Here is a 50,380-nt window from a genome sequence, read left to right as displayed (position 1 = left end):
GAGTGTTCCGAAGTCGGCATGTATCTGGCTATGGCAAGAGTTGCCCACAGAGAAGGATATCCTGAAATCGGCTTATACTATGAAAAAGCCGCTTATGAAGAGGCTGAACACGCTTCCAAGTTCGCTGAATTATTAGGCGAGTGCGTGACAAACAGCACCAAGAAGAACCTGGAGCTGAGAGTTGCCGCTGAAAACGGAGCTACTGCCGGTAAATTTGACCTGGCGAAACGCGCAAAAGCCGCTAACCTGGATGCAATCCACGACACAGTACATGAGATGGCCAGAGATGAAGCCCGTCATGGAAAAGCGTTTGAAGGCCTGTTAAAGAGATATTTCAACTAATACTTACTCCTTCCCCCACACTTTACCCTTAAATAAACTCTAAAAAACCAACCGGCAGTGGTTCTATCCCCCTCACTGCCGGTTGGTTTTTATTTCTTTTTCTTTTTTGGTTTCGGTTCCGGCAGCTCCTTATAGGTTGCCGATATAAATCTTGTCATCAATTCCCGGTCGTCCACGCTTTCAATTACCAAACATGGTTTCGCTCCCTTATATGGTTCCTCTTCCTCACAGCCGGGTAAGACAGACGCGCCTTTCTCAGTTTTCTTTACGAAAAACTGGTTATCACATATGAGGCCGATCACTTTTCCATTACAGTAAACAGTGAATTCCCCAAACATTTTTTTATATGATATTTCACCGGCTCCGCTGATCTGATCACAGACATATTCTACAAATTCCAAATTCGATGCCATAAAATTCCTCCATATCCTACTCCTTTAGCCAGCTTCTGCACTGGTTGATGCGCTTTCCATCATCTCCCTGCTCTTTATCATAGGCGAATTGATTCAGCAGATCACAGGGAAACTCTTTACACTGGCCGCAGTGTTCCGTTCCTTTTGGTTCACAGCATGATTTTACCGGGCAGCTTTCACCCCAAAATGGTTTCTCAATCCCTACACATCCTTTACAGTTCATCTGTTCACGATAAGCGCATTCACTGCATAAAATTCCACATCTCGATTCAATCATAGATATCTTCCCCTTAATTCCTGTTATTTTATCCCGGAACAAATTTCCAATCGCTCTCCAGGTACTTCTATATAATAAAAGAAGCAACATGACAACTGTGCGTCATGTTGCTCTTATCCTTTTACATTTACTCCACAACTTCAATCTTCTCAATAACCGGCTGGTTTTCCTTTTTCACCGTACCATTATTATCCTCGGCCTTCACCGATTCGCAGATCTTATCCACCACATCCATCCCTTCCGTCACATAGCCGAAAGCGGCATATTCACCGTCCAGGAAAACGCTGTCTTCATGAACGATAAAGAACTGGGAACTGGCGCTGTCCATATCCCGGGAACGCGCCATGGAAATGGCTCCTCTGGTATGGGATAATGGGTTGTCCACTCCGTTTTTAGTGAATTCTCCTTTTATATTCCGGTCAGAACCGCCGATTCCGGTTCCAAGAGGATCTCCGCCCTGGATCATGAATCCGCTCATAATTCTGTGAAATGTTAACCCATCGTAGAATCCGTCTTTCGCAAGGCTTACAAAATTCTCAACCGTGACCGGCGCCGCTTCCGGCTCCAGCTCTACCGTGATCGTTCCGTAATCCTTTACATAGATTTTCACCTGGGGCTTTTCCCCATCCCAACCGGCTTTGCTGCTTTCCTCCGCTTCAGTCTGAGCCTGAGACTGGGTCTGGGTCTGTTCCGGAGTGTTCTCTGTCTTTTCCGCACCCTTACATCCGGATAATACTGTAGCTGCTGCCAGCACAGCCAAAAATAAATGTTTTTTCATGTTAATCCTCCATCCCGGAGCGTTTTTTATGCAAAACCTGCGTTACGCAAAATATTGCGCTACACAAAATATTGCCCTACGCAAAATATTGCCCTACGCAAAATATTGCCCTACGCAAAATATTGCGTTACACAGACACGCGCTGAGGATTTCAAATCCTCAGTTGCGATTTAAATTTGTGGCTCCGGCACAAATCTGGATGATGAAAATAAGCTATCAGGGTTATTTTTCTAACTGAAATGTATTTAAAAATTCATTTCCGCCATCTGAATGCCCCGCTTTATGGTATATCTGCCTCAAATTCAGGTTACATAGCCCGCTGCACGCCCTTTATTCGGGACAAACCTCCCACCAGCCGTGACACACAGGTGAAAGAAAGCAGCTTTCAACTCCCTCCTGATCTCTGCTGTTTTTATTCATCCGGATATTATTATATAGTGGTTTTATAAAAAGATCAATTTTTTTCAATGGAAAGCAGGATTCCCCTACAGATTCTCCTGTCCGACGGCCGCATATACTTCTTTTGCTGTATTGATCAGCTTTTGGATTCCATTTGATACATCCGTATCCGGCCTGATCACCGCAGAAAAATTCCAGATACCATTTTCTTCCCCCTCTAAGGCCAGGTAATGAAGGCGTTTGCAGAACACGGATTTATGAGGCATGGACGGCACGATGGAAATTCCCATTTTATTTTCCACTGCCGAAAAGATCAGCCCCAGATTCTCAATTTCACTGACCACCGGCGGATTGAATTTTAAATGTTTCAGATAATTTCTCATAAACTGGCCGGTGTTCATGCTGGCGGCCGGTATGATAAATGGGCAGTCTTTCCAGCGTTCCGCTCTGACAAACGGATAACGGCAGCCCTCTTTTTCCTCCGCTTCCCCGAGAAGGAAATGGCCGTCATTGACCAGCAGAACCATATCTTCCCTGGCAATATGGCAGCAGATATGTTCCAGAGGTTCAGCAGCCGTATTGACAAAAATCACATCCAGCTCATGTTTTTCCAACATCTGCAGCAGCGTTTCCTTTCGATTCAATGTCACTTTCGTCCGATATTCCGGGTATTTCCTGTAAAACAAAGGAAGAAGCCAGGAAGCTAAAAATTCTCCCCGGCTGCCTGATGCGCCTATTTTTATCACATTCGTGTTGTTATGAATGATCTGGTCCAGTTCCTCCTGCATTTTCAGATTCTGCTGCAAAATAATCCCCGCATGTTCCAAATAACACTCTCCGGCTGCGGTAGGCACCAGTTGTTTTCCCGCCTTATAGAACAGGGGCGTGCCCAATTCCTCTTCTGTTCTCTGTAAAAAGCGGCTCAGAGCCGGCTGAGTGATATAAAGCCGGCCGGCCGCTTTCGATATACTGCCCTGTCTGGCAATTTCCACGATATATGCGTAATCCTTACTGTTCATATGAGTCCTTCCCGGTATTTACTATAACCGTTCATCCAGTGCTTCCTGACCTTTTTTCCATTCATGAGGATCAGCCGTCTGAACTGCTTCATTTTCTCATAGCTCAATACCATTATAACTCATTTTTTCATTTACAGCCAGACGATTGGTATCACGATAAATGCCACCACAATGCTGCACGCACATTCCAGAAGGCCCCATTTGAATATCTCTTTCGGGCTGTAATGCCCGCCTTCCATAATAAATGCCAGAATTGGAGTTGCCATAGGCGTAAGACATCCGATTGCGCTTCCGAACAGCGCAGCCGCAACAAACGCATATGGTTCAATTCCCATGGACTGGGCAATGGCGATTCCGATAGGCGCCATCAGAGAAGCCGCTGCATTATTGGACATGAACTGGGTGATCAGCGCTGTTGCCAGGTAGATCACCACAATGATCATAAACGGCGAGGCGCTTTTGCCTGCCAGACCCATTATGCCTTCTGCTATTGCATTTCCAAGCCCGCTGGTTTCCACTCCCTTTGCCACCGCAGTCATACCGCCGATCAGGAATACGGTGCTCCAGTTGATGCTTGCAAACATCTGTTTCTGGTTCAGACAGCCTAAAAGTACGGATGCCACGCCTCCGATGGCCGCGCACATATACATGGGGCAGAGATCGGAATTCACCACCATACCCCCAATGGTGAGCACCAGGATGCCGCAGGAAACCATCATTTTTCCGTTTAATTCTTTCGGCAGATTTTCAGCCTTGGCGGCCTCCGCTTCATCCGGCGCCACATAAGTTGTGGGAAGGAATTTGTGCATGAGGAAAAACAACACGGCGATTCCAAACAGAGCCCTGGGCAGCCCGTACCAGGCCGGCTCTAAAAATTCCCATCCCCGGTATCCGCTCTCTATTAAAATAGATGCTGTCGCAGAACACATGCCAGAACCGGCCAGGGTCATAAATGATCCCATTCCGATACCTGCGAATAAAGGCAGAAGAATCCTGTTTACAGAAATTCCGGCCGCCAGGCAGATGGAGCAAAAAATGGGATATAAAATCATCAGGGATGCGGAGCCGCTGCACACGGATGACATGATCCATCCGGATACAATTGCCACAACCTGCAGGCTCCTTTCCCCTTTTCCCGTTATGCTGACAATCTTCCTGCCAAGCCATCCCGCAAAACCGGTATGGAACATTCCGCCTCCCACAATCATCATTCCTACCATGAGAATGATGGAACTGGACGTATAATAGTTAAATGCAGTCTTCACCGGTAAAAATCCGGCCAGCGCCATGGCGACCGTACCGATCACAACCACTACCGCATTAGGAAATCTGGGACTGAAAAACATAAATACAACTGCTGCCAGTATGATGGCGGCCACTATCATTGGTGACATAATAAATCCCCCTGTTATAATTTTTTAGTTTCCTGCGTCTATAAATGCCTTAAACTGTTCCGTTAACGTATCAATAAATCCGGTCCACTCCCCTGGATCCAAAAACGGGTTTTCTTCCGGGTTTTCCAACATCCTCTTTCTTTTCTCCAGCGTTTCATTCTGTCTCGGATGATTTCCCAAAACCACATCCACCTGCTCTCCTCTCACCTTCTTTAAGGAGTCCAGAAACTGCTGGCGGCATTCCAGCGGCAGGCCATCGTGGATCAACGCCTGTTTATAAAGGGTATTGTAGCCCGCGCCTCCGAAATACCCCACATGATAAACCTGTCCGTTTTCTTCCGTATCGAAAAAGAAACTCATCACTCCCAGGGAGTGTCCCGGCGTATGTATACAGCGGATTGAGGTATGGCCTAAGGTGAAAACCTGTCCGTCCTCCAATTCCACATCCGGCTCAAATATGGATGCATAAGGATAGGGGCAGGCGTCCATATAAACCAGTTCCGGTCTGTTTCTGAATACATCCGCCCCTGCCTTGCTGATCACCAGTTTCGTACCATACAGATCCTTGAAATCATTGGCGGCTCCGATGTGATCGAAATGTTCATGGGAATGGATGATATACTTAATATCCTTGGGATTAAATCCGCACTCCCACACAGCCTGAACCATCAGGTGAATGGAATGCTGGAATCCGCTGTCAAATACGATCAAACCGTCGCCTGTATCGATGAGATGAGAGCAGACCTTCTGATCCCCGATATAATAAACGTCCCCAATGATCCGGAACGGTTTTACATAGTACCTGGACGGATGGGCATAATAATCCAGATTTTTCGTTCTCTGCATCTGCTGCAGCTCTTCATAACTTTTTTTATATTTCTCTAAATCCATAGTTCCTCGCATTCTGCCCTTTTTTAGACGGCAATTTGTTTTGATCTTTTTTGGATATGCATATTCCTTATCGATAAGTTTATTATATTAGACAGGTACGTATAATTCAAATGCATGTTTTTCATTTATTCATTACATTATGTAATAGATAAATGCCGTTTGATCCAGATTTGATTCCGCTTTTACGCAAAATAAAAACATTCACACAGGGATCAAGGCGTCCTACCCCTGATATCCCTGCGGGAATGTTCTTTTTTTCAGTCCTGTTTCTTTATCCTGTTTCAATTCTAATGCTTCATGCCGGAGCATTTTTTGCACAAATCATTCTATTTATTTTCGAGATAATCCAGAATTTCCCCTGCGTTGGTATCCGGTTTCACTTTAGGATATACTTTTTCAATCACTCCATTTTCATCAATGATATAGGTGGAGCGCACAACTCCCATGCTCACCTTCCCGTAAAGCTTTTTTTCCTGCCATACATCATAGGCCTGTATGGCCTGAAGCTGCGGGTCAGATACCAGGATGAAAGGCAGATTGTATTTTTCCGCAAATTTCCTGTGAGACGCTTCGCTGTCCTTGCTGACCCCGATCACCACGATATCTTTGCTGCGGAACCCCTCATAAGCGCCTGCAAATGCACAGGCCTCTTTGGTGCATCCAGGAGTATTGTCCCTTGGATAAAAATACAATACCACCTTCTTTCCCAGATAATCGGAAAGCCTGATTTGCTTTCCGTCCTTGTCATTCAACGCAAAATCCGGCGCTTTTACTCCTGCTTCTAACATGATCTCTCTCCTATCTTTTTACGGCAGTCAATGCCTTATTTTCCTTCTGATATGAATACAAAATTTGTCTGGTCCGAATGTTCTTCCGAAAATGAATAGCCCAAACGGTTGAACGCCTTAATCTCTTCCAACTCTTCAATCTCCCGTTCCGCCATAAACCGGACCATTTCCCCCCGGGCCATTTTAGCCTCGGTTCCCTTGACCTTTATTTTATCCTTGCCCTTTTTATCCTTCTCCATACAGCCGAAGATACAGTTTATAAACATGTCCTCCGGCTCTAAAAAGGCTTCAACCGCCTTGCTGTACTCCTTAGAAGCCAGATTGATAATCACCCGGTCGTTTTCTGTCACCCTGCGGTAAATCCTGCTGCCCCAAAAACGATACAGATCCCTAAAATGCCCTTCTTCTGTGCAAATATCCACTTTAGACTGCATCTCCAGACGGTACGGCACAATTCCCTCTAACGGAGAAAGGGCTCCATAAAAGCCGGACAGGATATACAGATGTTCCTGTACATAATCCAGCTCTTTCTGGCTGAATACATCCGGCGCCATATGCTGATACTGAATCCCCTCATAGGATAAAACAGCAGGCGTCAACCGTTTTTTTAAGTCCATATGTACAAAACGTTCATAATTGAGGGCAGCTATTTTATCATTACATTTCCAAATGTTTTTTGCCTCTTCATAGCTCAGTCCCCTGACATACTCCATCAGAAGCCCGGCCTCCTTCAGATAACAGGGCAGGCCGCTTATTTCCAGGCTGTCATCCTTTACATTCATCTTTTTTGCGGGGGATATGATAATTTTCAAAAATGTCTCCTCCAGTCCGTATTTCTTATGTTCCTTATTATGGTTTACAGCACAGCAGTTCAGATGGCTGCTGTCCTTTTCATGCCCTTTGTTATTATACCGTATTTGCCATTGATAGAAAAGTATTTTCTGTCTGGGGTCGGATACTTGCCGGTTGCCGCATAGTGCCGGTTGCCGCATACTCGCCGGTTGCCGCATACTCGCCGGTTGCTGCATACTCGCCGGTTGCTGCATACTCGCCGGTTGCTGCATAGTGGGGCTGGTTCAACTGACAGCGGATCAACACAAACAGGCCGCAGGACCGGAACATGAAATACCGTTCCCGCCCTGCGGCCTTTCTTTCACCCTGTCTTGCCTTTAACATGTTTTAATCATCCAGATACAGATGCATCGGATATGCCATATACTGCACATCTTCCAGTTTTTCAACCGTAACGTATCCGGCCGGCGCGTTAAGGATCGTCGGAATCCTGTTTACGACAGTGGCGCAGGTATGTTCTACCGTAGCCGGTTTCGTCACATAAAATGTGGTATCAGGTTCTCCTATGATCTTCCAGTCACACATATCCCCATCATCCGGTCCGTAAACTTTTCCGATACACTGCGTCTCTATCACCGGCCCCTGGAACGTTTCTGTGGTCACCACAGCGCTCATTCCGATGCAGTTTCCTTTTGGAATATTCTTGCCCAGGGTTGAAGAATAGAGATCCGTATCATAGAAATAGGGGACACATTTCTGGGTTTGTGATTTGATGGTCCACCCCATTTTATTGCAGAGCGCTTCATTGGAATTCCATACATAAGACGGTTCCAATGTTTCTGGATGCGCGATCTGAGCCTCGAATTCTTCCGGCGTCAAACCAGCTCCGTGAGCCTTAGCCAAAGCCAGGCCGTAATCTTCCACATTATAGCTTACTGCCCCTTCGATTCTCTCGATTCTGTGCACTCCGCCTGCCACACAGCCGATCATATTGATCCAATAAATGTCCTGCATGCCCGAGCCTGCTATTGTGCATCCGTTTTTCTTTGCCAGCAGATCCAGCTTATTTGTAATGGAAGAAGCGGTTGTCCACGGATAGACCGCTTCTTCACAGGTGGTTACCACATTAATTCCCCTGGATACGCATTTTTCAAAATAAGGATATACATCACCCATAAAACTGAACAAGGTGACAACAGCGATCTCCGCATCGCATGTATCCAGGACCGCATCCGCATCATCCCTGATGGTTACGCCCAGTTTAAAACCAAGTCCGGCAAAATCGCCTGCATCCATTCCCACAATATCGGGATTGACGTCAATGGCTCCTACAATCTCAGCCCCCTTCTCATACAGGTATCTCAAAATATACTTTGCCATCTTTCCGCATCCATACTGTACCACACGGATTTTCTCATGATTCATCATCCCAGCTCCATCCTTTCCATGAAATCAGTTTCATTGTTGTTTTAATAATAAGGTTTATACAGAGTATCATGTCTATTGAGCATTATTACCAATTTCCCAGGTAATTATCAGAGTATTTTATTCTTCCATTAAATCCCCCTTGTCTTTTCCTCCCGCCCTCTGTACAATAATTTTATTATATCAGTGTAACAGGAAAGGAAACTATGACTGACATGGATGAAATTTTACAGGAAATTTTCACCTATTACGAAAAGGACTGTGATATGCCCAATACGGAAAAACTGCTCCCCATGCTGCGCGAAATCCAGGAAGCGAAAGGCTATATTCCGGAATCCGTAAAACAAATGATTTCTGAACGCCTCGCCTTAAAATCCACTTATATCGACGCTGTGATCAAACGCTACCCCAGCTTAAAAGAACAGCCCTATTTATATGAAATCAAAGTCTGCACTGATGGACGGTGCACGTCGAAAGACGCATTATCCGTCCTTCAAACATTTGAATCCCTGCTGGGAGTGCCAAAAGGCCAGGTTACAAAAGACAATCTGTTTTTCCTGAACACCTGCCAGTGTATGCACAACTGCGCAAAAGGTCCCAACGTATTGGTAAATGGCAGATTATACAGCCAGGTAACCCCTGCTATGGTCAATAAAATAATCAGGGATTTCCGTCCCTGATTATTCATCGCCTGTGAATACAGTCATTTCCAGATATTCACCGTCCGCCAGCTTCTCTCTGCTTTCATAAAGATAAATGGCCAGCCGGTCCGGTTTACCGTTCATTTTATCATGGAAATCCCTTATCTCATGAAACAGCCTCTCTCTGTCTTCCGATTCCTCTATTAAAACCACATGAATCCTGGTGTCCTTATACCCGCCGCTGCTTCTGACATAACTGCTGCTGATCTCAAATTTCTGCTCTGCGGCTTCGTGGAGTTTCAAGCTGCCTGTTTCATATAATCTCATTCCTGTACACAAAAATAATATAATGAAAAATACTGCTGCGGCCTTTCTCATACATTACTCCTCTTATTACCAGTATACCCATACATTTGGGAATATTCAACCAGAAGTTTCCCTCGTAAAATAGTTTTATGAGGTGAGTAGATGATAACATTTGAACCGCTGTGGCAGACATTGAAAAACAGGAAGATCACAACCTACGATTTAGTCAACAAGTATAAGATGAGCCGCGGCACTCTGGATAATTTAAAACATGACCGCAGCATCACCCTGAATACTTTGAATGATATCTGCAATTCCCTGGAATGCGATATCCCGGATGTGATAAAATACACAAAAGATGAAAAATGAACTGATTTTCCTAAGGAGTCAGTTCATTTTCCATTTCGCAATTATCCGATTTCTCAGCGCTTTTCAAGTCCTGCGCTTTTCTTTCATCTGATATCTGGATTATACCGGATGAAAACAAACCAAAGCCAATGGCTGATGAACAGCGTGTTATCTTTCCCATGAAATAAAAAAATGCGCCCGGCTGTAAAATACAACCGGACACAAAATACTTATAAACTTCTATATGGTGTTCATCAAATATAATCCGAAATATATGGCGTTTCATGCAGCAAAACATCATCCAGCAAATGGATTGTCTGCTCATCAGCCTTTATTCTGCCCATCCGGTGCAGCTTTGCCGCTGTTTTATATCCTAACAGCATCGTAGTCAAGGTTGCGATTGAGAGCCTTACCCGCTGATATGTCTGGCCTTCTGTCAGCAAGCATTCCCCCCTATGAAAGCGGACGGATACGTTTTTGTTGTTCCAAGCTAAGAAATTATCCTCCACTTCAAACGTAATGCAGGCATTATCTGCCGATGGATCACACTGATACTTCTGGAAAAACTGTTCAAGATCCACGATGCGCCCCATGATGTATGGGCGGATGGTTTCGCGGATGTCTCCGTCCTCCAACTCAAATGCAATCGGGTCATTGAAATAAGAACTTCCCCGGACTTCATCGATCATAGAATCGTGTGCCCGTATGTATTCCCACAATCCCTCATGGGCTTCTCTGGTTAAATAAATCATCTCTTTGATGTGCATGATGTCATCTTTGATCAGATATACCATGTAACCGCAGGATTTCCCGTTCACATCGTAGTAGACCGCCACAACCGTATCATCTTCATCCCAACGCCAATATTCCTCCCAAGCCAGCGTATTTCGGAATAGGCAGCCATGTGTTGCGGCTGAAAACTGCGCGTGCAGATTGCGAAAGTCCTCATTCTCCCAGTCAACCCGGCGGACATAGCCCGGTGCGGACGCTTTTGTGGGAATTTGACGGTCTTTCACGGAATAAGTGATTTTATTGGAAATAATCTCCCATCCCATTTTTCGATACAATGGAATCGAATATGGAAACAGCAAAGCGAGCGACTGTTTCTTCTGACGCATATGCTTCAGACTTTGCAGCATCAGGCGCTTCATAATACCGTTTCCGGTATATTCCGGGTAAGTGCACACGCTGGTAACAAATCCAATGGGATAAACAGCGCTGTAAACATTCATTTTCAATGGGTATACAGCAATTTGAGAAACAAGCGTATCGTGGTCAAAGCATCCCAATACATCAGCACGCTCCAAAATCGGAAATTTCGACTGCTTAATTTCGTCGCCTCGCCATCCATAAATTGAAAGCTCTTGTTCCGTAATTTGAAAGGCATAACGTAAAAGTGAGTTATACTGCTCTAAATCATCTGTCCGCAGATAACGTATCTCATATTCTGTGTTAGGTAACATATTCTTCTCCATTTTTTCTGTGATTCGGTCTTCTTGCCGCAGGTTGAGACAGGAACATTTCCTTTCACCCTAAAAGATAAACGTCATCCGGCGTAATCCGCCGCTCAGGCGTAAAGATGATCCAATCCGTGATCTCCTTCAGGGTATACCATCCCTCATCCCCTTCATGCAGCCCCGCTATATAATACGGTTCCTGGGTCAGTTTTGCCCATATCCGGTCCCCCTCTGCTCTCAGAAGTTCAAACCATATATGCTCATATTGATTCGTTTCCGTGCGGTGCTGAAGGTCAACGGTCAGCCCCAGCTTAACGAGAATATGACAATTTCCCTTTTCCAAAGCGGCAACCATATACCCCAGCCGTTCAGCCGCCAGCTCTTTCATGCGGCGCGTCTCAGAATTCGATATCATATAGATGGCATTTCCCTGGAGGAGTTCATCGTAAATCATAAGAGGCTCATATTCTCCCCTGTTAAATGCCTCTTCTGAAGAATAAACAAAAATGGCACAGGTATCTTCATTATGGCCGTCGGCCCGATCCACCGTTCCTCCCAGCATATTGATGTCATAAAGGGCAACCGCCTCTTCCCATTCCACTAATGTTATCATAAGCGCCTGATCCTGGGTCAGTCTGGCGAGGTAAAGCGGCTCCTTAGGCTCTAACGGTTCTTCCAATTCCAGCAAACGGTTTGCCAGCGTTTCCAGCACATTGTAATGGTACTGGTAAGTATCCTTATTGGAATTGAGCACTTCCAATTCCGGAAGGCCGCAGCGGTTCAGTCCATGGGTGTGCAGCCACACACAGTCATCCTCCCCTGACACGGCCTGAGCAGTATAAATATAGCGGGGAGCCGGCAGAACACCGGATTCAGCCGCCAGGGCAACCCAATGGCCTGAAAGAATCTTTTCCGAACTGTCATCCAGGACCGCCAATGCATCCGGCAGCATGGCATGAATGATCTTTAGCTGAAGATGATAAGAGGGCAGCGCCTCATCTCCAAATTCCATTTCCACTGCCAGACCATTTTGAGCCTCCTGCAGCGCCTCGATATCCACATCCGGAAACAGATGCTGGCAGCGGTAGAATTCAGGCAGTTGGAAGGTAATTGGATAAACCTGAATCTTATAGATCTCATCTATGTAATCCACTTCCAATTCCAGCGTCTCATCCTGAAAATCCGTGGATATCACATTAAAATCAACCGCCTTTTCCAACCGGTTCATCATATCGTCCAGTTGTTTTAAATCCTCTTCCCGGGCCGGAATCGCCAGCATTTGAGATGTTTTCTTAATCATTTGTTTTCCTCCTGGTTAATGGTTTAGACTGAATACTTCTAACTGCATTATACAGGAAAATTGCAATATATAAAACCAGAATCTTTGCAAATCAATCCCACCGCCCATCTCTTTTATCACTTGATTTGTATGTTTAAACCCTTTATGTCCTGTCGGTGGCATGTCCCGGCGCACTGCCGGACATTTTGTCCAGAGGTTGACGCGCTACCGTCAACATGGCTCCTGTGGGTATATCCTCCGTCGCCGCATCAACAAAAGTACAGGCGGGGCCGTCTGTCAAAGGCGCGAAAATCGCAGGTATTGCCACACCTGCTTTGTTTGCCGGTAGGCGCTCCCACGGAAAACGCGCTATTTGGCGGAGCGTTCTCCAAAAGAGCGCATGACATTTCCCTGCCGCTGTGGTAAACTGTTGGTATCTCAACAAAAAGGCGGTGAAGCTATGTCAAAAAAGGGCTATTCCAAGGAAGAACGGGAGCAGGTGAGGCGGGATTTGCTGGCGGTGGGGCTGGAAATGCTGTCCCAGCGGGGACTGAAAGGCACCACCCTCCAGGACATCCTCCAAGCGGTTGGCATCTCCAAGCCGTTCTTTTACGGAAACTATTATACCTCCCTGGCCGAGCTGGTGATCCACATCATCAACTACGAGATCACGCTTTTGCTCCGGGAAGTACAGCAAATCGCGGAAAACCAAGATATGAGCTTGGAAGAAATGATTCATCATTTTTTGGATATGGTCACACATAGCCGCCAGCACCATTACTTTGTGATGACCCAAGAGGAGGAAATGTGGGTATATAAGCATTTAAACCCGGAGGAGTTTGAAACTTACCAGCAGGGGCAGGCGCAGTTTTATGAACAGGTGCTGGCTCTCTGGCAGATTCCTCAGGAAAAATGCACCCCTAAGGAGTTGGGCAATCTGATCCTCTCAGTCATCCTGATTTACAACTCGGCGGCCCGGTCTCTCCCGTTCTTCTTCCCAGAGGAATTGGAGCGGACGGCCCAGGCCCAGGCAACCGCCCTTTCCCGGTATCTGGCCTCTCTGGCCGACACAGACAAATAAACAAGCATGCGGCGCATCGTCCAAACGGTGCGCCGTTTTTCTATGCGCGGGGACTTGCTTTTTTTCAAGTGTTCAGGTATAATCCATTTAAATACTATCGCAAATGCATTCGTAATTAAGATACTTGCGGTCACACTGGTCACAAACGGCAGAGCAGTTAGCGGGTGTTGGTGTGAAGTATGTTTGTGTCTTTGATCCAAAGGCATAAAATCATTCTAAAATATTAGCATAGGAGGATTTTTATCATGGGACTGTTTGGAAATCTGTTTAAGGGGCCTCAAGTAGATATGGCAAAAAGTGATGCCAACCGTAAAAAAATGCGTGTTCTGTTCAATCAAGTGGTAGAAAACGGCGACGACTACAAAATTCTTTTTGGCTACACGGAAGACGTTAGCCGTTTCAATTACGGTATCGTCCACGGCAGCAAAACCAAGATCGGCAATCTGATCGTAGGCTGGAACGAGGCCAGTCAGACCATTGTTGTAATTCCTACTGTTCCCGATCTGTCGGGCTGCGGTGACGCCACTTTCTATCGACGGAGCGACATTTTGAAGGCATATCAGAACAAGTTCCCCACGGACGAATTTATTATTTATCCGGACAGGAAGGGCTATATCGGGATTGGTGTCTGTGAATGGCTGGAGGACGAGAAACTGTATGTCTATGTTTCCCAAGATGAGGAGGTAAAGGCATTCACCGATTTCTTCTTGAAGCAGTTCCAGAAGAAATAAGGGAGGTGCTTTCATGCCATGGGAACAAATTGGAGCTGTGCTGGCCGTGCTGGTGATTGTATTCGTTGCTGGAAACCTGTGGTTTCATTTTGTGGAAGCAATATTAAGCCAACTAAAAAAATGGCGTTTCAAGAATAAAAAGCCGACAGCGTGGCACACCCTGCCGTCGGAACAAGAACGGGAAGGAAATGAGGATGGTTGATCTCGATGAAATCAGAAAACGTGCACAGGCAGCAACGGAGAAAGCGACCAAATCGCTTCAAAAGTCAATAGAGGAAAGCAATCAGTATATTGAGCAGACGCGGGAAAAATTAAACGTTTCCGCAGAGCCTGACGACGCTGCACAGGGTGGAACCGCTCAATCCGCCGCTGACGCACAACAGCAGGTCGAGCTATTAGGGAAAATGTTTAGCCCGGAAATGATCGAACAACTATCCGCCACCGAGGAAATGATCCAGCAAACGGTAGATCAGAAAGTTGCCGAGGCTGCCGCTCTAGGAGTTGATGGCCTTATGAGGCAGATGTTTGGTGAAGATATGGGGATTATTTCTGCTGCATTGGAAACGCTGGCTATGGAAGACGAAGAGGATGTGTCTGAGGAACGGGAACTTGATCTCGCATTGGAACAGGAACTCTATGTACTTTTGGATCAAAAGATGGCGCAGATCGAGGCTCTCCCGGAAGCTGAACCTGTCACATACCCTAAAAACGCCCCCCAATGGAAACACTTTGGAATTCTACTTTCAGGTATGATTTCCAGCTTAAATAACCACGATTTGGACGGCATGGACGTGGAGCTACATACCCCGGTTATGGAACAGCAGATTGTTTCCCTGGTGCGCCGTTCCTGGGGGATCAATGGCCGCAGTGAATTATTGGACACCATTCGATATTTGAGCCAAGAGGGCTATGAACTTCGGTATCAAATCTATTGCGACGCAGACACCGTGGAGCAAGTGCTGGATGAATCCATGGACGAGGAAGAGCGGGAGTCCGCTTGCCGTGGATGGCGGTTTGCACAGCATTATAAAGCGCGTTATATCCCCGGCTTTATGACCGGCTGGGATGTCGGGCGGGCGGCTATGCTGGCCCGCTGGGGTTATTATCTCGGCTGGATCACCGAAGGCGAAGCGGAAGGGGTTTTATGGGAACTTTCTCAACGTGCGGTGGAAAGTCTGCATAGCTGGCGTGAATTCGCAAGCTCTTACCTGTTTGGCGGCCTGATGTGGAAGTTGCTTTGCGGTGACAGCGCGTCTGAAAGCTATCTGGGTTATCTGACAGATGCCGCCATTGACTTGCTTACCGGAAAACCTGAAGATAACGAGGGACAATGGAAAGAGTGCCCCTGGCCTGGGGCGCGGAAAATTGGATTTCAAGGATGACATTTAAGTGTTTCTGGCTACAGTAGCGCTGTTGGCAAAGTGTCACACTGGCCCAAAACGCGGGGTTCTTTGAAATAAAACGACCAGAGCGGCAAATCGCTAACTTCCCGTTTATCGGGCTGATTTTCATACACGCCAGATAGAGAGGAGAACGCCATGAGCGATTTATATACAAGATTTATGGAATGGGTCATGCCATTCCTGCAAGCTGACTGGCAGCTCTTTCTTATTGTGGTGGGGGCGCTGTTTCTGCTGGGGGCGATCTTCCGCTGGAAATGGGTCTGCGATCCTCAGGGTGAAAATACGTGGGGCTTTCGCGCCTCCGTCTATCGGCATTTTGGCGAGAAGGGATATCGCATCCTGCAAGGGCTCGGCGGAATTGTTATTATCCTGTGCAGCGTGATGCTATGGATACTCATGTAAAATCAATGTTGGAAAAGGAGATTAATTATGGGATTATTTGGATTTGACCCGGTAAAAGAGGCAGGCGGCTGGGAAGCTGCTATGACCGAGGCAGAGATTGCCGAGATGGAGAAAAAGGGCTACGATATGTCCTCTGTCCGTGGCAAGCAGGCGGAAATCGCCGCACAGGAGGAGGCTGACGAGGCAGCCTTTGCAAAACAGCGCCAAGCAACCGCCGTCCCCACGGATTTGAACAAGCTAACGCCTTACCGCTCTACGCCCCGCAGTACGGAGAGCGGCTTTTTCCGGGACGCGGCCGGAAAAGCGCCCCTGTTTGGCAAAGACAAATGGCGTAATAAATTCGCCAATGCCCCCTTGATCTACGGCGCGGTGGTACAGGCCAACAGTGATCTATGGCTCCCCGGTACAGAGGAATACCTTCCCGCTGTTTTTGTGTTCGCTCTGGACAGCGCCCATATTTATGATGTTGAGTGGCTGACGGCCACGGCGGAGGCCATCAGCGAAATGAAGGTGAGTGACGCCATTCCCGCCGACTGCCGGGAGTTCATCGACATCCTGCGGGACGATCAGAGCGAGTTCTGCTTCCCGCTGGGAACTTCTCTGGCTGGTGGAGCGGACGCATGGTGCGTCACCTTTAAATTTGACAAGCAGACGATTCTGCCCGGAAACCGGCTGCCGGAGGATGGAATCGTGCCGTTCCTGCTGGAGGCCCAGCCGAAAAAGCAGATGCCCATTCAACTCTCCCCGATCCCCGGCAAGTATTATTCGGCGTAATATTTCACAGAGTGCTTCAGGCCACTGTGGCCCGAAGCAGACAAAACAGCACGACGCCTTTGTGGCTGGCGTGCTGTTTTTTGATTGGCTGCTTATGGCAGCCAAAATGGAAGCCCTGGGCTCTTAAATCAATTATTTTTCTCACTTTTAGTACTCTGATAGAAATATAGTCTATTGTCCCATGCTTTTCTTAAACAGTCGAGGTATGCACTTCTAAACCGTTCTTTAAAAACTATTAATTGCTTCAACTTTGTTACTCTCAGGACACAAAAATAGCAGACATACACATAACATGCAGTCTGCTGTTCTCCATTGTCCATTATTTTATTATTAAAGTTGATTATCTCATTATGAAGATTTTTTCATTTTCTTATAAGAGGTATATGATTAAACTGTATTTCTTCTAAAACTATCTATACATAATAGAATTACTCTCTTTTATTCTCTCTATCATAGCAAGTGTTGCTGCCTGCTTCATTTGCAAATGGCTGGATAGGAGATAACAGCGATAATTAGCCTAAAGAAAACCCCAGGACTGGTACTCCTGGGGTTTTTACCTTGTGTATACATATGGAACTACTCTCTTTTGCCTGGTTTTATTATTTCAAACGCTATCTGCAAAATCAAGAGCAGTTTTTCGTCGAACAAATGATTGATTATTTATTGTTCAATGCCGCCTGGGTGGGCGCTATCTTTGCAGAGCAATCCCACCGCCTATATTCTTTATCTCTTTTCATTCAACAATATACCATGGTCCATCCCTCATATGTAAGGTACAATATATTTGTTGTCGCACCCATTCTGGCAACAGAAAGGGGGTGTATCTGTGGAACTCTTAATTTTCTTTTTAGTTTCTATCATGGCAGGTGTAGTGGCCTACTACATATGCAAGTGGTTAGATAGAAACAATGGTGACAACTAGCCCAAAAGAAAACCCCAGAGCTGACACTCTGGGGTTTTCACTTTTGTGTATCTGTGTATACTTAATTTCCTTTTGCCTGCCTATATTATATCAAACACTGCCTACTAAATCAAGTATAGTTTTTTTGTCAAACAAATCGAACAAACGATTGCTTATTTATTGTTAAGAGCCGCCTGAGCCGCTGCCAATCTAGCAATCGGAACACGGAATGGTGAACAGGACACATAGTTCAAACCAACCTTATGGCAGAATTCGATGGAAGATGGATCTCCGCCGTGCTCGCCGCAGATACCCAGCTTGATGTCAGGTCTGGTCTTTCTTCCTTTTTCTGCTGCCATCTGAACAAGCTGTCCAACACCAGTCTGGTCAAGTCTTGCAAATGGATCGGATTCATAGATCTTAGCTTTGTAGTAAGAATCTAAGAACTTGCCAGCGTCATCACGGGAGAAGCCAAATGTCATCTGTGTTAAGTCGTTTGTACCGAATGAGAAGAATTCTGCTTCTTCTGCAATCGCGTCAGCGGTTAAAGCTGCACGAGGAATCTCGATCATAGTACCGATATGATACTGGATGTCAGATCCTTTTTCCTTCTTAACCAGTTCTGCTGTCTCTACAACGATGTCTTTTACATATTTTAATTCCTTCTTCTCTCCAACCAATGGGATCATGATCTCAGGAATGATGTCGTAGCCGCATTCTTCCTTCACTTCGATAGCAGCTTCCATAACGGCTCTTGTCTGCATCTTAGCGATCTCAGGATAGGTAACTGCCAGACGGCATCCTCTGTGGCCCATCATCGGGTTGAACTCATGAAGATCATCACATTTGGATTTAACCTGCTCTGGTGTCATTCCCATATCTTCTGCTAATGCTTTGATATCTTCCGGATCGGTAGGAACGAACTCATGCAGAGGCGGATCTAAATAACGAACAGTCATAGGTCTTCCTTCCAGGGCTTTGTACATAGCCTTGAAATCGCCTTTCTGGAATGGGATCAGTTCGTTAAGAGCTTCTTCTCTTGCTTCTACTGTATCGGAAAGGATCATCTTTCTGATCTTAGGAATTCTTTCCGGCTCGAAGAACATATGCTCTGTACGGCAAAGGCCGATGCCTTCTGCGCCTAATTTCACTGCATTCAAAGTATCTGCAGGAGTATCTGCGTTGGTTCTTACGCTGAGCGTTCTGAACTGGTCAGCCCACTCCATCAGTCTTCCGAAGTTTCCGCTTACAGTCGCTTCCTGTGTAGCGATGTCGCCAAGATAAATCTTACCTGTGGAACCGTCTAAGGAGATGTAATCGCCTTCTTTGATGCTGTGTCCGCCAAGTTCGAAATGTTTCTCTTCTTCGTTGATCTTGATTTCGCCGCATCCGGATACACAAGCAGTTCCCATACCACGGGCAACTACTGCTGCGTGAGAAGTCATACCACCGCGAACGGTTAAGATACCTTCTGCTGCGTGCATACCTTCGATGTCTTCAGGAGAGGTCTCCAGACGAACCAGGATAACTCTTTCACCAGCTTCATGATGAGCTTTTGCTTCCTCTGCTGTGAAGTAAACTTTACCTGCTGCTGCACCAGGAGATGCAGGAAGAGCGGAACCGATCACTTCGCCTGCCTTTAATGCGGCCGCATCAAATGTAGGATGTAATAACTGGTCTAAGGATTTCGCTTCGATTCTGCATACTGCTTCTTCAGGAGTGATCTTTCCTTCATCCACTAAATCACAAGCGATCTGTAAAGCCGCAGGAGCGGTTCTCTTGCCGTTACGTGTCTGTAAGAAGTATAATTTGCCTTCCTGGATTGTGAATTCCATATCCTGCATATCGCGGTAATGGTCTTCCAGCTTATGAGCGATCTCCATGAATTCTTTGTAGCATTCAGGCAGATCTTCCGCTAATTTTGTAATAGGCTGTGGTGTACGGATACCGGCAACTACGTCTTCGCCCTGAGCGTTGATTAAGTACTCGCCGTAAATACCGTTCTCACCTGTAGATGGGTTACGTGTGAACGCAACGCCTGTACCGGAAGTATTGCCCATGTTTCCGAATACCATGGCCTGTACGTTAACAGCAGTACCCCAGTCGCCAGGGATATCATTCATACGTCTGTAAACGATAGCACGAGGGTTGTCCCATGAACGGAAAACAGCTTTAACAGCTTCCATAAGCTGAACCTTTGGATCCTGTGGGAATTCCTCACCCATCTTCTCTTTGTAAATCGCTTTGTATTTAGCGATTACTTCTTTTAAATCTTCAGCGGTTAAGTCGGTATCGAACTTAGCGCCTTTTTCTTCTTTAACATCATCCAGGATTCCTTCAAAGAAGGTCTTGCTCATCTCCATAACAACGTCTGAGAACATCTGGATAAATCTTCTGTAAGAATCATATGCGAATCTTGGATTGCCTGTTTTGTTTGCGAATCCTTCTACAGCCACATCGTTCAGACCTAAGTTCAAGATGGTGTCCATCATACCAGGCATGGATGCTCTCGCACCGGAACGAACGGATACTAATAACGGATCCTGCGTATCACCGAATTTTTTGCCCTGGATCTTTTCCAACTCTGCAAGTGCGTCAAAAATCTGACCTTTGATTTCGTCTGTGATCTGCTTTCCGCTGGTATAGTAGTCGGTACAAGCTTCTGTCGTTACAGTAAAGCCCTGTGGAATCGGAAGACCAAGATTGGTCATCTCAGCTAAGTTCGCACCTTTACCGCCTAACAGGTTCTTCATGTCGGCTCTGCCTTCTTTAAATAAATAAACCCATTTTGCCATAAGTTATTTCCTCCTCAAGTTTGTGTAGACTGGCATCTACCTTGGTTTTTCATTTCCGCTTGTCAGCGCTCTTTACAAAGAAAAAGCCCGCAAACGGTCTGTGTCCATTATATCACAAACCAAAATCTAGTAAAGGTTTTTTCTTCATTTCCTGGCAAAAATTTAGTAATTTTTCAGTAAAATAAGATGTAAACACTTACATATTCTGTTATTTTCGCATATCTGTTTTTGATTCGCATATACGAATATTAAGTGCAATACAAACGGCCAAAGTGATAAATTCTGTCACTGGCATTGTAAGCCAGATTCCGTTCACGCCCAACACTGCCGGAAGCAGAAATACCAGGATGCCGCTGAGTGCAATCCCACGGAGAAGACAGACCACAAGCGCATAAAGCGGTTTCATTACGGACTGGAAATAAGTGCTGAATAAGAGATTGGCTCCCATGGCTGTAAAAGACAGGAAATAAACCCTGACCGCAGGAACTGCCAGGGTCAGTATCTCCTCATCCGGCTTTACAAATATTTCCGTAATCATTTGAGGAAGAAGAAGTCCTGCCGCCATGAACAGGGCTCCCGCCGCAAATTCAGCGGACAGCGCATATTTCCTGGTTTCCCTGATCCTCTTTCCATTGCCCGCTCCAAAATTCACGGCCATCAGCGGCTGGGCCGCCTGGGCGATACCATTGCTCACCGATGATACGATCAGGGCGCTGTTGGATATAATCCCGTAAACCACCACGCCCAGATTCCCCACATAGGCCAAAAGCTGGCGGTTAAACAAGAAGATGATGATTCCGCCCGACATCTCGATCAGAAAGCTGGAAAGGCCGTTGGAAATCACTTTTCCCGCCCTTCCAACGGACAGCTTCCCGGCAAACTTCAGCGTATTGGACGGTGAAAAGAAATGGGACAGCAGAATCAGGATCGTAACCAGAGATCCGATTACGGTGGCCGCAGCCGCCCCTGCCATTCCCATCTTCATGGGAAATATGAAAATATAATCCAAAACCACATTGCTCACCCCGCCGCTGATAACCGCAGCCATGGCCACTTTAGGCGCTTTATCATTCCTGACAAACGCCTGTAAGAAAGCGGAGAATAAAAAGGCCGGCGCCCCTGCAACCAGGATTCTCCCATACTGCTCCACCAGAGCGGACATGGATTCGTTATTTCCCAAAAAAGTGGTGACGGGTTCAAAGAAAAGAAATCCGCCGGCCACATAAAACAGGGAAAACAGCACCGCACATGCGAATCCAACCGTAAAATACCCCTTAGCTTCCAGTTCCTCTCCCTTTCCCTTTGAAATGGAGAACAGCACGCCTCCGCCAACTCCCAGCAGCACTCCCGTGCCGAAAAACAGGCTGAATAAAGGCAGCAAAAGGTTGAGCGCCGCGATCCCCACAGCCCCCACTCCCCGGCCGATCATCACAGTATCCGCCAGAATATAGATCGATGTTACAAATGTGGCGCTGACCGACGGTATCAAATATTTTAAAAACAACGATCTCACGTTGTCTTCCAACAAATTAAGGGTTTTCATTCTGCCTCCTCATCTAATAATCCCAATCCGCTGTTACAGAAAATGAGAGCCGTATTTCGGCTCCCATTCAATCATTCATTTCTGTTTTAGAAAGAAAATTTATCTTCCAGGTAAGACTTCAATTCTGAAATCGGGATTCTCACCTGCTCCATGGTATCGCGGTCACGAACCGTAACTGCATGGTCTGTCTCTGATTCGAAATCGTAAGTAACGCAGAACGGAGTGCCGATTTCATCCTGTCTTCTGTAACGCTTTCCGATATTTCCCCTGTCGTCGAATTCGCAGTTGTAGTATTTGGAAAGCTCTGCATAGATCTTTTCAGCGCCTTCGTTCAGCTTCTTGGAAAGAGGCAGGACGCCGACTTTCACCGGAGCGATGGCCGGATGGAAATGGAGTACGGTACGCACATCCCCTTCACCGATCTCTTCTTCATCATAAGCGGCGCAGAGGAATGCCAGCGTCACACGGTCCGCGCCCAATGACGGTTCGATGACATATGGAATATATCTCTCCTTCTTCTCATCATCAAAATATGTCATATCCTCACCGGAGGTGTTCTGGTGCTGGGTCAGGTCATAATCGGTCCTGTCAGCAATTCCCCACAATTCGCCCCAGCCAAAGGGGAACAGGAATTCCAGGTCGGTTGTAGCCTTGCTGTAGAAGCACAGTTCTTCCGGAGCATGATCTCTGGCTCTCATCTCGTCATCCTTGATACCAAGGGATTTTAACCAGTTGATGCAGTATTCTTTCCAGTAGGAGAACCACTCCAGATCAGTGCCCGGTTCACAGAAGAATTCCAGCTCCATCTGCTCAAATTCCCTGGTACGGAACGTGAAGTTACCCGGGGTGATCTCGTTTCGGAAAGATTTACCGATCTGTCCGATTCCGAATGGAATTTTCTTTCTGGAAGTTCTCTGTACATTTTTAAAGTTGACAAAAATACCCTGAGCGGTTTCCGGTCTTAAATATACCGTATTTTTCGCATCTTCCGTAACGCCCTGGAAGGTCTTAAACATCAGGTTAAACTGGCGGATATCCGTGAAATCATGTTTACCGCAGCTGGGACAGCAGATATTCTTTTCATCGATATAAGCCTTCATCTCTTCCTGGGACCAGGCGTCTACGGAACCTTCGATCTGGATTCCGTTCTCTTCCATATAATCTTCAATCAGCTTATCGGCCCGGAAACGCTCCTTACATGCTTTACAGTCCATCAGAGGGTCGGAGAATCCGCCTAAATGTCCGGACGCCACCCATGTCTGGGAGTTCATCAGGATCGCGCAGTCCACACCCACATTATATGGGCTTTCCTGTACAAATTTCTGCCACCATGCCTTTTTCACATTGTTCTTCAGTTCAACGCCCAGATTACCGTAATCCCATGTATTGGCCAGACCACCGTAAATCTCAGAACCCGGATATACAAATCCTCTGCTCTTAGCCAGCGCTACAATTTTTTCCATCGTCTTTTCCATAATCAGCTTAACCTCTTTCTTCTATTTGAAAATGATATATGATCTTCCTTCCGGCGTTTTAGCCGTAAAGTCATCCTGTAAGGACACGCCCTTGGATACATATTGAATCTTTCCCTCGGTCTGGATGGTAACGGCTCCGTCAACCGCCACACAACTGCTTTCCCCCGCTTTAACCAGTTTTTCCGGTTTCACGTTGGTACCGTCCTTAGGCGTTATAAATACCGCTTCCATAAGCGCCCCCTGGTTAAGGAACGTAGAAGCCTTCCCAAACTCCAGCCCTTCAGCCAGATTATCCTGATCCTGCTGGTCTTTCGCGAAATCAATCAGGTCGGCGCTGCTGGCGTAATCGAAAATAATCTTGGCAGCCCCGCCATCCAGAACACAGGAGCTGACCGCCACAGGAAGCTTTGCCTGCCCCTCCGCATTGGCGGACAGGGCCCCGGCCCCTTTTCCTTCATTATAAGAGGATACGATATCATCCACAAAAGCCTGGAATTTTTCCTGGGTATACGTGGCCGAATCATAAGTTTCAACCAGAGCACTGGAGAAACTGCCTTCCCTGGACACGAAAATGCTGTCCTGATCCGGTGAAAATGTGCTGGTCGAGCCCTGTTTACCGCCGCAGGCGGCCAAGATAACTGCCAACACGGACGCAGCCAGTGCAATTTTTACTTTTTTCATATACTACCCCTATCTGAATCATTTTTTTGCATATAGTGAGGATTATACCTTCTTTTCCAAATATTTTCAATACTTAGCCCGGATTAATTAAGGTTTTTAATATATCCAGGGAATGAAACGTCCGGTCAATGAATTTCGCCTTATTATCCTCCACGCAGGCGGCAAATTCCTTCAACACCTCATCGGTCAGGGTAAAGGTATATAAAGTCTCCATCGGAGACGCGATTACAAATTCCCAGGCATAATTGGTGGAATCCCCTGCCCTGCGGGGCGGATGCTCCGTATACTCCCCGTTGATCACCATCGCCTTCAATTCAAACACCCGCTGGACCAACGGGTTGGGAATGGCCTCTTTTAACAGGGCCCTGAGGGACTGGTAAACCAGCTTTAAGAGCAGGGTTTCATCCATATTTTCCCTGGCGTAATAATCGGCCAGCTCCAGAAAGTAGGATCCGTAACAGGCCCCTTCCATATCAAAAGCCAGGTCGGCGAAATAATTGGTGATTTCCGCCGACTGCAGGTTATACGCGTCCCTTCCTTCAAAAAGGGAAAACTGCCCGAATGAAAATGGGCGGCTGGCAGCCATCAGCATGCTGGAAGGGCGTTTGGCTCCTCTGGCAAACGCGGTGATCTTTCCCCGTTCCCGGGACAAAATCACCAGACGTTTATCAAACTCACCCACCGGAGTCGATTTAATGACCATGCCGGTCACCTTGACAACATCTCTCACTTTTTCTCCCATCTGCGCGCTTCATTTTGCACGCCCGCACTTTAATTATCCCTAGGATCATAACCGTAGTTTTTCATATATAATTCGCTGTCCCGCCACTCCTTGCGCACCTTTACCCATAATTTTAAATTGACCTGCATTTCCAGAAGGTCCTCGATCTCCCTTCTCGCCGAAGTTCCGATCTTTTTCAGCATACTGCCGCCCTTTCCGATGATGATCCCTTTATGGGAATCCCTCTCACAGACAATATTGGCTTCAATGTCCATGATGCCGTCGGCCCGCTCCTTCATCACTTCAATGGTGACAGCGATCCCGTGGGGAATCTCGTCATTGAGAAGGCGGAGGGCCTTTTCCCGGATCAGTTCGGCCGCAATCTGGCGCATGGGCTGATCCGTAACCGTATCCTCATCATAAAACTGCGGCCCGTAAGGCAGATATTTGAAAATCAATTCCGTCATCAGGTCCGTGTTCTTGTCCTTCAGCGCCGATACCGGCACGATCTCCGCAAACTTGCAGATATCCTTATAGGTATCGATAAATGTGAGGATATCCTCCTGCTTCTTCACCGTGTCGATCTTGTTGATGACCAGAATCACCGGCGTATTCACCTTATTCAGCTGCTCCGCAATGTGCCGCTCTCCCGCTCCGATAAATGTGGTTGGCTCCACCAGCCACAGAATCAGGTCCACTTCCTTCAGCGTGTGTTCCGCCACATTTACCATATACTCGCCCAGCTTGTTTTTCGCTTTGTGGATGCCCGGCGTGTCCAGAAATATGATCTGTCCCCGTTCATCCGTATAAACCGTCTGTATCCTGTTCCTGGTGGTCTGCGGCTTATCCGATGTGATGGCGATTTTCTGGCCGATTAAATGGTTCATCAGCGTGGATTTTCCCACATTCGGCCTTCCTATTAATGTTACAAAACCTGATTTTAAATTGTTTTCCATTCCATACCCCGATCTGTATTTTTATAAAGCTTACGAATGATAGAGATTTTTCACCTCTTTGAATAACGGCCGCTCAGCTTCTATTTTATCTTTGTTTCCGATGACACACAGGCTTTTTGTATCCAGCACAGCCTTAACAAGCCCGGCCAGCTTTCTGATATCTTCCTGAGTGGCATCAAGAATCTGCATTCTCTCTTCCTTCATCATCTCCGGCGTCACGCCTGAAAGATAGGCGGACAGCCCTCTGGAACCTTTGCTGGAAGGCGGATATGGGATATCCAGATCGCTGATGGTGCCGATCACATATTTGGTCATATCCCGTTCGTCAATATCAAAATGTTCCAGGTATTCCGGTATTCCCTCATAGATAACGTCTGTCTCTTTCAAATTCGGATCCCGGTAGGAGACCAGATATCCTTCGCCCGAACGTCCAAAACCGCTCATGCAGCCATAAGCGCCGCCCTTTACCCGCAGATTGATCCACAGATAGTCATAGCTTAAAATCACTTTCAGAATTCTAAGGGCCCCCGTATAGGCGAATTTATCCCGGAAACTGCCGCACCGGGCCACATAATTGACCTGGGAAGCGGTTGTAAAACCTTCGTTTTTATTTCCCGCCTCAAACTTATATGGGTAAATGGCTCCATTCCCCATGGGCAGGCTGTTTTTTAAACTCCGCAGCGCCTTTGGCAGATAGGAATATCCGTTTTCATCCGCCGTATAACTGATCAGCATGTTGTCCGAAGTAAACAGCTTTTGGGCCACCTCTTCCAGCTTTTTAATCAGCCCTTTCTTATTGCTCTCATATTCCTTAACGGTGCGCTCCAGGAATTCATAATATCCCACGCCACCGGTTATATCATTAAAGGAAGAAACCGGTGAGAAATAAGAAGTCGCTCTCGCCACCGCCGCTGAATGGAAGCTTCCCTCCAGCTTCATCTTGGACCTGGACTTGCATTCTCCCAGAATCTCTCCCAGCCGTTTTTCATCGCCCAGCTTGGAATTCAGCAGGATTTCCCGAATCATATCAAATCCAAATTCCAGCTTATCATACATCACTTTAGCGCTGGCCTGAAAAACTCCAAAGAAATTCTCCGGTTCCCTCAGATTCGGATAAGAGGTGACGGAAAAACTGATTCCGCCGCTGTTTAAATAGATTTCACTGGAAAGATCTGTATAATTATAGTGTTCCGTATCCACATAGCCCAAAACTGATTTTAACAGTCCAACGTAAGGCAGGTCTTCCACCGGCACCCGGTTGGTATTGAACAAAATCCTCAGGTATCCGATTTCCGATGTGAACATCTCGTGGTGGATCACCTTGACTCCATCCACCTCTTTTTCCTCCCAGATCAGTTTCTCCGGCTCCCTGCCGATATCTTCCCTGGAAAGCAGAGGGATGACAGACAGTTCTTCCTGGGTGGACGGGGTTTCCTGATAAAGTTTTAATTCTTTTGTCTGCTTCACCAGACGTTCCATTTCCTCCTTACTCAAAGAGGCTTTATAAGCGGCCATTTTCTCAGACAGTTTGATCTCCTCTTCTGCCGTCAGGTTTTTCTTAGGGCAGACGGCAATTACGGCCTCAAAGGGATTATCCAGCAGATATTCACGGATCAGATTTTCAAAATATCCTTCATCCACCGCTTTTTTCAAATATTCAAAGGTGTCCTCATACTCCAGATGCATCATGGGATCACCGTCGTAGAGCCAGCTGTCCAGACACTGGAGGCCATACATCAATCCGCTGGGGGCAGAACCATAATCGGCTTCCCGGTAACGGAATTCGTAATAATTAAGACCTGCTTTCAAGATTTTCCTGTCAATTCCCTGATCCGCCAGCTTGCGCAGGGTTCCCTTTAAAACAGCCAGGAATTCCCCTTTTTGCTCTTTTTCCGCATTTTTCGCTACCACAGAAAAATAAGGCTGTAAAATACCGCTGTCATACCCGCCCAATATATCCTGTCCGATTCCTGCGTCTAAGAGGGCCTGTTTCAGCGGAGCTCCCGGTGCGTCGATCAGCGTATACTCCAGAATCTGGAATGCGATATAGAGCTTGGGATCCAAATCGGTTCCCACCACATCGCTGACGGACAGATACGTCGCCCCTTCTTCTGATTCTTCATCCGTGATAGAATAATAAATCGTTTCCTCCACCGGTTTTTCAAACGGCTTCTGCATCCTGATTTCCGAGTCAATTTCTGCCTTATCATAATGGCTCAAATACTCCCGGTCCAGCCATTCCAGCTTTTCCGCCATATCCATGTCCCCGTAGAGGTAGATATAGCTGTTGGACGGATGATAATATTTTCTGTGAAAATTAAGGAACTCTTCATAGGTCAAATTGGGGATTTCCGAAGGGTCGCCCCCTGATTCAAATCCATAACAGGTGTCGGGGAACAAAACCTTTCTGGTAAACCGGTCCAGCACGCTTTCCGGTGAAGAAAATGCTCCCTTCATCTCGTTATATACGACTCCATTATAAATCAGCGGCTGATCCGCCTCCTCCAATTCATAATGCCACCCCTCCTGCATAAAGATCTTTTCTTCCTTATAGATATTGGGATGCAGAACGGCGTCCATATAGACGTCCATCAGGTTCTGGAAGTCCTTATCATTACAGCTTGCAACCGGATAAACCGTCTTGTCAGGATAGGTCATAGCGTTCAAAAAGGTGTTTAAAGAACCCTTTACCAGCTCCACAAAGGGATCTTTTACGGAAAATTTGGCCGATCCGCAGAGCACGCTGTGCTCCAAGATATGGGGAACTCCTGTGCTGTCGGACGGCGGGGTGCGGAACCCGATGTTAAATACCTTATTTTCATCCTCATTTGAGATCAGAAATAACCGGGCGCCGCTTTTTATATGCTCCAATATCATACCCGTGGAATTGATCTCTTCTAACCTTCTCTTTTCCAATAAACGATAGGTTGTTAATTCTTCTAATTTACTCATTGACATGCCTCTCTTTACTGCTTTCTATTCAATTCATCTAATTACATGTTGCCCACTAATTTATCTTTTAATATCGCCAGACACTCTCTGACGCAAAGATGGACGAATAAAACCGGATCAGACCCGGATGCGATGCCGCTCACATGGGTGATTCCCCATTTTTTCGCAATCTGCTGGGCTCTGAACACATGGAAATTGCTGGTTAAAATGCCGATCTCAAGCGGCTTTTCCTCTGCCATCTCCACATTGCCCGGCCCCACCGGCAGGCGGTGTTTCATGGCTTCTTTCCTTTTTTCTTCCTGCAGCCTGTCGATCAATACCTTGCTGTAGGCAATATTCTCCAGGGTGCTGGTGGAACGGTCTTCCATGACCATATGTTCAGGATCCACTCCATTATACTGGAGATAAGCATACATCACTTCCGCCTCACTGGCCGGCTCGTCACTTCCCTGGCCTCCGGATAAAATCAGAACAGTGTCCGGGTTCTGCTCCGCATACTCAATCGCCTTATCCAGCCGTTTCTTTAAAGAATTGCTGATCCCGTCCGGTTTTACTTTTGCGCCTAAAACGATCACATAATCCAGATTCTCCCTGGTGCTTCCGGCAACGCCGGTGAACACAAGAACTTCTACCACAGCAAAAATCACTAACCCGGCCAGACAGAACGTGGTGATCGACACAGGAAGCCAAAGAGGCACCCGCTTGGGATTCAGCCTGTAGTAGTGTTCCCCATAAGCCAGAAATCCCAGGCTGGCCGCAAAAAACAGCCAGATAAACGCGAACGACGTCGCAATTCCGGAATAAATAATGATGATTAAATAATAGATCACGCAGATCACTGCGCCAATTCCTAAAATCCATACGAGCACAGGCATTCACCTCCATAAGTTGGTTCTCTTTCAGGTATTATACAGGATTTAACATGAAGTGTGAAGGGATTTACATGAAAGCGTGAAGGGATTTTTAAAAATCCCTTCACGCTTCATGTAAATCCCTTCACGCATCCTGCCCTCTATTCCATCTCGCTCCGCCTCAGAATATCGAACGGATTCACTTCCGTCCCCAAATCCACATACAAAATCTGCTTAGGATGGGGCGCGCTCTCCTGCTGGTTCCCCTCTTCATCATAGATTGCCTTCACAGTCACAGGAACATTGCTGCCGTCCGGCTTCATGATTTCAATCTCTTCACCCACAGAGAACTTATTCTTCTGCTCGATCCTGACAAGCCCTTCCCTGTCGGAAGGTTCCGCAGTCCCAAGATAGGTATAATTTTTCACATACGTGTTGTTGTCATAAATCTGGGTTGTGGAATCAGGTTTTCCAAAATAAAAGCCTGTGGTAAATTCCCGGTAGGTGCATTTGCCGATCTCCGACTTATACCATTCCAGATTGTCCTGATAGAGTTTGGGGTCTTTCAGGTAGTCGTCAATGGCTTTCCGGTAAGTTCTGGCTACCGTTGCCACATATAGCGCGGTCTTCATCCGCCCTTCGATTTTAAAACTGTCGATTCCCGCATCGATCATCTCCGGAATGTGCTCAATCATGCACAAGTCCTTGGAATTAAAGATATAGGTTCCCCGCTCATTCTCATACACAGGCATATACTCGCCCGGCCTGGTTTCTTCCACAATGCTGTATTTCCAGCGGCATGGATGGGTGCAGGCGCCCTGGTTGGCGTCCCTTCCCGTAAAGAAATTGCTGAGCAGGCATCTCCCTGAATAGGAAATGCACATGGCCCCATGAATAAAGCTTTCAATCTCCATATCCTCAGGTATCCGGCTTCTGATCTCCTTAATTTCCGCAAGAGATAACTCCCTGGCCGTAACCACCCTCTTTGCCCCCTGCTGATACCAGAACAGGTAAGTCCCGTAATTGGTATTGTTAGCCTGGGTGCTGATATGAATCTCCATATCGGGCAGCACCTTTTTCGCGATCATAAAAACACCCGGATCCGAAATGATCAGCGCGTCGGGACGTATCTCCTTCAGCTCTTCAAAATAAGCCTCCACCCCGGACAAATCCTCATTATGGGCCAGAATGTTGGCAGTTATATAAACCTTTACCCCTTTTTCATGGGCAAAGGCAATTCCTTCTTTAATCTCTTCATTGGTAAAATTCTTGGCCTTGGCGCGGAGTCCAAACGCTTCACCGCCCAGATAGACGGCGTCCGCCCCGTAAATCACAGCGGTTTTCAATACGTCCAGGCTTCCGGCCGGTATCAGTAATTCAGTCTTTCTCATGTGTTCCTCTCATTCAACCTGTTTTTTAAAACGCTGATGGTGACACCATCCCCAATGGGGATCAACGATGTTTCCAGTTCTTCCATATGCGTTAATGTGTACAGATACTCCCTCATCCGGCTGTGGATCGTCCTGTTTCTCCTCTCCACCGCGTATCTGGATTCCACAATGTCCCCGTCCTGGAGCACATTGTCGGAAAACAGGATTCCGCCCTCAGAAAGCAGCCTTAAAACAGAAGGCAGCCAGTGGATATACTGACCCTTAGCCGCATCCATAAAGATGAAATCAAAAGGCCCTTCCAGCCGCTTTAAAATCTCCTCGGCATCTCCTTCCAACAAGGTAATCCGCTCTTCCTCCCCGGCCTTCTTAAAATTCTCTTTTGCAGCGGGGATTCTGGGTTCATATTTTTCTATGGTGGTGATATGGCAGTCTTTGGGCATCACGCGGCTCATCAGCAGCGCGGAATAACCCACCGCCGTTCCCACTTCTAAAATGGCCCGGGGCTGTTTTGCCGCCACCATGGTCTTTAACAGGCTTTCCGTTTCCTTTTTAATGATGGGAATATAAGATGCCACTGCTTCTTTTGCAATGGCATCACAAAGTTCTCCGTTCCCGCTGTCTAAGGACCTTAAATAGTCCCTGATCCGCTCATTTACTATCATCTGTCTCTTCCTCTTCCGGTGCCTCATTAATCTGCGCCAGCATCTCTTTGGATGTCATGGAGGTATTGAGAGTGTAGTCTCCCGGATTGATCTCATAATCATAAAATTTGCTTTGAATGATAAAAGTATATTTGTTGTTAATCAGGCCTTTTTCCAACAGCAGATCCGCTGCTTCGGAAACCGACGTATCCTCGGGAATGGTTATCTTCTTATCAATACCAGGGGCGGCTGCCACAGGCACCGGGTCAAATATCTCATGCCCAAAGGCAAAGCCCTTGCTGGCGCCTTCATACAGCAGCAAAATCACCAATGCATAAACGATCAGCTTTCCCGAAACGCTGATGATCGTTCCCGTTATTCTGTTAATTTCTTTCGTCGCCCTGCTCATATATCTTCCTCAATTCCTGCGTCCTGTTTCCTGCTGCCAAAAAGCAATCTACATCCACATCCTAGATTTCCATAATAATCGGTAAAATCATCGGATTCCGTTTCATGCGCTTCCAAAGGAAATCACTTAAACTGTCCCGGATAATGTTCTTAATCTTGCCCCAGTCATTCACGTGGCGTTCCAGGCAGTCGCGGACCGCATCGTCCACAATGGCTCTTGCTTCATCCAAAAGATCCTCGGATTCCCTAACATAAACAAATCCTCTCGATACGATATCCGGACCTGCCAGAAGCTGGTTGCTGAACTTCTCCAATGTCAAAACTACCACAATAATACCATTCTGAGCCAGGTTTTGTCTATCCCGTAATACAATATTTCCAACATCGCCTACGCCCAGGCCGTCAACCAGGATCGCTCCTGCCTGAACATGATCCGCTATTTTCCATGCGTCGTGATTTAATTCCACCACATCGCCGGAAGACATGATGATCACATCTTCTTTCGGTATTCCCATGGACATGGCAAGCTGTTTCTGCGCCATCAGATGGCGGTATTCACCATGAACCGGAATGGAATATTTCGGATGGATCAGGGAATATAAGAGTTTAATCTCTTCCTGACAGGCATGTCCTGATACATGGGTATCCTGGAAAATAACTTCAGCGCCTTTTATGGACAGCTCATTGATAACCTTTGACACGGCCTTTTCATTGCCCGGTATGGGAGTGGAACTTAAAATTACAACGTCCCCCGGTTTAATGGATACTTTTCTGTGAATGCTGGCCGCCATACGGGATAATGCAGCCATGGATTCTCCCTGGCTTCCCGTGGTGATCAGCACGGTCTGCTCATCCGGATAATTCTTTAAATGTTCAATATCAATGAGGGTTCCATCGGGAATGTTGATATATCCCAGCTCACTTGCGGTGCCGATAACATTGACCATACTCCGGCCTTCCACAACGACCTTACGTCCGTATTTGTTGGCGGAGTTGATGATCTGCTGCACACGGTCCACATTGGAAGCAAAGGTGGCCACAATAATACGGTTGTTCTTGTGCTCCGCGAAAATGGCGTCGAAGGTCTTTCCCACCGTCTTTTCCGACTGGGTGAATCCCGGGCGGATCGCGTTGGTGCTGTCGCACATCAGGGCCAGCACGCCTTTCTTTCCAAGTTCAGCAAAACGCTGCAAATCCGCAGAATCTCCGAATACAGGAGTATAATCGATCTTAAAGTCGCCTGTATGGATGATGATTCCGGCAGGAGTGAAAATGGCAAGGGCCGCCGCATCCGCGATGCTGTGGTTCATCTTGACAAATTCAATTCTGAAACATCCTAAATTGATGGACTGTCCGTGTTTAACCACCTTTCTCTTGGTGGATTTCATTAAATTATGCTCTTTCAGCTTGTTCTCGATCAGGCCGATGGTCAGCTTTGTGCCGTAGACCGGCGCGTTGATTTTCTGTAAAATGTAAGGCAGGGCCCCGATATGGTCCTCGTGGCCGTGGGTGATTACAAATCCCTTAACCTTGTCCGCATTCTGTGTCAGATAGGTCACATCCGGTATGCACAGGTCGATTCCCAGCATGTCGTCGCTGGGGAAGGCAAGACCGCAGTCTACCACGATGATACTGTCCTCATACTCAAATGCCGTAATATTCATACCGATTTGTTCCAGTCCGCCCAATGGTATGATTTTTACTTTTGCGTCGCTGTTTTTTAATTTGTTTTGTTGTTTCAATCTGATTCCTCCGTTTTCTTTTTCCCATCCGCCTCTTTCTGCAATTTATCCATACATGTTCTGCAGGTGCCATATAATTTGACTTCATGATTTGTCACCACAAATCCCATATTGTCATATAACGCCTGTTCTAATGTATCCAATAAATCGTCCTGAAACGAATATATTTTTCCACATATATTGCAAATCGCATGATGATGCTGATGCCCGGAACTCTGATCCGCTCCACGCAGTTCATACCGGATAAATCCGTCATCAAAGCTGACTTTGTCAATCAATTGTAAATCAAACAGTACCTGTACGGTCCTGTAAACAGTTGCCAGTCCAATCTCCGGCTCTTTTTCCCTTACCAGATCATAGATCTCTTCCGTAGTCAAATGTTCTTCCGGGTGGGAAGCCATCGTCTCCAGAACGGTAAGTCTTTGGTTTGTCACTTTAAGGCCTTTTTCTCTCAGCATATCCTTAAAAACTGCCTGGTCCATGAAATCTCCTCAATTACTTCTTAATTTCAACATCCATGTCTTCCATCAATTCCGTAAAAATCTTAAACAAATAATCTATCTCATCATCGTCTTCCACAAATTCATAGACTGCTTCTTCCTCATCAGCCTTAGATATATCCTTCAGAACGTAGCATTCACCTTCATCGTCATCTTCTTCCGAATCCGTAACCAAAAGATAATTCATCCCGTTAATCCTGGTCTCTTCCAGCACGTAAAACTCCACTTCTTCTCCGGTATCCGTCACCATCACAATTTTCTTTTCTTCCATTCGATTAAATCCCCGTTCCTGTTATTATTCACCGCGGTAATCCAAATATCCCTGAAGGATCAGCCCAGCGGCAATTTTATCAATTACTTTTTTGCGGTCTTCCCTGCGGACCCCGCTTTCTATCAATATCTCATTGGCCGCCACAGTCGTCAGCCTCTCATCCCACAGTATAACCTCTAATCCGGTACGTTTTTCAAGCATCCGCTTAAATTCTTCCGTTTTTTGGGCACGCTCACCGATGGAATCATCCATATTCTTAGGATAACCTAAAACTATGGTTTCAATCTTGTATTCTGCAATCAATGCCTCAATCCGTCTCAGGGTCGGACGCAATTTGTTCTCTTCATCGCGGGTAATCGTTTCCAGGGCCTGCGCTGTCAGTCCCAGCGGATCACAGACTGCGACGCCAACGGTCCTGGAACCGTAATCCAATCCCATAACTCTCATATATTCCCGTTCTTTCTGCATCTATTCTTTTTTTAAGCACAAAAAAACTAGCTGGCTCTGCCCCAACTGTTCATCCGTCCTTACCCGCGCCCCCGGCGGGCCGGTTCTCTTATGTGCTTAATAATTTGACTGTCAAAGCCTGTTTCTTAACAGTATCTGACAGTCATCTTTTGCAAATCTTCACGCCTCAACGTTCCAAAAATATCGCTATTTAAGCTTCGAATCAATGTAGACAGCCAGCAGTTCCTCCAGAATCTCATCACGTTCCACTTTCATGATCAGGCTTCTGGCGCTCTTGTGGCTGGTAATATAGGTTGGATCTCCAGACATAATATATCCGACAATCTGGTTGACCGGATTATATCCCTTCTCTGTCAGGGCAATATAAACCTGCTCTAATACCTGGCTTACATCCAGCTTATTCTCTTGTACTGCTTTAAAATACTGTGTGTTATGAATATCGCCCATCTGTAATCACGTCCTTTTACTGTTCTACTCTATTCTAAACCATATTATAACTTTCGGCAAGGAAAATATTTATTAAAACTTTCTGTCTTTTTTATACTAAATAGACAATTTCGTCAGTCAACATATGATCCAGACGGCCGGAAATCAGCTGATTCTTCTGTCCGGGGCCTTCGTATGGAACCACGGCCTTCACATATTCCTTTGTATGGCCGATCATGTAATCCCTGCCGTTTATGGTGATTTTTTCCTCCAAAAGCACTTCCTTAACGGACCCCAGACAGCTCAGACGGTACTCTTTTGACATGGATTCGTCCAGCTTTAAAAGCACGTCGCTACGGGAAGCCTTAACCGGTTCCGGCACCTGGTTTTCCATGGCAGCCGCCCTGGTCCCCTGGCGTTTTGAATATTTAAACACGTGCATTTCATAAAAATGTATCCGTTCCAGGCAGGCTCTGGTCTGCTCAAACTCTTCCTCCGTCTCCCCCGGAAATCCCACGATCACATCGGTGGTTATGGCCGGATTATCGAAAAAACGGCGCAGGTTTTCACAGCACGCCTCGTATTCCCCGGTATCATAGCGCCGGTTCATCCGCTTTAGCGTCTCATCACATCCGCTCTGGAGGGAAAGATGGAAATGAGGACATATTTTTGACAATTTTGACAGCTCTCCGGCAAATGCTTCCGTCACAATTCTGGGTTCCAAAGAACCGAGACGGATTCTCTTAATCTTCTCAATCTGGTGGATTCTTTTAATCAGCCCCAGCAGATCTTCTTTCTTTTCTTCCGGGAAATCGATCCCGTAAGAGCTTAAATGGATTCCGGTGAGCACCACTTCAGAGTAACCCGCGTCCGCCAGACGCCCGGCCTCTTCCACCACATCTTCCAAACTCCGGCTTCTCACACGCCCTCTCGTATAGGGGATGATGCAGTAGCTGCAGAACTGGTTGCATCCGTCCTGTACCTTGATAAATGCCCTGGTATGGTCCGCGATCCGGCTGATGCTTAAATTTTCATATTCGTGGGTTTTCCCGATATCTATTACAGGATCTTCTCCCATGCGGCTGTTGAAATAATCTTCCAGAATGGAAACCAGTTCCGCTTTTCTGTTATTTCCCACAATCAGGTCCACGGCCGGATCCTTTTTCAGCTCTTCACCGGCGGCCTGGACGTAACAGCCTACGGCTACAACCGCGGAATCCGGGTTCATTTTTTTTGCTTTATGAAGCATCTGGCGGGACTTTCTGTCCGCAATGTTGGTCACGGAACAGGTATTGATAATATAGACGTCCGCGCCCTCCTTAAAAGGCACTATTTCATAGCCTGCCTCCTCTAAAAGCTGCTGCATTGCCTCTGTTTCATAAGAATTTACCTTGCACCCAAGATTGTGAAAGGCGGCTTTTCTCATTTTGTATTCTCCCATCTAATTTTACAGTTTCTTAACTCATTTTTCATGCAATCTAACTATTGACTTTTATACCATTGATCTGTAGTATTTAACTAAGACGAGGGCGGGTGGAAAAGCCCAGTCATACAATAAAAAGTGTAACCATTACAAGGAGGTTTTTACATGAAAACAGTTCGTATTTCTTTAAACTCAATTGATAAAGTGAAATCATTTGTTAATGATTTGACTAAATTTGATGTAGATTTTGATTTAGTATCCGGCAGATACGTTATTGACGCAAAGTCCATTATGGGTATCTTCAGCCTGGATCTTTCTAAACCGATAGATTTAAACATTCATGCGGAAAGCAACATTGACGAAATCATGAGTATTTTAAGTCCATACATCATCGCGTAATTATTATTTCATATAGAAAGATGCTTCTTGCGAAGCATCTTTTTTTATTCTACAGGAACGTGCTCCTCCACAGGCGGAGAATCCCGCAATCGGGATTCCTTCTTGATCTATCATTTAATCGCACCAAACGGTTTCAGCCGTTTCAATGGCAGTCTTCACCATCTCTTCAATCTTCTCTTCCAGTTTTGTCTCTGATTTCCTTATCATATTCAAATTCGGCTTAGTAACAGGATGCTTTGCCACAAATATGGTGCAGCAGTCTTCAAAAGGCAGAATGGATGTTTCATAGGTGCCGATCTTTTCCGACACATCGATGATTTCCTGTTTGTCAAAGCCGATGACCGGACGGTATACGGGCATGGTGCAGACTTCATTGGTTGCAGCCAGAGACTGCATGGTCTGGGAAGCCACCTGTCCGATGCTCTCTCCCGTAATAAGGCCGATACATCCGGTGTTTTCCGCTATGGTCTGGGCGATTCTCATCATATAACGGCGCATGATAATGGTCAGTTCCTCATGGGGGCACTGTTCATAGATGTAGAGCTGGATATCCGTAAAATTGACCACATGGAGCTGGATCGGGCCTGAATAACGGGCCACCAGCTTCGCTAAATCCACCACCTTCTGCTTAGCCCTTTCACTGGTATAAGGCGGCGCATGGAAATAGACAGCGTCGATTTTAACGCCCCTCTTTGCGATCATATACCCCGCCACCGGGCTGTCGATGCCGCCCGACAATAAGAGCATGGCCTTTCCGTTGGTTCCCACCGGCATTCCGCCCGCTCCCGGGATCATCAGAGAGTAGATATTCACCTTATTCCTGATTTCCACATGAAGCATGACATCCGGTTTGTGGACATCCACTTTTATCTCCGGAAACGCGTTCAGGATCACTTCTCCCATATCCCGGTTGATCTGCTCCGATGTTACGGGATAGTTCTTATCCGCCCGGCGGGCATCCACTTTAAAGGTGATCTGTTTATCCGGATATACTTCATCCATATAAGAGACCACTTCTTTTTTCAGGTTCTCATAGTCTTTGGATTCAATCTGCACCATGGGGCAGATCCAGGCGATGCCGAACACCTTTTTTAAGGCTTCGATCAGCTCTTCATAATCATATTCCCCTTTGCAGTCCACATAGATGCGCCCCGATTCCTTGGTCACAGCAAATTCCCCGTCCACGGTCTTTAACCCATGGCGTATCTGTTTGATCAGCGCATCTTCAAATAAATACCGGTTTTTTCCCTTTGTACCGATTTCCGCATATTTTATCAAAAATGATTTGTACTGCATTCTTACCTCCATATTCCGCCTCCGGCGGCCTCTTTTCCGACTGCTTACATTCTTGTATAACGCCGGAGCACCGGCAGCAGTTCTTTCAATGTTTCAATGCAATAGTCCACTTCTTCTTTGGTATTGAACACGCAAAAACTGAAGCGGAGGGTGGAATCTAAAAGCTCTTTTTTCACGCCGATTCCCCGCAGCGTGCCGCTGACCGAAGGATGGTTGGAAGAACAGGCGGAACCGGATGATACATAAATCCCCTTATCCTCCAGCGCGTGAAGCAGGACTTCGCTTTTAATGCCTTCAAAGCTGACGCTGACAATCTGCGGCGCGCCGCCATGGCCTTTTTCTGAATTCACATGGGCGCCTTCAATCTCCCCAATCCGGTCGATCATATAATCCTTCAGCTGGTAAAGAGCGTTGATTTTTTCATCAAAATTCGTATAAGCTTCTTTGGCCGCCGCTCCTAAGCCTGCAACTCCGGGAACATTTTCCGTGCCGGAACGCATGCCCTTTTGCTGGCCGCCGCCGTAAATCAGAGGTTTTACCTTGATTTTTTCATCGATATATAAGAACCCCACCCCTTTCGGCCCATGGATCTTATGGCCGCTGACGCTCAGAAGGTCGATCCCCTGGCGTTTGGGGTAGATGCGGAACTTTCCATATCCCTGAATGGCGTCCACATGGAATATGGCGCCGGGATTTTTGGCCTTGATGACCTTTGAAATCTCCTCCACCGGCTCCACCGCGCCGACTTCATTATTCACATACATGACGGATACCAGGATTGTCTCCGGGCGGACCGCCTCTTTTAATTCTTCCAGGCTGATATGCCCCTTTTCATCCACCTCTAAATACGTCACTTCAAACCCCAGGCTTTCCACATAGCTGAGGGTATTATAAATGGAAGGATGCTCAATATTGGTGGTTATGATGTGGTTTCCCGCCCGTTTATTGGCCAGCGCAGTGCCGATCAGGGCCATGTTGTTGGATTCCGAACCGCCTGAGGTGAACAGAATATCTTTTTCCTTCACTTTTAAAGTTTTAGCGATCTCTTCTCTCGCCCAGCGGATATACCGCTCCGCCTCCACGCCTTTTAAATGTTTGGCAGAGGGATTTCCGTAATCCTCTGTCATGGTTTTTATCACGATATCCTTCACGCTGTCCAGCACCTTGGTGGTAGCGGAATTATCAAAATATGCTTCCATATGTTTCCTCCATGCCGGAGCGTTTTGATGCGCAAATTTTACGCTGCGCAGGCACGCGCTGAAAATTCCACATTCTCAGCCGCGCTTCAAATTTGCGGCTCCGTCACAAATTTGAGCGTAATAAGTCTGTCCCTTATATCCCGCTTTCCAGATGATACATCAAGATGGACAAAGCTGTCAATCCCGCGGTTTCAGTCCTTAAAATCCGTTTCCCCAGGGATATGGGTTTTACGTTCCTGGACTCTGCCAGTTGGATTTCCGTCTCTTCAAACCCGCCTTCCGGCCCGATGAAAATGCCCACGCTCATCCCGGCTTTAATCCGGCCCAACGCCTCTTTCGTCCCGGCCATCCCCTCAGCCAGTTCATAGGGGATCAGATTGCAGTCGAATTCCCCCGCATATTCCAGCGCCTGGCCAAATGTCATAATTCCCGTCACTTCCGGGATCACAATGCGTTTGGACTGTTTGGCGGCGCTTTCGCAGATGCTGTTCCAGCGCCTGACCTTCGCCTCTTCTTTTTTGGCGTCCAGTTTTACGATGGTCCGTTTTGTGGCCACCGGAATGATCTGATAAACGCCCAGTTCCACCGCTTTCTGTATGATCAGCTCCATTTTATCACTTTTCGGAAGTCCCTGAAACAGGAAAAGCCTGGCCGGAAGTTCCGTGCCCTCTTCATCCACGGACAGAATGTGGGAAATCACCACATCCGGGCAGATTTCCGTAATCCGGCAGCGGTAATCCTTATCCTGGCCATTGCTGATGAGAATCTCTTCCCCGCATCTCATCCGCAGAACGTTCTTAATATGGTTTACATCTCTTCCCTGAATCCGGATTTGGCTTTCTGATATCTGATCCGGATGTACAAAAAAATGATACACGTCTGTTTCCTCTATTTCTTTCTGGCCGTTACGGAAAGCCATTCGCCCTGGTAGGTGATTTCGATCACTTCGAATGCGTCATTGGCGGCAAAGGCCTCTTTCACAGCCTCTTCTTTCATATTAATAATACCGGACGTGATGAAGATCCCGCCCTTTTTCAAATGTACCGGAATTTCCTTTTGAAGCAGAATGATCACATCCGCCAGAATATTGGCCACAACGATATCATAGCACTCGCAGCCTGCCTGGTCCTGAACGGCTTTGTCATCGATGATGTTGCCCTGGAGCACATAAAATTCAGACGGGTCAATCCCGTTGGCTTCCATATTCTCTTTCACCGCCGATATGGCACATTCATCCAAATCAGTTCCGAACACCTCTTTTGCCCCCAGCTTTAAAGCCGTAATGCCCAGGATGCCGCTGCCCGTACCCACGTCCAGAATCTTTGAATCCGGGGCCACATACTTTTTAAGCTGGCGGATGCACAACTGTGTGGTTTCATGCATCCCCGTTCCAAATGCGGTTCCCGGGTCAATCTGGATCAGCAGCTTGTCCTTATGCTCTTCGGGAACCGTTTCCCATGTGGGCTTTATCAGGATATCATCCACGGTAAACGGTTTAAAGTACTGTTTCCAGTTGTTAATCCAGTCCTTATCCTCTGTTTCAGACATGGAAATGGTCCGCTCTCCCACATCCACAAACTGGCTTAAATCGTCCAGCCCCTCTTCGATTTGATTGAGAATTTCTTCCAGCTCATTCAAATCTTCCAGATAAAAGCTTACTTTTGCAATCCCTTCATCCGGCGGGAGTTCCGGAAGGATATCGATAAACATCCCCTTTGTTTCCGCTTCTGTGAGGGGAATATTATCTTCTATTTCAATCCCTTCGATGCCGATTTCATCCAGCATGCAGCTGACCAGATCCACGGCCTCCGTGGTTGTTGACAACGTAAACTTCGTCCATTTCATGATTTTCTTCCTCCATATATCTTTTATTGTAATAGTTCAGACGGTTCATCCTTTATTGTCCAAATACAATCTTAATAAACAGAATCAAAAGCACCACCAAAATAACCGGGCGCACCACTCTCTGGCCGTTATGCACCACCATACCCGATCCGATATAATGGCCTGCAATGCAGAAAACCCCTGCCGCCAGTCCCAGCGGATAGATCACATTGCCGCTGGTGATAAATGTGACGAGAGCCGCCACATTGGAAGAGAGATTGATCACTTTTGTGATCCCGGAAGCGGTTCTCAAATTCATCCTCGCCAAGCCGGTCAAAATGAGAATCAGAAATGTCCCGGTCCCCGGTCCATAGAATCCGTCATACATCCCGACCACAAACGCGGCCCCGATCGTGATCAGATAGACTTTTTTAATGGGCAGTGTGTTGGTCTTCTCATTATCGCCCATATTTTTATTCCTCATAACGTAAAAGGCCACCACCGGAAGCACTACAATCATCATATTTTTAATGACGGCTTCGCTGGTCAGCAGAGAAAGTCTGGAACCGATGGTGGATCCGGCCAGAGCCGCCGCCACGGAACAGGCCGCCATGGATGCCATGATCTTTCCTTCCAAATAGCCGTTTTTTATATATCTGGCGGTCGATATGGTAGTTCCCATGGCCGATCCCAGCTTATTCGTCCCCAACGCCATATGGGCCGGAACCCCTGCTAAAATATACGCAGGAAGGGAAACCAGTCCGCCGCCTCCTGCAATCGAATCCACTAACCCTGCTAAGAACACCAGAGGACATACGATCAAATACTGCAGCATTTTATTTTAATCCTTTTCTTTCTGTATTATATCACGTCTTCCGACCAGCCGTAATAATCCAGACAAATCTGAACAGTTACGGCAAATCACCACATGGTATCATATCACATAATAGATACAGTGGCAAATAAAATAAAAAAATTTAAATATTTTTGCAATAAAAATGTTTTCCGGTGCATTAACCTATTGAACGGATGAAAATCACTTATGTTGAACTTATAAGAGACCCGGCAAAAAACATATCAAGCTTCGAAATTCCTTGATGCATTACACTCTATCACACCGCCGGCTCCTATAAAAAAATACAAAGTATTTTCACAATTACAATCTAACGGCAATTAGAATTTGTAATCGACGAAAAAAAGTTTCCTGCTGCAGCCGGAAACTTTTTTATTTGGTCAGATATTCTTTTTTAATGCCGGCGTGTGTTTGAACATTCATTCCCGCCATCTGTTATCTCAACGCCCATTTTTCGGCAAATCTGTCCCCAATCCAGTCATGGGAACCCCTGTCAAGCATTATATCTGGACTGTTTATGTACGGTCATAGCTAAAAATACCACGGAGAGCAGCATGAAGAAGCCTGAAATCGGGCGTGTAAAGAATGGAACAATGCTTCCGCCGGTGAGCTGCAGCGCCCGCAGCAGGTATTTTTCCACGATGGGGCAGAGGATAAATCCCATGATAAAAGGCGGAGCAGGAAATTTAAACTTATGAAACGTATAGCCCAAAGCGGCGAAAACCAGGATGCTGACGATATCGAAGGTCCGGTTGTTGCTGCCATATGCGCCGATGCTGCACAAAACCATGATCACCGGGAACAGCACTTCCCTGGGAAGGTTTAAAACTTTCAGTACCAGCGGCAGGGAATAATACTCCATGATCACCATCATGATGTTGGCCACAAACAGACAGGCAAACATGGTATAGATCAGGGAGCCCTGTGTGGTGAACAGCAGGGGGCCCGGGGTGATGCCGTGCATCATGAAAGCGGACAGCAGGATCGCCGTGGAACCGTCGCCCGGAATACCTAAAGTGAGCAGAGGGATCAGCGCGCCGCCGATTACCGCGTTGTTGGCCGATTCCGAGGCGACAACGCCGGGAACGATGCCGGTTCCAAACAGTTCCGGCGTCTTGGAACGGTTTTTGGTGACCGTATAGGAAATCATCGCCGCCGTGCCGGAGCCGATGCCGGGCAGAAAACCGATGCCGGTTCCTATGGTGGAGGAGATGAAGAAATTGCCCAGGTTTTCCTTTACCTCGGTGCGTGTGATATCAAAGCCTTTCATACGGTAATTGGCCTTGGGAGACGGCTGTATGTCGAACAGCTCCGCCATTTTAAGCACCTCGATCACCGCGTAAAAACCGATTAAAACGGCGATAAACGCGAATCCCTTATCCAAACTGATGTAGCCGAATGTATACCGCCTGGCGGCATCCAAAGGAGCCATTCCGACAGTGGCGAACGCCATGCCCACAGCGGCTGAGGCCAGGCCCTTTACCAGAGACTTTCCGGCCAGGCTGGCTACAAGCATAAGAGCGAAAAAGCTGACGGCAAAATACTCCACCGCGCTGAATTTAAGCGCCAGGACCGCGATGGTTGGTGATAGGAAAAACAGGAAGATAAAGCTGAACATGCCGCCGAAAAAGGAACACACAATGCCCACCGACAGGGCTTTCCCCGCCTGCCCCTTTTTCGCCATGGGCGCGCCGTCAAATGTGGTGGGCACGCTGGCGGAGGTTCCGGGTATGTTCAGAAGAATAGCCGTAATCAGGCCGCCGGATACGGAACCTACATAGATTCCCAGGAATATGGCCATGGCGCTTTCCAGAGACATGCCATAGGTGGCCGGCAGCACCAGGATCAGGCCCATGGAACTGCTCAGTCCCGGGCTGGCTCCCACGATGATTCCTATAATAACGCCGAGAGCCAGCGGCGCCAGCATTTTTACGGATAACAGGGCTGCGAAGCCTTGAGCAAACATTTCTAGCATGAGCGGTTACCCCTTTCTTAGAAAATAATGGGTCCCATTGGCAGGATAACGCCAAAGCACCTGGTGAACATCAGATATATCACGAGATCAGCCACAGCCGCGATCAGAATAATCTTAGGAAAACTGCGTGCGCCTTTGGGAGATAACAGATGGACCATGCCTATGAGATAGAAAAACGTTCCAATCAGAAAGCCGATGGTCTGCATGAGGCAGGCATAGGCGGCAAAGTAAACAAAGGTGAGGATCACATTTTTCACGTTTATCTCCGCCTTTTTCGCTGAAACCTCCTTGGTGCGGGCCAAAATGACCAGGGATTTGATTGTCTGGATCAGCCCCAGCCCCAGAATCAGAGTGCCGATGACCCAGGGAAAAAACTTGCTTCCGCCCATTCCATTGTTGAGCGTGGATTTAATCTGAAAGGAATACAGCAGATAAAATCCCGCAAAGACAACCAGGCCGAGACCGGCGATCAATTCCTTTAAGTCTTCAAAGGTTTTATGCTTAAACATACTCTCCTCCGTTTCCAAACGATAGTTTCCTGCCGGTGTCTTCCGGCTCCGGCAGGAAAGCCTGCTGTTACTTTATTGGATTACATATTTTTTATTGTACTCAATCAGGTGGGCCAGCGCGTTGTCCAGATAAGTCTCAGGATCTTCGATCACGCCGGGAATGAGTTCCAGAGCTTCTGCTTCTGCGATGAATTCCGGATCAGCCGCCATCTGCGCTACCAGGCTGTTGCTCTTTGCAAGAATTGCCGGATCGGTTCCCTTGGGGAAGAACAGGCCGTAGAACTTATCATAGACGTAATCAATGCCGTAATCGGTGGAACAAGGATACTCGGAATAAGCATCGATGACAGAATCATTGAACATGATTAACGCTGTGAATTCGCCGGTTTTTATGTAGTCAGCCACATTGCCGATGGAAGCGATCTGAAGGTCCATATGACCGCCTGCCATAGCCGCGGTACGTTCTCCAACCGTTCCGCCGTCCACAATATCCAGATCGATTCCCAGACAAGCCTCAACGGACAGAAGATTCTGATGGGAACTGCCGCCCCACTCAGTGCCTGCTATAATATCGCCAGGATTTGCTTTGGCGTACTCGATCATCTCATCCATGGTCTTGAACTTCTTGCCGTTGGTGATGAGAGCCTGGGATTTGGAGGTAAGGCCGATGCCGCCGATATCAAAGCTGGTGTAGTCAAAATCCACCGTTCCGGAAGCTTTGTTGTTCTCCAGGGCTTCATGGGACATCAGGACCGTATAGCCGTCAGGTTTGGAGTCTTTGGCCTGGGAAGAAGCGATGGAGCCGGAACCGCCGGAAATATTCGTAACGGTGAAAGCCTGGCCGGTGTATTTCGAAAGATACTTGGCATAAAGTCTGGCTGATGCATCCTGTCCGCCGCCCGGGTTGGCGCCGACGATGATGGAAACGGCCCTCTCCGGCCATTTGGTATCCAGTTCGGCTGCTGTTTCAGGCGCGGCTGTTTCGGCTTTCGCTGTTTTTTCGGACTCGGCGGTTTCAGATTTCTCTGTTTTTTCGGATGCGGCGGTTTCGGGCGCAGCGGTGGCTGCCGCCTGAGGGGCCGGGGCTTCTGTCTTCTGCGGCGCTGCCGTCTTTTGGCCGCAGGCGCTGAGTGCCAGCAGGCCGGCTGAAATCATAAGGGCTGCCCATAGGTTCATTTTTTTCATCTTTGTTACCTCCATTCAACTTTTTATTGGGTTATTTTGGGGGGCGGAGAGAATAATACCGGTTCAAAAGACGCCAGCACGCGCTCTCTCCCACCATGTTCGGACAGGATTTTCTCCTGTTTATCCTTTATCATATCGTTTACTGCCTCCGGATTGCAGATTTGGCGCAGCCGGGCATCGAGCTGGGCAGCAATTTCTTTATACGCCGGATCGTCAATCAGGTCGTTTTGTTCCATAGGATCTGTCCTGATGCAGAAGAGCTGGGGCTTATATCCCACATAATAGATGTATTTATAATCGCCATAGCGGATCATAAAGCCGCCGGTAACTGAGCCGGTGGAATGGTATTCGCTGAAGGCGATTCGATTTCTCGTTCCTTCTTCTTTAGCGATTTCCAGCAAAGAAGTTCCCGGCAGTTCTGCCTCTTCCTCCTCTATCAGCGGGATGCCGAAAGCGTCCAGTATGGTGGGATAGATATCCACCAGAGAGACGATGGTATCGTTTCTCCTGGCCTTTGGAATTCCCGGACCGGTCACAATGAGCGGTACATTTACCGCGCTCTCCAGCATACAGTTTTTATTCCACATCCCATGATTTCCCGCCATCTCGCCGTGGTCGCTGCTGTAAATGATGATGGTATTCTCGTATTGACCGGTCTCCTTTAATTTCTGCACCACCGCCCCAAGCTGGTCGTCCAGGTAAGAGCACATGCCGTAATATACGCGCAGAGCCTTGCGGATCACATCGTCTTCATATTGGCGGTCCATGCCGTAAAACCGCCGGTGATCCCGGCAGGACGGGTGCTCGGAGCGTTCCCCGATCTTATAGGCCGTCGGCATGGGAATGTCAACGCCTTCATATAAATCCCAGTATTTCTGTGAAATGGTCAGTGGAAAATGGGGCAGCGTATAGCCCACATACAGAGCCCAGGGCTCATCGGCACCACGTTTTTCTTCCAGGTAGCCAAGTGCCTCCCGGGTCACATTTTCATCGTAATCCATATAGGAGGAACGGCCAATGGTAGCGTTGTTGGGGAACTGCCCAACCTTGGGTTTTGTCACCCGTTGATCACGCAGCAGGCCGAAAACATCGCCGACGCCGTCCCGCACATGAAGCGGAATGCGCTGGTCCGTAAAACCTGTATCATCATCCACGCAGCGGTAATGAAGCTTGCCGATGGTGGTCATTTCAATTCCATTTTCATTCAGCCTGTGGCCGAAACTTCGAACCTGTCCCGTATAGGGAGTGGCGTTATCGTAACAGCCGATCTTGAAGCTGTACTGTCCCGTAGCCAGGCTGGCACGCGATGGCACGCAGATCGGGTTATTGGAATACGCATTTTGAAATACCGTGCCGTCCCGGGCCAGACTGTCCAGATTCGGTGTTTTTATAACCGGATTGCCGTAGCAGCCTGCCTCGCATTTGTTGTGCTGGTCTGAACAAATGAACAGCACATTTTGACCTTTCACCATTATTTACCTCCTTTTTCTGTATCATATATTCAGCATTGGAAGGTTTTGGCAGATCATCAATAGGATTTTCCCATCTGTGCTTCCATCGCTGTAATTGCAGCTCCAACTGCTCCTCTGCCCATCTTGGTACGCGGCATAAACAGCAGGCTGCTGTTCCCCTGAAGAAGCCTTGTAATTCTGGTAACCGTCTCTTTCACGGCCTTATAATAAACATTGGAATTTTCTATAAGAAGGCCGGCTGAAATAAGGATTTCGGGGTTGATCAGATTTATGTAGTTTGCCGCAGCCATGCCAACCATGGTGGCGGCTTTAGTGATCACCTCAACGGCAAGCTGGTCGCCGTCCTCACCTGCGTGAAGCACGTCATAGACTGTGATATTTTCCAGCGGCATCTCATTTAACACGCTGGCCCTGCCGCAGCGCAGCTCACGCCGGAAGGTCCGCACAATGGCGGATGCGCTGCCGTAGGTGCCCACGCACCCGTAATTGCCGCACCTGCACGGCCTTCCTCCCACTTCAATCACCATATGTCCAAAGGCGTCCACGATATTATTCGCGGGCCGGATCAGCATACCGTTCTGCATACATCCCATCCGGATTGCGTTGGAACACAGCAGAACGCTCATTTTATTGAAACTGCGGCCATTGCCGAAACAATATTCTCCGATGCATACGGAGTTGATGCTGGTTTCCATGACCGGTATCACACCGAAAATCTCTCCGATGCGCTGTTTGAGCGGAAATCCAAACCATTCAGGGTTGAGATTCTCAGCAGAAATCGTATTGAGAGCGACACCCTGGACCCGGTCCAGGGAGCAAAAGATAGCAACTCCGCAGCCATAAATATCTTTCGGATCGATTCCGGTTTTCTGAAGCGCCGTCTCATACATGACCCGTATGTCCGCAATGGCCTGTTCCGGCCCGTTATCCAGCGGGTACGGCCTTTTCAGCAGGACTTCCACATTCCCGCTGTAATGCAGAATACTGATGTCCAGGTGATAAAACCCGATGTTGATGCCGACAAAATAAATCTTATTTTCATTGTTGATTCCGTACAGCAGCGGCCTGCGGCCTCCTGTGGAATCCCCCTCGCCGCAAACGAGAATCAGCCCTTCATCTTTCAGCCGTTCCAGTATGCGGTTCATCGTCGTGCTCTTAATTCCTGTTGCCTGAATGAGTTCTTCTTTACCGGAAATCTTTCTTTTTTGTATGGCGCTGAAAACCTCTATGGCTTCCTGCGTCAGATTATCAAATACCATTTTCTGTGACAAAGCGGTCACTCCTTTTTATTTTTTTGGTTTTAAGGATCAATATGGTATCAGCATAATTCCATTTAGAACTAAAGTCAAATTTTTCACCAGATCTAATCGGCTATTTATTGTGTTTTTCGGTAACTTTTTTTCGTTTCGGTTTAATCAAATTATAACAAGGCCAGTCATTTCGTCAACACTTATGACCAAACCGCTGTTCTTTTTAGCTATTTCAATAAAAAGCGCCAAAAGTTACCGCTGTTTTTCGAGAAACAAATGGATTGCTTCCAGGACTTTCAACCATTTTTCAATTCAATTTTAAGATAGGTTAAATCCTTGAGGGAGGAGGGGGGAATTGGGAGTTAATTCTGGAAGTTTGATTCAGGAAGTTACGCAGGGAAGCGGGGAGACCGGATGGGGGGAAGCCAGGCCGGGGACCGGAGCAGGGGAAACAAACCATACAGGGATCTGATTCCAACCGTTAAGTTGAACTAAGGCTTCCAGCACGAAAGAGGGCGGTCCGATGCCCATTCACGGTGAACTCCTCATGACTTCACCGTTCAGGGGCATCTCAGAAACTGATTCGGTTTTCAGTTTCTGCCCGCCCTCTTTCCTGCTGGAAACCTAAGTTCAACTAAACGGTTTCCACACGACCCCTGTATGGTTTGTTTCCCCTGCTCCGGTCCCCGGCCTGGTTTCCCCCCATCCGGTCTCCCCGCTTCCCTGCTGGTTTTCTCTGGCTAAAGTAATTAAAAGCAAATTTAAAGTAAAGGGTGAAGTCATTTTCAAAAATGCCTTCACCCTTTATTTTAAATCCCCATGTCAGTTACTTGAAATTTCTATACCATAATCTGCACGAAATGCCAAATATGGCCTCAATCAAACGCTTCTTTGCCTCTTCTACGTTCCTTTTCCAAATCTTTATTTGGGTGATTGGCCAAAGTTACGCCTGGAGATAAAAAAGATTTGGGGAAGAGGAGAAAATGAGCATAGAAGAGTTTCAGTGAGGAGGTATTTGGTAATTGATGTAGGTATTGACGAATATGACATGGAGATTTGATGTAAATGGTGAGGGGATTTACATCAAAGGGTGACGGCATTTTCGAAAATGCCTTGAGGGTTGATGTTAAATTGCTTTTAATTACTTGAGCCAGAGAACACCAGCAGGGAAGCAGGACGAGGGGACGGACTGGATGTTTGGATGGGGACGGGCCCAGGGGAAGCCTTCGGGGATGAAAGCCATCTGGAAACCATTAGTGAAAGTTAGGCTCCAGGAATAGAAAAAGACGGGCAGAAACTGAAAACCAAATCAGTTTCTGAGATGCCCACTGAA

At 47.1% G+C, this 50,380-nt stretch carries 50 protein-coding genes; 10 read left to right on the top strand and 40 right to left on the bottom strand.

What is annotated here, in order from left to right; genetic code table 11:
• Positions 1–342, top strand: a 342-nt coding sequence (locus GPL15_RS03640) for a ferritin family protein (protein WP_275950454.1), incomplete at its 5' end; no start/stop codon positions are given.
• Positions 343–431: 89 nt separating this feature from the next.
• Here the strand turns inward: GPL15_RS03640 and GPL15_RS03635 are convergent.
• The 10 genes from GPL15_RS03635 to GPL15_RS03590 form a co-directional block, all read right to left on the bottom strand.
• A complete protein-coding gene (locus tag GPL15_RS03635) occupies positions 432–755 on the bottom strand; it encodes a TfoX/Sxy family protein (protein ID WP_215696105.1) in 324 nt (107 codons plus the stop codon).
• Between the two features lie 16 nt (positions 756–771).
• Positions 772–1,032 carry a DUF3795 domain-containing protein gene (locus GPL15_RS03630; protein WP_215696104.1) on the bottom strand — a complete coding sequence of 87 codons (261 nt, stop codon included), beginning with the start codon at positions 1,030–1,032 and terminating at the stop codon, positions 772–774.
• A gap of 127 nt (positions 1,033–1,159) precedes the next feature.
• Complete coding sequence (locus GPL15_RS03625; protein ID WP_215696103.1) at positions 1,160–1,810, bottom strand: peptidylprolyl isomerase; 651 nt, start codon at positions 1,808–1,810, stop codon at positions 1,160–1,162.
• Between the two features lie 485 nt (positions 1,811–2,295).
• Entirely contained in the window at positions 2,296–3,228 is a 933-nt protein-coding gene (locus GPL15_RS03620) for a LysR family transcriptional regulator (protein ID WP_215696102.1), read from the bottom strand.
• 131 nt (positions 3,229–3,359) lie between these two features.
• The gene (locus tag GPL15_RS03615; RefSeq protein WP_215696101.1) at positions 3,360–4,622 is read right to left on the bottom strand and encodes an SLC13 family permease; all 1,263 of its coding nucleotides are present in this window, start codon (positions 4,620–4,622) and stop codon (positions 3,360–3,362) included.
• 24 nt (positions 4,623–4,646) lie between these two features.
• Positions 4,647–5,513: an MBL fold metallo-hydrolase gene (locus tag GPL15_RS03610; RefSeq protein WP_215696099.1), complete on the bottom strand. Its 867-nt coding sequence runs from the start codon at positions 5,511–5,513 to the stop codon at positions 4,647–4,649.
• Positions 5,514–5,839: 326 nt separating this feature from the next.
• Complete coding sequence (gene bcp / locus GPL15_RS03605) at positions 5,840–6,301, bottom strand: thioredoxin-dependent thiol peroxidase (RefSeq protein ID WP_215696098.1); 462 nt, start codon at positions 6,299–6,301, stop codon at positions 5,840–5,842.
• A 35-nt stretch (positions 6,302–6,336) separates the two neighbouring features.
• Positions 6,337–7,113 carry a peroxide stress protein YaaA gene (gene yaaA, locus GPL15_RS03600; protein WP_215696097.1) on the bottom strand — a complete coding sequence of 259 codons (777 nt, stop codon included), beginning with the start codon at positions 7,111–7,113 and terminating at the stop codon, positions 6,337–6,339.
• A 94-nt stretch (positions 7,114–7,207) separates the two neighbouring features.
• Entirely contained in the window at positions 7,208–7,477 is a 270-nt protein-coding gene (locus GPL15_RS03595; RefSeq protein WP_215696096.1) for a hypothetical protein, read from the bottom strand.
• A gap of 3 nt (positions 7,478–7,480) precedes the next feature.
• Entirely contained in the window at positions 7,481–8,518 is a 1,038-nt protein-coding gene (locus tag GPL15_RS03590) for a dihydrodipicolinate reductase (RefSeq protein WP_346344889.1), read from the bottom strand.
• Positions 8,519–8,724: 206 nt separating this feature from the next.
• On the opposite strand from GPL15_RS03590, the gene GPL15_RS03585 reads away from it, so the two are divergent.
• On the top strand, positions 8,725–9,198 hold the full coding sequence (locus GPL15_RS03585) for an NAD(P)H-dependent oxidoreductase subunit E (RefSeq protein ID WP_215696093.1): 474 nt from the start codon (positions 8,725–8,727) through the stop codon (positions 9,196–9,198).
• Here the strand turns inward: GPL15_RS03585 and GPL15_RS03580 are convergent, their stop codons facing one another.
• A complete protein-coding gene (locus GPL15_RS03580; protein WP_215696092.1) occupies positions 9,199–9,537 on the bottom strand; it encodes a hypothetical protein in 339 nt (112 codons plus the stop codon). It abuts the gene before it with no gap.
• Positions 9,538–9,627: 90 nt separating this feature from the next.
• Here GPL15_RS03580 and GPL15_RS03575 point away from each other — a divergent pair, with 90 nt between their 5' ends.
• Positions 9,628–9,834 (top strand): helix-turn-helix transcriptional regulator, encoded by a 207-nt coding sequence (locus GPL15_RS03575; protein ID WP_215696091.1) that lies wholly within the window; start codon positions 9,628–9,630, stop codon positions 9,832–9,834.
• A gap of 233 nt (positions 9,835–10,067) precedes the next feature.
• Here the strand turns inward: GPL15_RS03575 and GPL15_RS03570 are convergent, their stop codons facing one another.
• Positions 10,068–11,276, bottom strand: coding sequence for a GNAT family N-acetyltransferase (locus tag GPL15_RS03570; protein WP_215696090.1), 1,209 nt, complete (start codon positions 11,274–11,276; stop codon positions 10,068–10,070).
• Positions 11,277–11,340: 64 nt separating this feature from the next.
• Positions 11,341–12,570 carry a DUF4026 domain-containing protein gene (locus tag GPL15_RS03565; RefSeq protein ID WP_252198075.1) on the bottom strand — a complete coding sequence of 410 codons (1,230 nt, stop codon included), beginning with the start codon at positions 12,568–12,570 and terminating at the stop codon, positions 11,341–11,343.
• Positions 12,571–13,009: 439 nt separating this feature from the next.
• Between GPL15_RS03565 and GPL15_RS03560 the strand changes: the two genes are divergently transcribed.
• The 6 genes from GPL15_RS03560 (at position 13,010) to GPL15_RS03535 (ending at position 16,940) form a co-directional block, all read left to right on the top strand.
• Positions 13,010–13,630 (top strand): helix-turn-helix domain-containing protein, encoded by a 621-nt coding sequence (locus GPL15_RS03560; RefSeq protein ID WP_215696089.1) that lies wholly within the window; start codon positions 13,010–13,012, stop codon positions 13,628–13,630.
• Between the two features lie 245 nt (positions 13,631–13,875).
• Positions 13,876–14,361, top strand: a complete 486-nt coding sequence (locus GPL15_RS03555; RefSeq protein ID WP_215696086.1) for a hypothetical protein — start codon at positions 13,876–13,878, stop codon at positions 14,359–14,361.
• A 13-nt stretch (positions 14,362–14,374) separates the two neighbouring features.
• Complete coding sequence (locus GPL15_RS03550) at positions 14,375–14,563, top strand: hypothetical protein (protein WP_215696085.1); 189 nt, start codon at positions 14,375–14,377, stop codon at positions 14,561–14,563.
• Positions 14,556–15,743: a DUF1266 domain-containing protein gene (locus GPL15_RS03545; RefSeq protein ID WP_215696083.1), complete on the top strand. Its 1,188-nt coding sequence runs from the start codon at positions 14,556–14,558 to the stop codon at positions 15,741–15,743. The genes GPL15_RS03550 and GPL15_RS03545 overlap by 8 nt, the downstream gene beginning before the upstream one ends.
• A gap of 156 nt (positions 15,744–15,899) precedes the next feature.
• Positions 15,900–16,166 carry an immunity 17 family protein gene (locus GPL15_RS03540; RefSeq protein ID WP_215696081.1) on the top strand — a complete coding sequence of 89 codons (267 nt, stop codon included), beginning with the start codon at positions 15,900–15,902 and terminating at the stop codon, positions 16,164–16,166.
• Between the two features lie 27 nt (positions 16,167–16,193).
• A complete protein-coding gene (locus GPL15_RS03535) occupies positions 16,194–16,940 on the top strand; it encodes a hypothetical protein (protein ID WP_215696080.1) in 747 nt (248 codons plus the stop codon).
• Positions 16,941–18,014: 1,074 nt separating this feature from the next.
• On the opposite strand, the gene ppdK is transcribed toward GPL15_RS03535, so the two are convergent.
• From ppdK to mtaB, 17 genes are all read right to left on the bottom strand, one after another.
• Entirely contained in the window at positions 18,015–20,636 is a 2,622-nt protein-coding gene (gene ppdK / locus GPL15_RS03530; RefSeq protein ID WP_215696078.1) for a pyruvate, phosphate dikinase, read from the bottom strand.
• Positions 20,637–20,844: 208 nt separating this feature from the next.
• Positions 20,845–22,179: an MATE family efflux transporter gene (locus GPL15_RS03525; RefSeq protein WP_215696076.1), complete on the bottom strand. Its 1,335-nt coding sequence runs from the start codon at positions 22,177–22,179 to the stop codon at positions 20,845–20,847.
• 86 nt (positions 22,180–22,265) lie between these two features.
• Positions 22,266–23,654, bottom strand: coding sequence for a glycine--tRNA ligase (locus GPL15_RS03520; RefSeq protein ID WP_215696074.1), 1,389 nt, complete (start codon positions 23,652–23,654; stop codon positions 22,266–22,268).
• 21 nt (positions 23,655–23,675) lie between these two features.
• A complete protein-coding gene (locus GPL15_RS03515) occupies positions 23,676–24,335 on the bottom strand; it encodes a hypothetical protein (RefSeq protein ID WP_215696071.1) in 660 nt (219 codons plus the stop codon).
• Positions 24,336–24,408: 73 nt separating this feature from the next.
• The gene (gene recO / locus GPL15_RS03510; RefSeq protein WP_252198073.1) at positions 24,409–25,077 is read right to left on the bottom strand and encodes a DNA repair protein RecO; all 669 of its coding nucleotides are present in this window, start codon (positions 25,075–25,077) and stop codon (positions 24,409–24,411) included.
• A gap of 29 nt (positions 25,078–25,106) precedes the next feature.
• Complete coding sequence (gene era, locus GPL15_RS03505; RefSeq protein WP_215696069.1) at positions 25,107–26,012, bottom strand: GTPase Era; 906 nt, start codon at positions 26,010–26,012, stop codon at positions 25,107–25,109.
• A 30-nt stretch (positions 26,013–26,042) separates the two neighbouring features.
• On the bottom strand, positions 26,043–28,964 hold the full coding sequence (locus GPL15_RS03500) for an insulinase family protein (RefSeq protein WP_215696067.1): 2,922 nt from the start codon (positions 28,962–28,964) through the stop codon (positions 26,043–26,045).
• 41 nt (positions 28,965–29,005) lie between these two features.
• Positions 29,006–29,839, bottom strand: coding sequence for a YdcF family protein (locus GPL15_RS03495; RefSeq protein WP_215696065.1), 834 nt, complete (start codon positions 29,837–29,839; stop codon positions 29,006–29,008).
• A 137-nt stretch (positions 29,840–29,976) separates the two neighbouring features.
• Positions 29,977–31,206 carry a U32 family peptidase gene (locus GPL15_RS03490; RefSeq protein ID WP_215696063.1) on the bottom strand — a complete coding sequence of 410 codons (1,230 nt, stop codon included), beginning with the start codon at positions 31,204–31,206 and terminating at the stop codon, positions 29,977–29,979.
• Complete coding sequence (locus tag GPL15_RS03485) at positions 31,203–31,868, bottom strand: O-methyltransferase (protein ID WP_215696061.1); 666 nt, start codon at positions 31,866–31,868, stop codon at positions 31,203–31,205. Before GPL15_RS03485 ends, GPL15_RS03490 begins: the two co-directional genes overlap by 4 nt.
• On the bottom strand, positions 31,855–32,256 hold the full coding sequence (locus tag GPL15_RS03480) for an endolytic transglycosylase MltG (protein WP_215696059.1): 402 nt from the start codon (positions 32,254–32,256) through the stop codon (positions 31,855–31,857). The genes GPL15_RS03485 and GPL15_RS03480 overlap by 14 nt, the downstream gene beginning before the upstream one ends.
• 61 nt (positions 32,257–32,317) lie before the next feature.
• Positions 32,318–33,997, bottom strand: coding sequence for a ribonuclease J (locus GPL15_RS03475; protein ID WP_215696057.1), 1,680 nt, complete (start codon positions 33,995–33,997; stop codon positions 32,318–32,320).
• The gene (locus GPL15_RS03470; protein WP_215696055.1) at positions 33,994–34,479 is read right to left on the bottom strand and encodes a Fur family transcriptional regulator; all 486 of its coding nucleotides are present in this window, start codon (positions 34,477–34,479) and stop codon (positions 33,994–33,996) included. The genes GPL15_RS03475 and GPL15_RS03470 overlap by 4 nt, the downstream gene beginning before the upstream one ends.
• A 13-nt stretch (positions 34,480–34,492) precedes the next feature.
• Positions 34,493–34,768: a DUF1292 domain-containing protein gene (locus GPL15_RS03465; protein ID WP_215696053.1), complete on the bottom strand. Its 276-nt coding sequence runs from the start codon at positions 34,766–34,768 to the stop codon at positions 34,493–34,495.
• Between the two features lie 24 nt (positions 34,769–34,792).
• Complete coding sequence (ruvX, locus tag GPL15_RS03460; protein ID WP_215696108.1) at positions 34,793–35,215, bottom strand: Holliday junction resolvase RuvX; 423 nt, start codon at positions 35,213–35,215, stop codon at positions 34,793–34,795.
• A 207-nt stretch (positions 35,216–35,422) separates the two neighbouring features.
• Positions 35,423–35,683: an IreB family regulatory phosphoprotein gene (locus GPL15_RS03455; RefSeq protein WP_103226193.1), complete on the bottom strand. Its 261-nt coding sequence runs from the start codon at positions 35,681–35,683 to the stop codon at positions 35,423–35,425.
• Between the two features lie 91 nt (positions 35,684–35,774).
• Complete coding sequence (gene mtaB / locus GPL15_RS03450) at positions 35,775–37,088, bottom strand: tRNA (N(6)-L-threonylcarbamoyladenosine(37)-C(2))-methylthiotransferase MtaB (protein WP_215696051.1); 1,314 nt, start codon at positions 37,086–37,088, stop codon at positions 35,775–35,777.
• Positions 37,089–37,250: 162 nt separating this feature from the next.
• Between mtaB and GPL15_RS03445 the strand changes: the two genes are divergently transcribed.
• Complete coding sequence (locus tag GPL15_RS03445; RefSeq protein WP_215696049.1) at positions 37,251–37,484, top strand: HPr family phosphocarrier protein; 234 nt, start codon at positions 37,251–37,253, stop codon at positions 37,482–37,484.
• 114 nt (positions 37,485–37,598) lie between these two features.
• On the opposite strand, the gene thiI is transcribed toward GPL15_RS03445, so the two are convergent.
• The 10 genes from thiI to GPL15_RS03395 form a co-directional block, all read right to left on the bottom strand.
• Positions 37,599–38,780, bottom strand: a complete 1,182-nt coding sequence (thiI, locus tag GPL15_RS03440) for a tRNA uracil 4-sulfurtransferase ThiI (protein WP_215696106.1) — start codon at positions 38,778–38,780, stop codon at positions 37,599–37,601.
• 44 nt (positions 38,781–38,824) lie between these two features.
• On the bottom strand, positions 38,825–39,979 hold the full coding sequence (locus GPL15_RS03435) for a cysteine desulfurase family protein (protein ID WP_215696047.1): 1,155 nt from the start codon (positions 39,977–39,979) through the stop codon (positions 38,825–38,827).
• A 133-nt stretch (positions 39,980–40,112) separates the two neighbouring features.
• A complete protein-coding gene (locus GPL15_RS03430) occupies positions 40,113–40,856 on the bottom strand; it encodes a 16S rRNA (uracil(1498)-N(3))-methyltransferase (RefSeq protein WP_215696045.1) in 744 nt (247 codons plus the stop codon).
• 11 nt (positions 40,857–40,867) lie between these two features.
• Positions 40,868–41,824 carry a 50S ribosomal protein L11 methyltransferase gene (prmA, locus tag GPL15_RS03425; protein ID WP_215696043.1) on the bottom strand — a complete coding sequence of 319 codons (957 nt, stop codon included), beginning with the start codon at positions 41,822–41,824 and terminating at the stop codon, positions 40,868–40,870.
• Between the two features lie 52 nt (positions 41,825–41,876).
• The gene (locus GPL15_RS03420; RefSeq protein ID WP_215696041.1) at positions 41,877–42,638 is read right to left on the bottom strand and encodes a TSUP family transporter; all 762 of its coding nucleotides are present in this window, start codon (positions 42,636–42,638) and stop codon (positions 41,877–41,879) included.
• A 511-nt stretch (positions 42,639–43,149) separates the two neighbouring features.
• Positions 43,150–44,631 carry a tripartite tricarboxylate transporter permease gene (locus tag GPL15_RS03415; protein WP_215696040.1) on the bottom strand — a complete coding sequence of 494 codons (1,482 nt, stop codon included), beginning with the start codon at positions 44,629–44,631 and terminating at the stop codon, positions 43,150–43,152.
• A gap of 17 nt (positions 44,632–44,648) precedes the next feature.
• Positions 44,649–45,140 (bottom strand): tripartite tricarboxylate transporter TctB family protein, encoded by a 492-nt coding sequence (locus tag GPL15_RS03410; protein WP_215696038.1) that lies wholly within the window; start codon positions 45,138–45,140, stop codon positions 44,649–44,651.
• Between the two features lie 72 nt (positions 45,141–45,212).
• Positions 45,213–46,325, bottom strand: coding sequence for a tripartite tricarboxylate transporter substrate-binding protein (locus GPL15_RS03405; protein WP_215696036.1), 1,113 nt, complete (start codon positions 46,323–46,325; stop codon positions 45,213–45,215).
• Positions 46,326–46,348: 23 nt separating this feature from the next.
• Positions 46,349–47,797, bottom strand: coding sequence for a sulfatase-like hydrolase/transferase (locus tag GPL15_RS03400; RefSeq protein ID WP_215696034.1), 1,449 nt, complete (start codon positions 47,795–47,797; stop codon positions 46,349–46,351).
• Between the two features lie 56 nt (positions 47,798–47,853).
• Positions 47,854–49,068 (bottom strand): ROK family protein, encoded by a 1,215-nt coding sequence (locus GPL15_RS03395; protein ID WP_215696032.1) that lies wholly within the window; start codon positions 49,066–49,068, stop codon positions 47,854–47,856.
• Between the last annotated feature and the right edge of the window lie 1,312 nt (positions 49,069–50,380).

Origin of the sequence: Clostridium sp. MCC353, from assembly GCF_018785315.1 — a bacterium.
Lineage (GTDB): Bacteria > Bacillota > Clostridia > Lachnospirales > Lachnospiraceae > CHH4-2.
The sequence above is the reverse complement of the archived record's forward strand: the minus strand, read 5'-3'. Positions and strand labels throughout refer to the sequence as shown.

Excerpts from the sequence above, each read along its gene's own strand:
- GPL15_RS03535 (WP_215696080.1), top strand. The coding sequence starts at position 16,194 with ATGGGATTATTTGGATTTGACCCGGTAAAAGAGGCAGGCGGCTGGGAA.
- era (WP_215696069.1), bottom strand. The coding sequence starts at position 26,012 with ATGGAAAACAATTTAAAATCAGGTTTTGTAACATTAATAGGAAGGCCG.
- GPL15_RS03620 (WP_215696102.1), bottom strand. The coding sequence starts at position 3,228 with ATGAACAGTAAGGATTACGCATATATCGTGGAAATTGCCAGACAGGGC.
- ppdK (WP_215696078.1), bottom strand. The coding sequence starts at position 20,636 with ATGGCAAAATGGGTTTATTTATTTAAAGAAGGCAGAGCCGACATGAAG.
- GPL15_RS03580 (WP_215696092.1), bottom strand. The coding sequence starts at position 9,537 with ATGAGAAAGGCCGCAGCAGTATTTTTCATTATATTATTTTTGTGTACA.
- GPL15_RS03615 (WP_215696101.1), bottom strand. The coding sequence starts at position 4,622 with ATGTCACCAATGATAGTGGCCGCCATCATACTGGCAGCAGTTGTATTT.
- recO (WP_252198073.1), bottom strand. The coding sequence starts at position 25,077 with ATGGGAGAAAAAGTGAGAGATGTTGTCAAGGTGACCGGCATGGTCATT.
- GPL15_RS03610 (WP_215696099.1), bottom strand. The coding sequence starts at position 5,513 with ATGGATTTAGAGAAATATAAAAAAAGTTATGAAGAGCTGCAGCAGATG.
- GPL15_RS03500 (WP_215696067.1), bottom strand. The coding sequence starts at position 28,964 with ATGAGTAAATTAGAAGAATTAACAACCTATCGTTTATTGGAAAAGAGA.
- GPL15_RS03555 (WP_215696086.1), top strand. The coding sequence starts at position 13,876 with ATGGGACTGTTTGGAAATCTGTTTAAGGGGCCTCAAGTAGATATGGCA.
- GPL15_RS03480 (WP_215696059.1), bottom strand. The coding sequence starts at position 32,256 with ATGAGCAGGGCGACGAAAGAAATTAACAGAATAACGGGAACGATCATC.
- GPL15_RS03420 (WP_215696041.1), bottom strand. The coding sequence starts at position 42,638 with ATGCTGCAGTATTTGATCGTATGTCCTCTGGTGTTCTTAGCAGGGTTA.
- GPL15_RS03465 (WP_215696053.1), bottom strand. The coding sequence starts at position 34,768 with ATGGAAGAAAAGAAAATTGTGATGGTGACGGATACCGGAGAAGAAGTG.
- GPL15_RS03415 (WP_215696040.1), bottom strand. The coding sequence starts at position 44,631 with ATGCTAGAAATGTTTGCTCAAGGCTTCGCAGCCCTGTTATCCGTAAAA.
- GPL15_RS03410 (WP_215696038.1), bottom strand. The coding sequence starts at position 45,140 with ATGTTTAAGCATAAAACCTTTGAAGACTTAAAGGAATTGATCGCCGGT.
- GPL15_RS03565 (WP_252198075.1), bottom strand. The coding sequence starts at position 12,570 with ATGATTAAGAAAACATCTCAAATGCTGGCGATTCCGGCCCGGGAAGAG.
- ruvX (WP_215696108.1), bottom strand. The coding sequence starts at position 35,215 with ATGAGAGTTATGGGATTGGATTACGGTTCCAGGACCGTTGGCGTCGCA.
- GPL15_RS03490 (WP_215696063.1), bottom strand. The coding sequence starts at position 31,206 with ATGAGAAAGACTGAATTACTGATACCGGCCGGAAGCCTGGACGTATTG.
- GPL15_RS03545 (WP_215696083.1), top strand. The coding sequence starts at position 14,556 with ATGGTTGATCTCGATGAAATCAGAAAACGTGCACAGGCAGCAACGGAG.
- GPL15_RS03560 (WP_215696089.1), top strand. The coding sequence starts at position 13,010 with ATGTCAAAAAAGGGCTATTCCAAGGAAGAACGGGAGCAGGTGAGGCGG.
- GPL15_RS03400 (WP_215696034.1), bottom strand. The coding sequence starts at position 47,797 with ATGGTGAAAGGTCAAAATGTGCTGTTCATTTGTTCAGACCAGCACAAC.
- GPL15_RS03485 (WP_215696061.1), bottom strand. The coding sequence starts at position 31,868 with ATGATAGTAAATGAGCGGATCAGGGACTATTTAAGGTCCTTAGACAGC.
- GPL15_RS03455 (WP_103226193.1), bottom strand. The coding sequence starts at position 35,683 with ATGGGCGATATTCATAACACACAGTATTTTAAAGCAGTACAAGAGAAT.
- GPL15_RS03405 (WP_215696036.1), bottom strand. The coding sequence starts at position 46,325 with ATGAAAAAAATGAACCTATGGGCAGCCCTTATGATTTCAGCCGGCCTG.
- GPL15_RS03625 (WP_215696103.1), bottom strand. The coding sequence starts at position 1,810 with ATGAAAAAACATTTATTTTTGGCTGTGCTGGCAGCAGCTACAGTATTA.
- GPL15_RS03590 (WP_346344889.1), bottom strand. The coding sequence starts at position 8,518 with ATGAATCATGAGAAAATCCGTGTGGTACAGTATGGATGCGGAAAGATG.
- GPL15_RS03575 (WP_215696091.1), top strand. The coding sequence starts at position 9,628 with ATGATAACATTTGAACCGCTGTGGCAGACATTGAAAAACAGGAAGATC.
- GPL15_RS03495 (WP_215696065.1), bottom strand. The coding sequence starts at position 29,839 with ATGCCTGTGCTCGTATGGATTTTAGGAATTGGCGCAGTGATCTGCGTG.
- GPL15_RS03595 (WP_215696096.1), bottom strand. The coding sequence starts at position 7,477 with ATGTTAAAGGCAAGACAGGGTGAAAGAAAGGCCGCAGGGCGGGAACGG.
- GPL15_RS03635 (WP_215696105.1), bottom strand. The coding sequence starts at position 755 with ATGGCATCGAATTTGGAATTTGTAGAATATGTCTGTGATCAGATCAGC.
- GPL15_RS03470 (WP_215696055.1), bottom strand. The coding sequence starts at position 34,479 with ATGGACCAGGCAGTTTTTAAGGATATGCTGAGAGAAAAAGGCCTTAAA.
- mtaB (WP_215696051.1), bottom strand. The coding sequence starts at position 37,088 with ATGAGAAAAGCCGCCTTTCACAATCTTGGGTGCAAGGTAAATTCTTAT.
- GPL15_RS03550 (WP_215696085.1), top strand. The coding sequence starts at position 14,375 with ATGCCATGGGAACAAATTGGAGCTGTGCTGGCCGTGCTGGTGATTGTA.
- GPL15_RS03445 (WP_215696049.1), top strand. The coding sequence starts at position 37,251 with ATGAAAACAGTTCGTATTTCTTTAAACTCAATTGATAAAGTGAAATCA.
- GPL15_RS03525 (WP_215696076.1), bottom strand. The coding sequence starts at position 22,179 with ATGAAAACCCTTAATTTGTTGGAAGACAACGTGAGATCGTTGTTTTTA.
- GPL15_RS03585 (WP_215696093.1), top strand. The coding sequence starts at position 8,725 with ATGACTGACATGGATGAAATTTTACAGGAAATTTTCACCTATTACGAA.
- prmA (WP_215696043.1), bottom strand. The coding sequence starts at position 41,824 with ATGAAATGGACGAAGTTTACGTTGTCAACAACCACGGAGGCCGTGGAT.
- GPL15_RS03570 (WP_215696090.1), bottom strand. The coding sequence starts at position 11,276 with ATGTTACCTAACACAGAATATGAGATACGTTATCTGCGGACAGATGAT.
- GPL15_RS03540 (WP_215696081.1), top strand. The coding sequence starts at position 15,900 with ATGAGCGATTTATATACAAGATTTATGGAATGGGTCATGCCATTCCTG.
- thiI (WP_215696106.1), bottom strand. The coding sequence starts at position 38,780 with ATGCAGTACAAATCATTTTTGATAAAATATGCGGAAATCGGTACAAAG.
- GPL15_RS03435 (WP_215696047.1), bottom strand. The coding sequence starts at position 39,979 with ATGGAAGCATATTTTGATAATTCCGCTACCACCAAGGTGCTGGACAGC.
- bcp (WP_215696098.1), bottom strand. The coding sequence starts at position 6,301 with ATGTTAGAAGCAGGAGTAAAAGCGCCGGATTTTGCGTTGAATGACAAG.
- GPL15_RS03515 (WP_215696071.1), bottom strand. The coding sequence starts at position 24,335 with ATGAAAAAAGTAAAAATTGCACTGGCTGCGTCCGTGTTGGCAGTTATC.
- GPL15_RS03520 (WP_215696074.1), bottom strand. The coding sequence starts at position 23,654 with ATGGAAAAGACGATGGAAAAAATTGTAGCGCTGGCTAAGAGCAGAGGA.
- GPL15_RS03630 (WP_215696104.1), bottom strand. The coding sequence starts at position 1,032 with ATGATTGAATCGAGATGTGGAATTTTATGCAGTGAATGCGCTTATCGT.